Raw genomic sequence first — 57,671 nt, 5'->3', positions numbered from 1 at the left:
TGAGAATGAATGACGATGCGTCGGTTGAAGATCCGCGGGAGAAGGATGAGGCTCGCTATCAGTCGATCGTCAGCTTTGGTCTGTTGCTCATGCATGCGTTTCGAATCTACCGACGCACTCAGGATTGGAGTGACATCGGCTCACGACTCAACGACAGCAACCTTAATGACTGTTTCTCCCGCTTCGTCGAAAAGGCCACTGCGGCGCAAGCCAAGGGGTTTATGGAATGCCTCTGGAACGTGCGGTTTCAGTTCGACCGCTGGGTGGTCAAGTGGGTGCGCCTGGGGGAGGAAGATGAACGAACCTTGCGCTTGAGTTCCATCAACAATCGAAGCAAAGGCAATGGCCCCGATTGGCGCTCAATCACTCAGGACACTTCCGACCTGAGCCAACTGCAGAGCATGCGCTACCTCACGGGTGAGCGCAGTGCGCAATATTGGCTGACGCCGTTCCTTGGCAGGCTGGTCGACTCGCCATACATGACGGAACATCAGGTGCTGGCGTTGCTCGAACAGATCGATAATCAGCTCTCGCTCACCGAGATGACCCAGAAGGAGGCGAGCTATCGGTTGTTGTCAAGTGACACCGCCGAGCCGGTATCCATTGCAACGACAGTGGCTTACCTCAAGGAAGCCAACGGCACGAGCTTCGAGCACTACTGGTTTCAGAAACTGGAATACATTTTATGGCGTGAACGCCGCACGTCTAACTGGCTTGACCATGAAAAGTTGCACCGGTATAGGATTACCTCGAAGAACTCAGTCGAACATGTGCACCCTCAAAACGAAGAGTTCGGCAGGAGATTATCCGACGAACTACTACACGGATTTGGCAATCTGGTACTGCTCAGCCCAGGTGAAAACTCCTCGTACAGCAACCTGGCGGTACTCAAGAAGCAAGCGGCATTCCGCGCCAAACCCAAGTACGACTCCTTGAAACTGGCGCACATGTTCCACGTGCTCGGAAAAGGCGACGACTGGGGACAGGATCAGATCAACGAGCACGCGCTAGCGATGCTCTCGCTCATCGAGACGCACTACGGCACGTGAGCCTTCTGCCGCAGTCGTGTGCATAAGTCTCGGGTAGTGCTGGAGACCACTGGTCGCAGTGCGGCCTTGTGTCGAAGTCTGGGCTTGCCCAGGCATACACTGGACTGTCTGGTCTGTACACGAACCATTGTTGTTGTGGGCGGGCGTTGGTACAGCGTGCATGTGCCTTCGGTGGAGCGGGTGCTCCTACCATCTACATTCGGGAGATTCGGCGCTACGCGGGTTGCGCAGTGCGCAGGCTTTGCCGCTTCCTGCAAGGTCTTCCACTGTTAGAGTCAACGTCGGCCGAGAGCGCTTCGCATATTTCGACACGGGTGCGGCCAGCGGGCGGCACGGCCTTAAACTGCGATGTAAAAACGCTGATTAGGTACGCATTGTCCCATTGCGCTGCAGATGTCCGCCGAATCAAATTGAATTGATCATGATAGATTCTTGATTGGCCAAAAATCGTGTAGATTCCCATCATCGCCCTAAACGAGTTATGTAGCGTTGTCGGATGGCTATGGAGAGCGGCATTTATGCATGCAGTAACAGATCCAATGAAAATATTTGAACATGAATGTCGAGTCCGGGATGAGTTTTCGCGGAGTTTAAGTAATTATCGTCCTAGTGAAATATTGGCTCGTACCGAACAACGTTATTGGGGGACTCTGTTGCGCGCCGATATGCGTACCGTAGATACGGATGATGTCATAAGGGAATGGGAATTCAAGATTAATGCAGATTACAAGGCGCTAGGTCAAATTATCCAGTATGTTGCGTTGGCGCGTAAAGCTGAGTCTTTCAGGCCTATTCGGGGAGTGATAGCAGCATTTACATTTACGAATGAGTTGCGAATTGCGAATGAAGTGATGAATCTAAATCTAGAATTAGTATTGCTTCCTTCGTGGTTGCGGCGGTCCGGATACCTGATTGAAGAAGCTGCAGTTCTCCCTCGCATTCCTTTTGCTCCAACACTTTAAGGCTCGGTAATGATCATTCCAAATCTAGCGCAAAAGTATATCTTGACTAGTTCGATTTCAAAAGACGAAGAATATCAAGGCTTACGCATCATTAGAGCGCAAACAAGCCCTGAGCAACTCGCAAGCTTCGAGAAAAGCGCTTACGAATTTCAAAGCCCTACTTCGAACTACATAAAAATTCATGGGACTTTGACCCGAAAAGGGGTCATATCAAAAGAAGCGCCGTGGAGAATTCTAGTTACGGTTCATCCCACCCTTGGCGTTTTTGTTGATATGGTGAGATATGATCCGTCCAATCCGCCACCAGATAACTATGATGCGCTGAAAATGCGCGAGATGCACGAGCGTACACAGAGTGATTTTAAAGGGCAGAAAGCACAAAATAAGATAGATTTCCGTGATTATATTTTGGAGGGTATCCGCGGAGACCGGCCTTTGTACTTGCCTACAATCTCTGGATGGCAATCCTCTTTAGTATTTGAAGAAACAGTTTTCGTAGCTCTGGATGAATCTAATCCGAATTGCCTGTACGGCATTATTTATCTACCAAAATCGCCTCTAATGCAATCCGATGGCCAAACTCAGACGGCAGCATTGTTTTCAGTTGCAAACTCAAAAGATGCGGTAGATTCAGGGGCTCTTGAAACTCTCGTTGTTACGCTTGAAATTGAACTGAATATGGATGAGCGGAAGGCTGGGCAGAGCTTCGCGGATCGAAATGGACGAGGCTCGAAAAAGAACAAAAATCTAGTGATAAGCTTGGATACATCTTCAGCTCTCAGCGAACTGAGAGTTAAAGCTCTTCAAGAGACTATATTTGAATCGCGTTTAGGGACCGGTAGAGATACAAGTACGAGCGAAAAATCTACAAAGTATTTGGTTGACTTGAGTACGATGGAGCAGATGCTGCTGAATGTTGTATCAGAAGGCAAGTTGAAAACTGAGCATTTCAAGCACTTCCATGTTGCGCGCTTCCTGCCATTTGCTAGGGACTTTATAGAGATTCTAGAACATAGTTTCGGCGACGACTGGGTTGACCCCATTCCCGCCAATGCTGATCCGTTCAGAAAGTTGTATGTTCACGGATGGCCGTTTGCACTGAAGGCGCTAGCTATCGCGTATCATCGCTCTCGTATAGACGAAATTGGTCCCCTGCTGGGAGCAATTGGTGCAAAGAATGCGGGCATGACAGTAGAAGAGGCCTACAACGCACAACTCAAGACCTTGAAACAGAACTGGGATAGAAAGCCGATTATCACCGTCGCCGAGTTGAGGTCCAGAATTACTGAAATTGACTGGCTTCGTTACCGAGCCCACTGGGTAGCAATTACCGGCCACAAACAGGACAAAGTCGGTAATCCTCGCCGAGTGAAGCTAAAAAGCAACAACGGTATTGAAGTTGTGGTTTCGCAAGCCCAAAACACCGCTTCTGTGATAGGGGTGGTTGCCAACAAAATCTTGTCGCCGACGTGGGATGAGTTGAAGTCGGACGTCAACTTTTGAACCCCTAAGCCTTGATCTGATTTATTTTTGTAGTTCGAGTTCCATCTGGGGTATGCGCTGCCAGCACGGGGCGCTGTTATTAGATTCGATGGCGGGCTCGGCGACGCCCCGCTTAAAGGCGGTGCCGGCAATGGCTCATTCGTGGTCGATAATCTCGGCGATGCGGTCAGTGAAGCGGCAGGCGGGGGTGTCGAGTTGGTGTAGACCAGCCTGGTCGTGGACCGAGTCGAATCTCATCACAAAGGAAAGAGTTGGCTTTTACTTGCGCCAGGCTATATTCGTGGATTTTTCCGACATGCCCAACTGTCGACACAAAGAGGCAATGAACGGTGATGTGGTTTCGTCTTGCTCAGCACGCAGGCCAAATCCCATCCTACGAGCGGCGCGGGCTGGCGCTTGGTGGTGACAAAGCACTGACCGATTCCCCAATGATGGTGTTTGGCTGAAAGTGGCACGGCTCAGTTAGCAGGTACTAATGCGTTGAAAAATCCGTTCACTCTGACGGGCGGCGGTTGTATTCTCTTTGAGGTAATTCAACGCGAACGTTGGAGGCAGCCAAGGAAGTGCTGAAGACATTTCTCTTGTGGTGTCCTATTGCACGGACAAGAGGTGTCATGTTCTGTTTAGTGAAAGATTTTCAAAGTGATGGCTTGGGTAAACTCGTTGACCGTGATGGTTCGATAGGTGTCGTTGAGTATTTCGATTGTCCGACCAGCGCGATGCGACACCGGGTTCACGTACCTCTATCCTCAATCAAGCAAAAGCGCTTGGGACGAAATACCCGAGTTTTTACGTACGACGAACTAGATGGTCAGTGGCGTATCGGGCGAGTACGCGAGGACGACGGTGAAGGCGTCGAGATCCGCTTGGCTGACAAAGTCGACGTTTATCTTGGCTACGAGCAGGTCTTTGTTCGATGGAAGCGACCGGTCCAAGACCCGGTCAGTTTCCTTGGTAACTTTGTTACCGAAACGCCTCGCTTTGCTGATGCGCGGTCTGGCTTCCTACAGAATTACCTTCATCAACGAGGCGCTGCGTTTGGCATTTCTGCCTTGCTGTCCTCTGCTATCGAATTGGAATCTCACCAGATTGATGTAGTGCGACGCGTTTTGACCGATCACTCCCAGCGTTATCTGCTTGCGGACGAGGTTGGCCTCGGTAAGACGATCGAGGCGGGAGTTATCATCCGCCAAGTTGTGCTCGATGATTTGCGTAAGCATCGAGTCCTCGTGCTAGTCCCGCATGCCTTGGTGACCCAATGGCGGGATGAGTTAATCGTTCGCTTTGGATTGCGCGATTTCATCGATGAATCGGTATTTGTGCTGCCCCAGGAAGATAACGAGGGTTTGCGCGACGTTCTGTCCAACCTATCTTTGCTTGTCATCGACGAAGCGCATCATTTGGCCGACCCTCACGCTGACGATGCAAAGCAAGACTTGTACCGTCTAATTAGCGAAGTGGCGCAGAGTACTGACCGTTTGCTCCTGCTGTCGGCGACGCCGATTTTGCGTAACGAGGAAGGCTTTCTGCGCATGCTTCATCTGCTGGATCCGGTGGTTTACCAACTCGATGATCTAGAGAACTTTCATGCCAAGATCGTCAATCGACAGGCGCTCGCTGAGACGGTCGCTGCCCTAGATCCGAGCAATTTCTTTTTCATGGATGCTGCGCTCGATGATTTGACTGAGAGTATTCCGAACGACCTGCGTTTGGCGCAGTTGACTCGAGCACTGAAGGAGAAGTTGCTCGAGTTGCCCGACGAGGATGACGCGGAATTTTGCATTGCTGTGCGGCACCTGCGAGCTCATATCTCCGAGACTTACCGCCTCAATCGCCGCATCCTGCGCAACCGCCGTAGCCAAGTAGAGGGTTTAACGCCCGACCGCAAAGGAGCGCAAGTCTGGACGGTTAAGGATTCAGCGATGAAGCGTCTCGAATCAGTTGTAGAGGACTGGCGCGTTAGTGCCTCGCTGTCGATCGGCTCAGCGGATGCCGCTGTGGCGCAGGCGCTCGTGGCGTTCTACTGGACCGTGACTTGCGCTATTTTGGAGGATCTAGGTGTCCTTCGCCAACTTTGCGCGGAGCGCCAACGCAGTATAGAGAGCGACGCGTCTAAGTCTTTTATCGGAGAGGAGGTACTCCTCAGGACCGTCATCCGTGCGATTGAGGACGAGGAGTGGATGGAGACCCGCCTCGACCGGTTGTATGTGGGGTTGCGAACGTTGCCGGAGTCGACCAAGGCGGTAGTTTTCTGCGCCAGCGAGAGTGTCGCTGACAAAGTCTTTGCTCACTTAAGGCGCAGCAACCTCGGCCTGATACGACACGATGTTGGCGAGGTTAGTGATGGGGTTAATGAGCATTGTTGGCGAGAATTTCTAACCAATTCCGCGATTCGGGTCATTGTCTGCGACCGCCAGGCAGAAGAGGGCATCAACCTGCAGGGCGGGGATAAGGTCGTGGTGCATTTTGACCTCCCCCTACAGCCAAATCGCATCGAACAGCGCATCGGGCGTGTTGACCGCTATGGCGCCGGCACTTCGGTGCAGTCATACGTATTGCTCGATGAAGACGCGCCGCTCCAAACCGCATGGTTCGGCATTCTCGACCAGGGATGGGGTGTTTTTAACCAGTCCATCTCGAGCCTGCAGTACCTGGTTGAGGCTGAACTAGATGTTTTGACGGGTGCACTGATCCATGGCGGCGTAGAAGCACTTGACGCGTTGCGTGATCGTTTGGCTGGTTCCTCCGGCTTAGTGGCCCGCGAACTCAAACTGATTGATCAGCAAGACGCGCTGGACCAACTGTCGCCGTTGCCTGAAGCGGATCTAGACGACTTGTTCGAAGTAGATGGGGATTGGAGGACCATCCGTGACACGATGATGTATTGGATCGAAGATACGCTTCTGTTCCGCAAGGAAGATGAACCGCGAACTCCTGGTACCCATTCGGTGGACGATCCGTTCCGCTTTCACTACTACCCGCCGGATGGCAACAATCAGTCACCGACACTCATTCCCTCGTCTGGATTCATTAACGATTTTTTGGGCGCTATTGATTTTGAAGCACCAGGCAGTCGTGCTGCCCTACCGAAATCCTATCCATATGCTGTACACCGTCCTACTGCCGTCAGGCGCAGAGTGAGCCCATTGCGTTACGGAACAGCATTTATTGAGGCTGTCATGTCATTTTCGGATTTGGACGACCGTGGCCGTAGTTATGTGATGTGGCGGCAAGTGTTCGACCATTTTTCGCCTTCAGAAATCCGACTTTGTTTCCGCTTCGACTTTGTGGTGGAGGCGTGCTTGGATGATGCCATCGCGGTTCTGACTGCCGATCATGGCCAATCGGGCGAAGCAGCACAGGCTGTACTGGCAAGACGCGGAGACTCCTTATTTAGCCCTGCGGTGGTGCAAGTCTGGGTGGACGAGGACGGAGATGAACTGCCGCAACATTTTATTGAGCGTTTTTTGATTGCTAAGTATGCAAAAAAGGGTGGTAAGGGATACATCGACAAGAATCTTGAGACACCTTACTTACGTGCTTTTCGGAGGGTGGCGCCGGATACTTTTGCCAACTGGGAGGAGCGCTGTGAGCGGATGCGCGACCGCGCGCTGGCTATTGTGATAGCGAGGCCGGAATTGAAGGGGAGGCAGCACCGCGCGCTGGATCGGGCGGTGGCCGAAGACGAGATACGCTACGCCCAGTTGCAAACCCGTATCCAGTCCTTGCAAGGTCGGGAGGCGGAGGCCGAGGCACACCAGCTTATGTTAGAACAGGAGCTTAACCGCGCTCTCCATCGGGGCATATTGTCCCCTTCGATAAAGGTCGACGTCGCCGGCGTGGTCTTCCTCTCTAGCGAACCTGTATCCCTTATCCAACGCTTCATACAGGAAGGCGCATGAGTTTCGGTTTCGATGAGTTACAGACTGTCCTCGGGATTTGGCCAGTAGCCACTGATTGGTCGGAAAAGGCAGATGACAGCTTACTGGAGCGGATTTTCCAGTTGTTGAGTGCAGCGCAAGCCCAGCCTAGCGACATAACATGGCATGCCGACCTGCAACCCTTGTTGCGGCATGTTTTGCTCCGCGCCAGCGACGGCGCGGGCAAGAATATGAGGCTGCGTGTGCCTGCCGATCGGGGGTGGCCCGATCGGGCAAGTTGGGCTGACCATGGGGTGGACGCGATGGAAGCGGGACCCACTGCATATCTGCTAACAGCTCGAGAGTGGCATCCAGAGTGGCTAGGTAGCGGAGAACATGGCGTGTTCGCCGATACCTTTTCCGACAAGAAAGTACGTCGAATGGTGCATTGCGAGGTGGATCCCTTCATTCATGATGGAACCGGCTTTACGAACTATTCGTCCCCGGGTCAACGCGAGGCGGTGCGTGCCGCCTTTCTGATCCCAGAAGGCGATACCCTGATGGTCAATTTACCGACGGGCTCTGGAAAAAGCTTGGTCGGGCAGGCCCCCGCTTTAGTAAATAAAGAGGATGGCCATCTGACCATCTTCGTCGTGCCGACGGTCGCCCTTGCTCTCGACCAGGAGCGCGCTATGCAGCAACTGTTTCGAAGTAATGGTCCTTCCCGCCCCGACTGGCCGCTGGCTTGGTACGGCGGCTTATCGAAAGAAAAGCGTGCCGAGATTCGGCAGCGTCTGCGCAATGGCACCCAGCGAATCCTGTTCACCTCACCAGAAGCGCTCACCACTTCGCTACTACGTGTTGTGTCGGATGCCACCACCGACGGCATGCTGCGGTACTTCGTGATTGATGAAGCTCACCTGGTCACCCAGTGGGGAGACGAGTTCCGTCCTTCCTTTCAGGCCTTGGCAGGTCTGCGCCACAGCCTACTTCGGTTGGCGCCGCGTGGTTTTCGAACCTTGCTAATGAGTGCCACCTTCACGGATGAAACGGTAGAAACATTGGCTAGCCTATTCGGCCCCCCCGAACGGGTACAAATGGTATCGGCGGTGCATCTTCGCCCGGAACCGCAATATTGGTTCTACAAGGCTGCATCGACGTACGAAAAGCAAGAACGCGTACTTGAGGCACTGCGACATGCCCCGCGACCGTTCATTCTTTACGTCACTAAGCGAGAAGAAATCGCGTCTTGGAACACAGTGTTACGTTCTCGCGGAGGCCTGCGCCGCCTAGCCACGTTTGACGGTGGGACGCCCGATCGCGAGCGGCAGCGAATCATTTTGGAGTGGGCAGCCAATCGCCTCGATGGCATTGTCGCCACGTCAGCTTTTGGCGTTGGTCTCGATAAGATTGATGTGCGCACGGTGATCCACGCGACGATTCCGGAAACTCTGGATCGCTTCTATCAAGAAGTGGGGCGCGGTGGCCGTGACGGCAAGTCGTCGGTCAGCCTGTTGGTATTCGACGATACCGACTGGGCTTTGCCGGAGCGACTCGCAAAGCCCAAGATAATTTCCGATGAGCTTGGCTTCAGCCGCTGGAAGGCCATGTACCAGTCACGCCAGCCAACTACTGAAGAGGACTTGTGGGGCATCAATATCGACGCCGTGCGCGAAGGTTTACCGGGGGGAAGCGAACACAACGTTAACTGGAACATGCGAACCCTCATCCTGATGGCGCGTGCTGGCCTAATAACTCTCGAACTAGAGGTCAATCGCGACGAGCAGGATACCGAGCCGGGTGAGGATGCTTCGTCAATGCTAGCGGCAATGGCAAACGTGCGCGTACGAATCCGAAACGACGGCCATCTTATTTCCAAAGTCTGGGAAGACGCGATCAGAGCCTCGCGAAACAAGACGCTAGAGGCGGCTGAGCGGAACTTGCAAATGATGCGGCAACTGCTGCCCCGGTCCAGCGGCCTGGACCAGCAGATCGGTCAAGAAGTCGGTGCCACGCTTACACAGTTGTACCGTATTCGGTCGTTGCGCTGGCCGGTTCAGGTAACACAGGTTTGCGGCGGCTGTCCGGCGGATCGCTTCGACACTGAGGATCGCAGGCACTATGCCGAACCGGTCGTCGTGCCGGTGAGTCGTGTCTTATCGTCGTCGGCCGACGCCTGGCGGAAAAATTTTCCTTGGGTGGACCCCGCTTTTGCCTATGTCTTCTATGACGAGAGTCGACCCAGGGACGGCGTCCGACAAGCCATCCTGCAATTCGCTAGATGGCTGGTGCAGTCATGCGGCGTACGTGAGTTGGCAGCCCACCCTGAATCGCCACTGGTGTGCCTTCCCGAGTGGACCCGGTTATATCAGTTCGCGCGCGACCGGGTACTGCTACATCGGTCGGTTTTGGACTCCAATCTGGAGCCTTACTCCCCGCTGGCCCGTTTGACGGTGCTGGAACCGGACTCCTCCCCTGAACTCATCATGGATACCCAGATGTTGCAGCGGCCCTTCCATGTTGTGCTGCTACCGCTCGGCATGCCGGATCCTGGTAATAGCTTGCGCCGTCTTGCCGACGTCACCCCGAATGCGCTGCATCTGGAAAAACTAATTCAAGTGATAACCCAATGAGCATTCTAAACCGTGAAAACGATGGTCTCCATCCGATACTCCTGACTCTGGCCAGAATGGTCGCCCGAGACAAAGCCATTTCTCGCGATGATCTGATTAATGTCTGCGTCCCGCATTCCGGCATCGATAAGGAAAGCGGCAAAGAAACCGATAACGACAAACGCAAGGACCTGGCATCCCGGGCTCGTGCAACGCTGCTCCGTTGGGTCGCTCTCGGATTGTTCGCTGAAGACCGCGACCAAGTTCGTTTGGATATTGAATTGACACCGAGGGAGTCTGTTGACGCATTTACGGAGCGCCTGCCCGCCATTTGCCGCGGCCTTGCCTTGCGCTTGGAGTACGGGATGCCCTTGTGGCCCGCCAATGGCAGCATTTCGGAAGAGGAGGTTGGGCGCACGGCCGACCTGTGCCGCGGTTTGGCCTGGTGCCTGACTCAGGATATCTACGCGCTACCAAGCACGCATGGTGAAATCGAAAGTTTGATTACAACCCAGGTGCAAACAGGACGATTCATCTTTCTGAACGACACACGTTGGACTGGGCTCCGGTCTTGGGCGAGATTCCTTGGCTTTGCCACTGGGGACGACTCAAGCTTTTTCTTCGACCCGACAGTAGCGGTGCGCTCGGAATTAAAAGAGGTTATTCGAAAAGGCGAAACAGTGCCTGCGGCCGAGTTCGTGTCGCGCTTGGCCGTACGTTTGCCGGTGTTGGATTCTGGCGTCTACCGTCTTGAAGTGGAACAGGTCCTGAGGCCTGAGAGTTGGACAGCACCTGCTACCGGACACTTGTCGACAGCGCTGTCATTCGCTTTGCGGCGTTTGCAGAAGCAGGGAATGATCGGCTTGGTGACTCTGGCTGATGCAGGTTCACGACTAACGCTCGTCGGGCAGGGGGGGCGGACATGGGAAAGCTTTACCCATATCAGCTTGTTGAGGGACGCATCATGAGTTTGCTGAGTTATTGGCCTACTGCTGACGAAATTAATGACTGCATCAAACACGAAGCTGAGGGCGCCCACGATGCCGTCTTGCTAGCTGTCCACAAACCCTCGCCACTAAGTTATAAGCAGATTTCTTCGGGCGTAAAGTTCGAAGCTAGCGAAGAAGATCTATTCAAGTACCTGATCACAAAGGATGTACCCTCCGGAGTCCATGTTGTTCCCATCACCGGGGCATCCGGTGTCGGCAAATCGCACATGGTGCGTATATTAACGGCTCGTCTGCAGAGCACGAATGACGATGACCGATATGTGATCATCCGCATCCCAAAGAGCGCCAGTCTCCGGAGAGTTGTGGAACTGATCCTCGAAAAACTGCCAGGGGAGGAGTACGCGCCAGTCAAGGCAGAGTTTTCTAAGGCGTTCACTGAAGAACTCAACATCGAAACTGCAGTTATCAGGTTCCAAAGAGAGCTAGAGATCGCTTTGGGCGAATTAACGAAAGGGTTAGAGGCTCGTGTTAGGGCTAATCCTCGAGATTCGGCATTGAAAGAGCAATGGGGTCATGCTGCTAATTTACCTAAGTTCATGGGTGATCCAGTACTTGTCGATTATTTTCGCGAGAAAGTATTTCCAAGGTTCGTGCAGCGAGCTATCGCTGGTCAGAATCAGGCTGAGCAGGAGGTATACGTCAAGGACTTTGATGCAGGCGACTTCCAACTGCCAGATGCCATAGACATCAGCAAGGCCGCTTCGTCCACGCACGCTTATTACACTCGGACATTGTTAGTTCGGGAAGGTGAAGGCATGCGTACAGCTACTCGCCTGCTCAACGAGAGCAAGGTTGTCGACCAAGCGATTCGTCAGCTATTCAATCTGCACCAATCCTTGGGTGGTATGACTTTGCAAGAAGTCATCCAGGAGATTCGCCGCCTGTTACTTCAGCAACAGCGCGAACTGGTGATTTTTGTGGAAGACTTCAAGGCACTCACCGGTATCCAGGATATATTGCTAAAGGTGCTCATCCAGGAAGGTGTGCGCAATGGGGTTAGGGAGTTGGCGACGATGCGTTCTGTCATCGCAGTGACAGATGGCTATCTAGATTCCGAGGACACAATCGCAACCCGTGCAAAGCGTGAATGGAAAGTAGAAAGCGAATTATCCAGCGAGCAAGAAGTTTTGCGCCGTACTAAGGCGCTCGTTGCTTCTTACTTGAATGCTGCGCGCTGGGGCTACCGTGAGTTAGTGCATCACTTTGAGATCAAGGGTGGAGCGCATGCTGGGCAGGAAGCCTGGATCGGGCCATATGCCGACCATGACGATACTAGCGATGACCCTGTGTTGGCCGCTTTTGGGAAAGAGGGCGAGATTCCGCTATTCCCATACACAGAGCAAGCCATTGAACAACTCGCGCGGTCTGTGCTCACCCGGAACAATGCCCTGGTCTTTACCCCGCGTTTCATTATTGACAATATTTTGCGTGGCTTGCTTTTGCCAGGCAGGCCGGCATTCGAACGTGGGCAATTTCCGCCACCAGACATCAATGCCCCTGGGACGAATGCGGAGGTCACGCAGTGGCTAGCTTCGCTTCCAGTGTCTGAAGAAGTGCGGGAGCGCTACCGGCGTGTCGTCGCGATCTGGGGCAATGCTCCTCGTACGTCGGAGGAGATCGGCAGCATTCCGAAGGAGGTATTCGATGCCTTCAAGCTGAGTAGGCCGAACATCGAGTTCCGCAGTGCCCTACAACGTAAGCCGAAGATTGATCCGATTCAACCGTCTCTGAATTCACAACCAAAGCCAAAGGACGAGTACCTCACTGAGGCTCTTGAGAGATGGGCGCAAAAGAGTGAGCGTCTACCCCAGCAACCAGTTGCTAACCAAATCCGGAAATCGATTGCGTCCGCTCTCAATGAGCGGATCGATTGGTCAGCCGAGCGTTGCATCAAGTCGCCTATTATGCCCACGGATGTATTCATACCAAACGCCGGGGGGGGAGGTAACAAGGGGGAAAACGCGTTATTGGTGGCAGACGATCACACTGATCCCTCCGGCCAATTGCGAACAGAACTGGCCGCCGTGGTTCGCTTTTACGAATTGAATGACGGGAAGATGTACTACGAAGGGGCTGACGACGACCTGGTTTGGATCGGCAATCTTGTTGACCGACTGATGCCGCAGGCGCTGGCGCTCCTGCGGGCTAAAATACGGCAGAAACTCGGCATGGCAGTACGATTGCTATCCATAAATAGCAGGATTCTCGGTCTTATGGAGCGCTACCGCACCCCAGCCAGTCTCGCTGCATTCTTGTTCGGTGCGCCAAGTATCCCCCAACGTTTGCCTGACGGGGTACCTGCAGAATTCGGCGATTGGCGCGCCTTGCAGGAGCAGGCGTTACGAATACGTCCCGAGTTACTCCAACTCGTTGCCTTCTACTGCGGCAGCTTCCAAGGCGCTGGTAAGACGCCATATGCCATAGACATGGCGAGGGTAACCGACTACTTGCTGCCTGAGAGCGAAGTGACCAATCTGAACTCGCTTGACTTGATCTCTACCGAGCTGAAGCAGGCGCTCGCGGTGATGAGCGAAGCGCGTGTGAAGCTCCTAGTGCGCAGAGTATTGCAGGGAGCGGGTAATATTCGAGCAAAATTAACATCAGAGCTCGGCGAAAACTTCGACAAGCAAGAAATTGCAGTAGAACTCAAGGCGCTCGCAGACCAGTTGAAGGAGTCCGGTGTCTGGAACTTGGATGAAATTGGCATGGGCCACCTGGCCTTCAAGAATTTGTGCGAAGAGTTCCGCAGCGGCGCGCTGCTCGAGGCACTGTCCGTGCTTGTGAATTCCGGAGAAGGGGAAGCGGGGGAGAGCGATGGCCAGTTGGTCAGTCGTATGGGGCGTTTTGACGTCCATCCGCTCATCGTGGCGTCGCGGTTCGTCGAAGCAGCGGGCAAGGTGGTACGCGCTTCCGAGAAGCGCGCTAAGGGATTGGAGGACCAGTTCCAGGACGTGGACCCCCAGGCGCAGGCTAGCGAGATCCAGATCTTGTTCGAAAACCTCATGAGTGAAATGAATGCTCTGGAATTGGAAGGAGCAACCGCATGCTCTTAAACGATGCACGAAATGTCCGCGTGCGTTTGATGCATGCTGAAGCCGCCAGCAGTGGCATTGAGGAAGCTGAGGCGTTGGCGGCAAAGCGGAATGAACTGCAGGATCTGGCCAACCGGATCGTGACCGTGGCACGCCGAAACACCTTGCTTCGGGAGGAGAACGTTCCCCTGTCGCGAATTGAGGCCATCGATAAGGCGAAACAACTGATCAGTCAGATCAATGCCCGCTTTGTCGAGTCACCTAAGGCCACTACCTTGGTGAACAAGCAGCGCTGGAGTAAGTTGATGTCGACGCTAACCGAGTTCAGAGCTTCGGCAGAGGTACAGCAGAAGCAGGACTGGAAAGTCTACTTCAGCAGCAAGTTGTTTGGTGGAGTCCCTCCCGAGCAACGCAAGCAGAGCATTCTGCAGGCACTGCCGGAGAACCAGATATCTTTGGATCGTTATACGCGCCTGTATCAGCGTTTCAATCAATACCGTAATCTCGTGCCTGCTACTGTTGAGGCTTTGCGCGAGGTGCTCGCGTGTTCGAAGGACTTAGCGAACATCCAGTTTGTCGAGAGTGACGACGTGCCAGTTCCGGTTAAGGCGTTCTTTGACGCCACCGCCACTGGGAACGGAGCTAACCTCGACCTGCTGACCCAAGAAGTCATTGAATGGCTGCGCACGAATAACATGTTGGCTAACTATGTAGTGCGGGCACGCTAATTGAACGGAGTCATCTTGGAAGCACGCGAACGTTTTCTTGCCTTGGTGCTGGATCGCATCGAAGAGCGTGAAGCAAGGTTGCTGGTCTGGGGCATCGTCGATGGTGTCTTCAGTCATGAAGAGCTCAGCGACTTGCTCAATCCCCTGATCGACGAAGCCATCGACGAAGCCATCGACGATGGCATCGAGGACTTTTTCTCTGCTGAGGATGTTCTGGAGGAACTACGACGACGCAAATGGATTGCCGAGGTGCCCAGGAGTGGTGGCGCAATCGGTTACCGATCACGCATGGCGGAAACCGTGCGCTTACTGCAGCGCTTGCGGCAACTGTTCCCGAAACACTCAGGATCAAGTGGATGGCAACAGGCCCCTAGCTTAGTTGCCGACTTCCGTTTTCTGCGTCGTCGTCGTCGTTATCCAGCGCGAGACATCTCCGTCGAGCAGGCGTTGACCATGATAGGTGAGGCAGCCTCAAGTCCGGCGCTGCTAGCAGCTGTAAAAGCGCTGCTAACGCCCCCCGATCGCACTGTCCGTCTGTCCGGCTTCCAGGTACGCGCTGCCCAGCGCATTTTGCGCGCGATCGAAACTGGGAAGGATTTGGCGACCATCGTTTGCGCGGGTACTGGCAGTGGTAAGACTCTCGCTTTTTACATACCGGCGCTAGCGTCGATTTACCGCCATGTGCTGGTGGAAGGCAAGGCCGAGCGCTGGGTCAAGGCGGTCGCCTTGTATCCCCGCACCGAACTGCTTAAGGATCAGTTGCGCGAAGTCTTGCAGCGCATCCGTAGCCTTCAAGCCGGTTTACCGCAAAAGGATCAGGTGTCGATTCGCGTTGGTGCGCTCTATGGAGATACCCCGTTTTCCGCACAGTTCTGTGAGTGGACAAAAATAGGTAATGATCAGATCTGTCCGACTCTTGCCTGTCTCGACTGTGGCGGTGAGTTGCGCTGGTTGCACAAGGATCGTAAGGAGGGATGCGAACGTTTGGTGTGCGCTGTTTGTGAAGCAGTGTTGGACGGCACTGTGTTCCCGCTGACCCGGGAATCGCTCAAGAACTCCGTACCGGACATCCTGTTCACCACCACCGAGATGCTGAACCAGCGCCTCTCGGACAACTCGATGATGCATCTTTTCGGCGTTGGCCCCAAGGCGCTGCATGCACCGGAACTGGTGTTGATGGATGAAGTGCATACTTACGAAGGTAAGCACGGTGCGCAAGTCGCATATCTAATGCGGCGCTGGCAGCGGCTACTCGATCAATCGTTGCGCTTCGTCGGCTTGTCGGCGACCTTGCGCGAAGCTTCACAGTTCTTCGCGGCGCTAACAGGTTGTCGCGCGAACCTTGTAGATGAAGTGTCACCGCGTGCTGACGAGATCGAATCCGAAGGTGCCGAGTATATGATTGCCCTGCGCGGCGATCCGGTCTCGCGCACGGCATTGCTGTCCACAACGATTCAGACCGCCATGGTGCTGCAGCGCTGCCTCGATCCAAAAGCCGCGCAACCGGAACAGTCGGTCAGTCGCGGCGTCTTTGGCCAGCGCACCTTCGTCTTCACCGATAACCTAGATGTGATCAATCGATTGTATTTCGACTTGCTCAGTTCTGAAGGACGCAATAGCTATGGCGACCCTGACATGCGCCATGCGCCTGACGGCGGTTTGGCAGTGCTGCGCGAGGCCGGTTCCTCTCTCTTGCGCTATGCCAACGGGCAAGACTGGCGCTTCTGCCAAGACTTACATCAGGGCCTCAAGCACCGTTTAGTGATCAAGCGGGTTAGCTCCCAGGATCGTGGTGTTGACGCCAGCTCGGAAGTTATTGTCGCCACTGCCGTCCTGGAAGTGGGTTTCGACGATCCGGTCGTTGGTGCAGTGATTCAGCACAAGGCGCCGCGCGGAATCGCAGGTTTCCTGCAGCGTAAGGGTCGCGGCGGCCGCACCCGCGGTATGCGGCCCTGGACGGCGGTTGTGCTGTCTGATTATGGTCGCGATCGCGCTGCTTACCAGAGTTACGATTTGCTGTTCGATCCGGAACTGCCTGTCCGTACATTGCCCTTGGCGAACCGATACATCACCCGAATGCAAGCAGTGTATGCCACCATAGATTATCTGGCATTGCGACTGCAGGACGGTGCTGCAGGTAGCGTATGGAGCGACCTGAGCGGTGGCGACAAGCTCAATGCACAGCGTCGACAGCGCCTAATACGTGAACTGCGTAGTATTCTTGAAACCGAAGCGGGTAGCCGGCGTCTCTCCGACTATCTGCGCCGCGCGCTGCGCCTGTCTGACGAGGAGTTGTCGGCAATACTGTGGGAGTACCCGCGACCGTTGCTGACAACTGTGCTGCCGACCGCGCTCCGGCGCCTAGCGAGCCACTGGAGTGCAGACGGTAACCCACAGGAGGACTACAAAGCCTTCAACACTCCTTTACCAGACTTTATTCCGGGTTCTCTTTTCGCTGACCTCAATTTAGCCGAGGTCGCCATCGATCTGCCAGAGCCGCACTCGGCAAGTCCCTCCAATGCATCTGTAATGTCTGTGTTCGCCGCACTGCGCGAGTTCGCGCCCGGTCGCGTCAGCCGGCGCTATGGCGTGCGCTATCGTACTGAACGCCATTGGATCGCACCGTCGCCGGACTTCCAAAGCGGATCGGGCATCTGCAGCGATGTCTTCGGTCTCGATGTCGATGCCATCGGTAACCACGTGCTGCTAGGGGAGTATCTGGTACGCCGGGGCGGTAAAACGGTAGCTCTGCCAGTTTACCGCCCGGTACGCCTGGCACCGCAATCCCCCCCGGCGGCAGTGAAAGACTCGTCGAATGCCTCCTTGGAATGGCATAGCCAAATCGTCGCCACCATCGAACCGGGCTGGCTGACGCCGCCCGCTGGCAGCCGGTGGGCAGAGATCGTCACCCGTATCGGCTTTTTTACGCACTCACGCCATGCTCCAGTAGAGATTCGACGCTTCGCGGTGGGCGCTTCGGCGGAGATTGGTGTTGGCGCGGAGAAGGTGCGGACCGATACGGTGTTTCAACGTGAGAACCAAGCGGTGGGTCTGGGAGCGCAATTTTCCGCCGACGGTATGGTGTTCCAGATCGATATCCCTCCCGATTTGCACCTACGTCAGATTCCGGGCGACGAAGCGAAGTGGCGCGCAGTACGCAGCGCTCGGTTCATTGACCTTGCTTGGCGCGGTGAGCGCTTGGCCATGATCGCGAGCCCCTTCATGCGCGAGTGGTTAGCACAGATTTACCTGTCTGCCATGACCTATGAAGCGATGCACCGACAGATCGGCTTGGCCAAGGCCGACGCCTCTATTCGACAGGGGCAGGCATCGATCTCGCTTCCAGATGTGCTGGGCCTGCTATTTCAGTCGCAAGTGGTCGAGGTACAGGGCGGCGACGAGACGGCGGGTAGTCCAGAAAAGTTACGCCAGGAACTGGATGCCTGTCTGCGCGATCCCATCGTGATTGCGGAATTGCACGAGTTTGGCTCCATGCTTTGGGAGCCAATCGATTCCGGCTGGGAACCGTGGCTACGTGGGGTCTACCATTCCACGCTTGCTGCAGCACTTCTACGTTCGATTACCGACCTATGCCCAAGCATCGATCCGGAAGACCTGACGGTCGACTTAGAACGCGGCCCGGTACTCCCCGGCCAAGCCGTCGGCTTTGACTCAGAAGCGGTGGAGGCGTGGTTTACCGAGCGTAGTCCGGGGGGCAACGGACTGATCGAGGAATTTATGCGGCGCTACGCGGAAGACCCGCGCCGCTTCTTCGCTACCGTACGCGCCAATCTGAGCATGGGCGAGTTTGAGTTGATCGACCATCAACTCAAACAAATGGTCACCGTGCTGGCCGAGGACAATGGTAACGGAGATTCGGAAAGCGCCGCACTGGCGCGCCAATTCCGTGCCGCCGCCAGCCAGGAAGAAATGACACAGTCCTTCCAACGCTTACGTCGGAAGTTGTTGCAGGAAGGTTTTTCCCCCTTCCACGGCTTTTTAGTGGCGCTTGGTAACCGTGTTCTGCGACCGGGATCGGGCGCGGCGACGGATCTCTACCTTTCCCGAGTGCTTGATCATTGGCAGAGTGAGGAGGCGCGTATCGGCATAGAGGTCGATCTGCGCGTTATGAGTTATTACCTAAGCCAATCGGACGATATCGATCGTATTGTGTCCGACATTGGCTCCCCTCCAGGCAACGACCGCGCGGCTTGGCGCATTGGCGCTATCTATGGCCTCTTATGGCCCCGCGGTCGGGCGATTCGCCAGTCCGCACTGAAGATAAGAAATCCCTTCATTGAATTGCCTTTGATCGAGCGCCTCTTGGTGGTGGAAACCATCGGCGACGATCGTGTCTGCATTTCGCTGCTGGACCGTGACTGGTTGCTGCGAACTGCCGAGCAACTCAACGCCGGCCGCCAAGTTACGTTGACCTGCCCGGAAACCGAACGTGCTCGCCTAGCTTCCGCGCTCAATGCACTGGTAACCAATCCGGTCGAATCCGGCTACTTGCGCGCTTATGCCCGCCTACAGGGCATCCGCCAAACCCAATCAATGATCGAAGCTGATATTGAAATCGTCGAGGCAGTGCAATGAACATTCTCCATCGGCGCATTTTCAAGACGCAAACCACTGGCGTCACCACGATCCAGGAGTTATTGCAGACTATGTTCGTGGCCGAAGTGTTGCAACCCGGCCACGAGATTTGGATCGTTTCTCCTTGGATCAGCAATGTTGTCTTGATCGACAATCGGTCCGGTAGCTTTGATGCCCTCAATCCCGAATGGGGGCGGCGAGAGATCCGCCTCGCCGATGTCCTTGTGACTCTGATGAATTACGGTACAAAAGTGCATATCGTCACCCGGAGCGAAGCCAGCAACGATGCCTTCCGTACCCGGATCGCCGATTTGACTCGTGAGCATAGTCTGGAAGATCAACTCGCGGTGCACATCCACGGCCAATTGCATACCAAGGGCATCCTGCTCACGCGTTGCCTGTTGATGGGTTCAATGAACCTGACCTACAACGGCATGATGATCAATGACGAATGGGTCGAGTTCTCGCTCGATGAGCACGATCTTGGTCGAACCCGCCTTGAATTCGCCCGCTACAGGGAGGCTGCATGATTGACGTCTTGCCCTCTCAGGAAAAGTCCTGGCTAGGGCGTTTTTTCTTTGGGCGCAATGCCCTGCACTGGGAAGCCATTGTCGGTGGTAGCGCGCCGGCGGCATGGCTGGAGCAGGTAAACCCGTGGATCGCAACTTTTGTTACTCAAGGCTACCAATCGCCTATTGTGCTGCCTGTATTCGATGCTGATGGGCCGTCTCATTGGTATGCAATGGCTAGCAATGAGGCATCGGCAGTTGCATTGGTGCAGGAGTTGACAGCTGTTGTCGGCCCAAGTTACAGCGATTTCCGTGGCCAACCACTGCAGGTCGATTGTGGCGACGAAATCGAGTGTGCCTTGCAGAAACGCTTTGGTCGTTTCGTATTCTGCTTGCGGCCAGTGAATGCGGCAGCGCGCGGCGATGTTACACAATCCTTGCAGTTGTATCTTAGTTTGCTGCGCCGCCGCCCAGACATCCCTGACCGCACGCAACGTCCGTTCGGCAAGATCCGTGCTGAGTTTGATCGGGCGCTACTGGCCGGTAACGAGGCAGATGCTGAACGTTTACGCCACGAATTGGTTGCCAGCGGCCGTATTGATGTTGAACAGCACAAGTATTTGGATATTCGCATGTTGGCCGGTCTCGGTCGCCAGTATCAACTGGCGAACGATTACTCGCTGATCAAGTCTGTTATAGGTCTGTCGTTACCTGCTCAGACCATCACCGACTTGGTCGAGGCGCTTTATGCAACTTATATCGCAGCCATCGAGGATGACCCGAATGTCGAAGCCATCCTGACAGTTTTTCGAAATGACATCATGCGTCACTTCGGCCCGCTATTTAAGGAACGGAAAGGTGTTCGTCAACCTAATGTACTGAAGGCCTTCCTGCTTTATGAACTTGTGCAGGACGAACCAAATGTGGCGCGTTGCGGGGCCATTGCTGCCGCTTATCCGGTTCAAGCCGGGCCAGAACTGATTGAGTATTGGTCCAGCCGTTTGGTGTCTGCCCCGTCGTTGCGTTCCGATGTCTTTGAATTGGCACGTCAGGCCTTAGCTGATGACGACTATGAGTTGGCGCTGCAGTTGTCCTTTGAATCCTTCCCCAGCGCTTGGACGTACACTGCCATGCTGCGTTGCGCAGTGGAACTAGAGGATATTGAAACCACTCGGCGGGTGCTCGAAGCGGTGGGTAATGCACCCAAAGCCGCGCGGGCAACATGGACAAAACGTGATCTGAGCAGACTGCAGCAGTTGCAGTCAGAGCCGTCAGAAGCGTCGCAAGAGCGTCCTGACACCGATTGGATGTCCTGGGTTCGCTATGTTGAAGCCGGACGCTGTGAGCGCCCTCCGCTGCAGATCCTGGAGGAGGCACTCACGCGTTGGAGTGCTGAGGCCTATGCTTCGGATCCAGAGGCCTGCCGTCAGTTGGCCGAGAAGATAGGCAACGCGAGCGGTGAGGCAGAATGTGTGTTTCGCGATGCCTTCGGCGCCTTGGTGGAGTTCTTCGTCGATCGCCAGGCACATCCTGTGCGTGGCTTCATACCGCTTTACACCATGTTAATCCGCATCGTCGCATGGAATGAGGTGGTGTCGGCCAATGAGCTCGAGTTGGCCTCTGTCGTCATGCAGGCGTTGGTCAGTCTTGGTCCGTCGAGGGATGATTACGTCGAAGCGCTTGATGCCTACACAGAGATACTTAACGCTAACAACGCGCCTGGAAACATCGACTGGGCGCTCAATGCAACTGAAGTACTCGCCCTATATGTCTCCTTAGACAATGAGTCGCGATTGCGTTTCTTTATGGCAGTCGTGGAGCTAGCACGCACCCACACTCACCGTCTCAATCAAGCGCAACATGCGATCTTGTCCCTGCTGGCAAAGGATTACGGCTGCGCCGACTTGCTAACGGCTTTCTCCTTTCAGGAAGAGGGGGACGCCGAAACAGCAGAGTATTCTGAGTTCGACGGTTTAATTGGTATCTATACCTTGACTGAACCCGCTGGGCAGCGCGCACGGCAGTTTCTTCGAAAACTCTTGCCTTTGGCGCGTGTGGAAGTGAACGCAGACCTGGCGGCAACCGATAAGCTTAAGCATCTCGCGGCGAACGCGGATATCTTCGTCTTTGCTTGGAAGAGCAGCAAACACCAAGCTTATTATGCGGCGAAGGATGCACGTGGCAGTCGGCAAACCCTGCTCCCGATGGGGAAGGGAAGTGCTAGCATCTTGAGTTGTGTTATGAGCGAACTTGAGCAATTGAGATGAGGGCCACTAGCCCGAAAGATGCCTGTAGATAACAGGCGGCATGCTGTGAATCGGGGGGGCAAGGTGAGAGCAGCACAAGCAATACAAATTAGTCGCGTTTTTTAGTGGTATTCTAATGCTCATTCGAACTGCGTCCGTCGAACCGTTCCTGCGGCACTAGTCTTTGACGATTTTATTCGAAGGAGGCTAGAGTTATTTTGCAAGTTATGGGGGGTAATGATAATTGATATTTTTAGATAATTTGACTTAAGGGTTTATTGCCGATTGTACGCCGGAATTGTAACTAGTAACTGCTATGGTTTCATTCGGCAGAGTGTGATTTTCTTGCCAGAAAGGGTTAAAGCCGCCAGGAAAGTAAATTGTGTTAAAGCCGGCTTCCAATGCAGGGATAACATCACGTGTTAGTTGATCACCAATGGACCATGCTTCTTTGCTTTGATAGAGCTTGGCGATCCTCTGATAAAAGACCACGGATTTGGTGCCTTCAAGGGATAGTGCCACAAGGTGCGAAATGTTATGTTCGTTCAGATGTCGTTTGATTCTTGTTATAGACCCTTCCGTGGCAATAACTACTGTCGCCCCGTTACTGTGAAGTGCTTCTAATCCCTCCGTTACCCCGTTTCTTAATGGTGGAGTAACGCTTATGTCATTGTAAAATATTTGGGCTGTATGTTTAGAAAAGCTATCGCTACTTTCTAACCCTGAAGCCAATGAGTGCTTAACTGCTGTCTGTATGGGAGTACCGATAAGTCTTTTTTTTAGTGCCGATATCAATAGCTCTGTAGGATACCTTAGCCCTAGGTGATGTCGTTTTGAAATGTGCTGATCTACTTCTCTTATATAACTAAGTTTGTTGGCTTTATCGACTTTTATGCCAAGGTTTTCTTCGACTTCTGATAGTAATTTTAATTGTGCTTCAGCATAAATATTATCAGTGTCCCAGAGAGTATTATCAGCATCGCTTACCCAGAGAATAGTCATGTTTAATTCTCGTAAATTGCTAATACGTTAATGTCTTCACCTTGCTTTAGGGTGCCGATTATCTTGATTCCATGTTTATGTCCGCGACGTATTGTTTGATATGCGAAGGTACCAGTACTGTATCCTCCTTTTGGGGCTAAGTGTAGATGAATTGGTATGATTTGATTTCCAACTCGAGAAATAAGTCGATAGTCTATCCAGTCAATTCGGCCCCCGTTTTTTGTCGCGTTTTCTACGGATTTCATTGCGACTGATGACTCGAAGTGTTTTTCTAAACTTCCCCAATATATCTGTGCTTGTGCAGGGATGGAGCTGTATTGGGGGATTTCTTTGCCGTTTTTTGTGTTTTTTATAAAGTCCTTATAGATTTCTATAAGTTTACCATCCTCTGTTTCTGCCGCCATGGGTACTATTTTTGATCCGATAGGTACCTCAAATATTATGAGAGGGCGCGGGGCGGGAGTATTTATTAGTTCTGATACATCTGTCCACGAAAGAGAAAGTCCTTCGGTGTTGAACACTTCCGTAAGATCGGTTTTTGCCCAAAAAATTCTGTTTGGATAGTTGTTTGCATAAAAATTTATTATCTTTTCAAATTGCATTTCAGCGGAATCGTTTTTTTCTTGGCTGATCTCGGCGCCTTTGCTTGTGCTGGAGCTTCGTTTTTGGCCAAACTTTGTAGTGGTTGACGACTTCATGAAGGGGGCGAGGCCTATTTCACCACCCCCTGTAATTTCACTATTGTATTCGGTCATGTTTACTGATGATATGTTTGCCTTTCTTGACTTTGTTTCGAATTCTGGGCGGTTTAGTGCGTCGTGTAATTTTTTTACGGCTTTTTCGTCAATAAAAAGAGGTATGTCTACGACAAACCATAGTTTATGTCGTAATCTATTTTTGAACTCCTCTTGAGCATTGTTGGGGGCGAGTTTTTTTGCCATTGTTAATGCCCAGGATCCTAAAGTTGTAAGTATTCTGGATAGAGGTTTCTGAAAAGGCATTCGTAAAATCTCTTTTTGTGGCAGTTGTATTGAGCTTTTAAAAGTTGATTTATAGTTACTTGGTATTTCGTCGGTATTCGGTTCCCAATTTATCAAAAAAAGGTTGCGACCTCAATAGCGAAGCTTCATTGCAGTCCATCACCCATTGTGGAATCCGCAGCAGTGACCAGTGGCTATGATGCGATTCCGGTGTGAGCGGGTTGCAGTCCGGCATTACCAATCGAAGGTTGTGCCCAGAATTCGGGGTGTCTGGGAGTCACGAAAAATAGGTACATTCAAGGGAGTAATTGAGCTACATCTTAAATGTATTTTCGAATAGGCAGTATTATCTCTTAGGCTCAATTTCTCTCGGTTATGATCTTTATGGAGAGTTTTAGTGAAACTCCACGCTACGATGTTTTTATGTTGAATTTCGCAATGTTGCTATCTAGGTTATTTAAGTTGGTTTTGGAGCATGGAGTGTTGATTTTTACTGGTTTGTTTAGTTAATGAATTTTAATAGTAGATAGTCTAAAGTGGATCTATTGCTTTCGTTGCTTCTACAGAGTCGATGTTTTTGATGGCGGGGCTATCGCGAGAGCAATTAGTGTTTTTTGTTATGGGGGGCAGTGTCGGGGTTAAGGAATGGCTAAGATTTTGTGACATTGTAAGCTAAGCTTCCATTTAGGATTGCTTTTACAATAGCGTATCGCCGTCTCAGTGTTTTCTACGATTTTCAATCCGTCCATAGGCTGAAGATAAAAGTGGTTGAAATTTAGATGTTCAAACATGCTTGGTGTTGAGTTTTTTTGTGGGTAGACAAGTTTAAGTTCGTCTCCAGTAGTTATTTTAAGTGCAGCATTCGATTTGGGGCTTACACAAAGCCAATCTATACCTAAGGGAACTACGATGGTGCCATTGGTTTCAACAGCAATGCAGAAGTTAAGATTGTGCAGTGCGTTTATCAATGCGTCATCTACCTGAAGCAGTGGTTCTCCGCCCGTCAATACCACGTACTTATGATCTTGATGGGATATAGGCCAGAACGAATCAATGGCATGGGCGAGGGCTTCAGCGTTCTTGAATTTACCCCCGCCTTCACCATCTGTTCCGACGAAGTCGGTGTCACAGAATGTACAGATCGCGTTAGCCCTATCCTGCTCCCGTCCTGACCAGAGATTGCATCCAGCAAATCGGCAGAATACCGCGGGTCGACCCGCTTGGTTGCCTTCCCCTTGAAGGGTGTAAAACATTTCTTTGATGCTGTAAGTCATTTTGTTTACTCATCGGATTCAAATAGGTGGCGAGTGCACTGATCCGCCACCGCTGAACCATCATCAATCTCGTTCTTGAATGTACTGCTCATATCCAGTTTTGCGCAGTTCGCAAGCTGGGCACGTTCCACATCCATAGCCCCATTCATGTTTATCCTGTCGAGTCCCGAGGTAGCAGGTGTGGGACTCTTCTTGAATCAGGCTGACCAAATCTTGACCGCCTAGGTTTTCAGCCAAACGCCAGGTCTGAGCTTTGTCGAGCCACATCAAGGGGGTTTCAATGATCACGGGAGCGTCCATTCCGAGACTCAATGCCACCTGGGTGGCTTTAAGGGTGTTGTCCCGGCAGTCTGGGTAGCCTGAGTAGTCGGTTTCGCACATTCCCCCGACTAGTACTGTGAGGCCCCGTCGGTAGGCAATAGTGGCTGCGAACGTCAAAAACAGCAGATTCCTACCGGGTACAAACGTATTGGGAAGTCCATTCTTTTCAAACTCTATGGTTTTTTCAGCGGTCATCGCCGTATCGCTGATCTGTCCGAGTAATTTGAGGTCAAGCACGTGATCCTCACCGAGCCGCTTGGCCCAGTTCGGAAACCTGTTACGTACCTCCTGCAAGATACTCAGCCGACATTCGAGCTCGATTCGATGCCTCTGGCCATAATCAAAGCCAATGGTCTCGACGTGCTCGTAACGTTCCAGCGCCCAGGCAAGGCAGGTGGTGGAATCTTGTCCGCCTGAAAAAAGAACTAAGGCTTTGGTGTGCATACTGCTCTCCTCGGGACTGGGTCTGATTTAGCGCCGCTTCAGTTCTTGCTTGAGTTTTTCGGTCAGATACTTGGTGAGTAATCCGATATCAGTGGGCGTGTTCTGGATACCATTCCAGGGGCGGCGGTCGGTTTCAGAAATGTGCCAATCGCCACTTGTCCATGCCGTATGAGGTTTCAAAAGCTTTAGACCTTTGATAAAACCTTCCTTGCTGGTTGTGCCTTGATCGGAGTAAAGCAATTCCATAACGAAGCTCAAAGAAACCAGACCCGCCCCGTGCTTCAAGCGTGAATTCCTGGGCGCTAGTCCTTCCCATTCCGATTTGAAAACTACACGCACTGCATGGAAGAAGTTATTGATAAGCTCGATGCTGCGCCCCTCGAAGTCATCAAACTTCATGAAGCTACGAATCGCGCCATCATTCGCAGAGTTCATCACGAACTTCTGCATCGCCATGTCGCTTAGTACTCCTCTAGGATTCGTATGTTGTTTGATCTCGCCAAATAGAGAGGAGTTAGGCAGAAAATTCAACAAATCAATAATGCGAGCAGCAAATTTACGACTCGTGAACCGTTCTGGCAGGCCGTCAACCGTCGGTAAAAGTTCATAGATCAGCGATTTTGGCAGCGGTCGCGTATTGTTGACAAGCACAAACTGCTGTCGCAGTTCGTTGTAGTCTTTACAAATCAATGCAGATACAAATACCTGGAATCCAGGTTTTTCCATCGTCGCAAGGGCGCTGAGTCGTTGTTGTCCATCGACCACAAAGCCTGGCTTGGATTCGGTAGCATCAATGATGATTTCTACAATACCCTCGCTGAGGTCTTTAATCGTTACCCCATCCAGAAAGGCCAAAATAATTGCGTTAGGAAGCAATGCATCGTCGCGCTGAAGATAGTCACGAATATCTCTGATGTGCGACGCGACTTGATGGCGCTGAAAGCCTTTGAGGTGGCCTTCTTCATCGCGGCCGACTCTCTCAATTTCAGAAAAATCTAAAATTTCATTTGGAGTGGCCGCAAACGAAAATACATCATGCCCGGAGGCCTGTTGGGCACGCACACCCTTAAATCGATAGATCATTGTTTCGAAAGTTCCAGAGTTTTCTGAAGGTGGCGGTGGTACACGCCTAAGTTATGAAATCCACGTCTCTTGTTTCGATTGCTGGCTCGAAAGATAATAGTTTCGATACCTGCTGACTGACAAATCGAACATTGGCATTTTTGCCACGGTTTATCTCTCAGCGTGGGTGAGATTAGTCGGACGTGCTTGGCGATTTCCTTTTCCATTTCTAATGATGACGATATTGAGCCGGAAAGAGTCAGTCGGAGATAGTCTACTAGCACGGCTAAAGTTGAATCAAAGTCGAGCAGGTTTTTATCGTAGTCGCGGATTGCTAGCAACGCTGCTTTTTCTTTGATTTGTAACTCTTCTGCGCTCAGAATGCCTTTTTTTATTCCTTGCATCAGGCGTGGATTTTCAATCGCCTGAGGAATGCGAATAGCTGTGTAGTAATCCAGTTTGCTCGTGTTATTGCCCATGTAGTAATTACACTTCGCATCTTTAAATGCGCGTATAAGGGGGGAGGTTGAGTCAAAGCTGGTAATGCCATATCCGGTGAATTCATGGATGTTCTCCGCTTTAGCAAAACCCAGCAGATGAATATTTGTCTCGGGCTTAAGGACCGCTCGAAGCTCTTTCAGCACCTCATGGATTTGATCGACTTTCAAAGGTACTAGACCTCCGATCGCCAAGTAGCGATAACCCATGTCTTCGAGTTGTTTTGCAGCGTTCGCCATGCTTTGAGGCGACCAACCCTGTACCGCTCCAAGAGGTTCGAAAGGCCATTCCGCCTCCTTCACTAAACGCAGAAACTCTTGCGCATTTTTGAGCGTAATTTCGTACCGAAACAGCACATCTTCCGACTGGCTCAGCGCTGGAGGATTGCTGGAGTCGCAGTTGAATATGATGTGGTCCGGCGAGCAACCGTGGGTGAACCCCGCGTCTGAGTAGAACTCTAGTACTTCGCTTGGGCTATACGCAGGGGTAGGGTGCTCTACATAGGCGAAAGCCCCGCAGTCCCCTAGGACCATCGTATCTTTGAACTGAATGCCATCGAGTCGTAGAAATTTGCGTGCGCCTTCTCTCAAGAAGCGCTGCTGCTCGGAAGTCGAGTACCGGACCTTTGAATTAGCGACGCCATTTGCCGGTCGCACTGCGCTCATCGAGACCAAGAGCCCGTCATAAGGGACGGGCGTCATCATTTCGTGCGCATACTGGTCATCCCAGTATCTCTTCCGGCCCGGCGCATTTCGATCGTTGATGAAATCGTAGTCTGGGTCTACGTAGTCTTGGGTGTCGGCGTATAAAAATTTCATTGGTGAGCGCTGGTCATATAGAGGCGGATCAAGGTTTCTTGCAGCGCCTTGATATCTTGAGGGGTGCTTTGGATTTCATTCCACTGGACATTAATCATCGGCCACTGGCCTGTTGTCCATGCGCAGTAAGGGGCGACTCTGGCCAGTTCTTGTAACACGCCTTCGTAGGTTTCGCGCTGACCACCGATTTTGGCGTAGATCCGATCCATAAGTACGCCCATGGCGATGATCCCTGCTGAGTGCATGAGTCGACTGTTCTTGGATTCAAGTGCCCATGCCTCAGGAAACGTATCACGCACTGCCCGCCAGAAGGTCGTCAGTAAGTTGTACATTGACTCAACGTTCGCTGCTCCGTCGATGCTGGAGGTATAGGGTGCCAACGCCCCCAACGGATTACCGATGCTGTTGCGGATCATCGTTATTACAGCGGTGTCAGTGATCACTGCTTTGCTATTTTGCTCGGACGACCGCTTTATGAGTTTGTGGAAAGGGGAGTTGGGGTCACGACTAAGAAGCCCGCACAACTCAGCTGGTGCTTTGCGAGCACTCAGTTCGCGGGGCAAAAGGATGCTGCCTGTCTCCGGCAGTAGTTCGTTGATCAGTCGAGTGGGCAACGGTTTGGCCTTGTTGACCAAAATGAATTGCTCGCGCTGGGTGGTCAGGCTGTCGGACACAAAACCGATCACTGGCACAGGAAGATCCGAATTGGCCGCTTTCGCCAACGCCAATGAGCGCTGTTGCCCGTCCACTATCCAGGCAGACCTCATTCCTTCCTCCCTGATAGGGATCGTCAGGGTACCCGCTTGCGAAAGCCCCGCGTCGCCTGTCGGCTTGCTTCCTCGTGCTGCAACAAAACGCAGGTCAGGAGACAGCGCTAGGATAATTGCATTGGGAAAAAGTACATTTCCCTGATTGAGGTACTCAGCGATCCCTTTGACATGACTCTTAATCTCGGGACGCTGAAAACCCTTGAGGGGACTGCTGTCTTCGCGCGACAGGCGGCTGATGTCGGCAATTCGGACCAGGTCAGATCCCCTGATGAATAATGCATACACATCAAGGTTGTCGCCTTGCGTGGTGCGTAGTGCACGCACCACAATCGCATCTTCGCTCGTCATGCTTTGCTCTCTATGCTGTCTTGACCTTTGATGTCCTGCCAGATCCTCCGAAAGCGCGATTGCTCGCACGACACCAGGGCGTCGTCCCTTAAGTAGCGTAACAATCGGGTGGAACTGCCTTGGTAGTCAGCCCACACACACTCAAGCATGTAGGCAATTTCACTGTCCGATGCGCGCCGCCGGATGGTCGTTTTTGCTAGGGATAAAAGATCCATCGCCGCGCTGACGCTCTTTCGAGCGATCTCGGCAGGAGCACTCGACAGTTCAAGAATCTCAATGAAATGACGCAGGGCTCTCTGAGGGAAATCGTTGCGAGTGCCTGGTAGTGTTGAGGTTTCAAGACGTTCGTCATAGGGCATCGCGATGCGTCGTAAATGGCTGGGAAGCATCTCGATGCCTGGGCGGGAAGTGAATATTCTGAGCTTGTCGATCTGCGTGTCCCTGATTTTTCCAAGGTCTTCGCCTATCAACTGGACATAGTTTGAAGAGAGGGCAATGAGCACCAAGTCGATGTCGGGTTGGCTGACGAGGTCCGCTAGGGCGCTTCCCTTTGATTGGGTGACATTCACGGCTTCCCACCAATCTGATGCGCGCACACCCAATTTTTCGAGACGTGGGATGATAGAATTCGGATCCTGAGCCACCGTCAGGTTGTACGGTGGACATCTCTGATCGCCTTCAATCAACCCTAAGCCGGTCGACGCAAACATTAGCTTCGCGTCCAACTTCGTTGCTACGCGCCTCGCGTCAGAAACGCTTCTGCCCACGTAAAGTGAAGATGCCATCAGAGTTGTGGGACGTTCGTCTATTTGCCCCTTCCACGCCTTTGCCATGGCAGCAATCGATGAATAACACTCGTCGTTCAGCACCACCGGCGGCAGGCCGTCGAGACGTTTTCGATTGGTGCAGTTGGTGATGATGACGGTTCTCATGGGAAAACTGTAGGCCTGTTTTGACGGATGTTGCATTTATCTGAGGCTGACAATTTACCATTTAATAACTGTATGGGCCAATGCGCTTAAGCTAGTTTTTATGCGGAAGGGTTGGTATAAGAGCCTCAATACTGCTGCTACCCCTCCTTCTGTGGGTGCCGTTCAATGAAGGAAGAGATTCATTGCTTAAGTTCAGCGCAATCAAGGCGTTACAGAGCCCAACCCACCAAGTGGTATCGTTTGCGGCTACCGTTGAGCAGATTTTGGCGATCGCTAGCATCGACCGAGTCAAGCGTGATGATCGTGGCGCCCTTCATGGCTTTCAGCGGCCACAGGTGTCCAAGCACATACGAGAGATTCGCGACTACCTCTCCCGTCCCGATGCGGTAATGCCCAATGCTGTGGTGTTAGCGTTTACCAGTGGGGTCCGGGTGGTGGAAGGAAATGGAGCCTATGCAGAAATTGAGGTGGATATTTCATCCGGCCCTCCTGGGTTCGTTGTGGATGGTCAGCAGCGCCTATCTGCGTTAGCTGGGCTCGAGGGGAGTTCGTTCCAGTTACTGGTCTCTGCTCTTGTGTGTGAAAATCAGGAAGAGCTTCGCCGGCAATTCATTCTCGTCAACAACACCAGTCCATTACCAAAGTCGCTGGTATATGAACTGCTCCCGTCTGTCAGCGGCCTTCCATTCAGAATGACTTCCCGCGCCCGCGCAGCCCGCATCGTGGAAATGCTGAATTATGATGATCGATCTTCTTTGCAAGGACAGATTAAGCAGCATACCAACCCCTCAGGGGTCATCGGGGATACGTCGCTCCAGAAACTGGTAATGAATTCCCTATCTGACGGTTACTGTCGGGAGGTGATTGAGTTGTCGGGAGGTGAGGATCGGTGTTTCTTGGCCATCAGTGAGTTTTTCCAGGCGGTCCAGGAGGTGTTTGGAAATGCTTGGCATGGTCACACGCCTAAAAGCTCTCGTCTCGTCCATAGCGCGGGGATTATTTCTATGGGGTTCGTCATGGAGCAGTTGTGTGCTACAGGAGCGCCACTGGCCCCAGTATTCAAGTTAGGCCTTAGAAAGCTACAAGGATATACAGCTTGGACGCTCGATTCGGGAGAGTGGTCCTTTAAAACAGGCAACCGGCCATGGAATGGAGTTCAGAATTTACATGGTGATATTCATCTTTTGACTGATCATTTGACCAGGGTGGTTCGAAGTTCGGAACTCGTACCTAGCTAACTGGTAATCATTACTAATATTTAGGAGGCATTATGACTACTTTGGTTTCCTCGGATCTGTCTCCAGCCCTGGCCAGTGACGCCAGTGTGAAAGAGTTCTCTGAAGTCATTCTTCATCTATCCATGGCTTTTCAGGAAGCATTGAGAAGGCTTTCAGGGCAGGACGAAGCTTTCCCTTCGGAAGGTTATGGCATGCTGACTGAAGCCTACGGTTTACGGACGCGTGCGAATATTCTCTACCTGACGCCATCTACCCATGTGGTGAAGGCATTAAATTTTTCCCAAACTGCTATGTTGGGGAAATTCGAAGAAATATTGAATTGTTTGAGTGATGTAACCGATTTACACACTGTTAACTCCATTTTGGTTTCCGTGATCACCATTGCATCAGCGCTGGGTGAGGGGCGAGCCAAAGTTGTAGAGTTTTTGTTTGAAACGTTATGCGCCGACCTTGAGTCTTGGAAAATTTAGTCTAGCTGTTTGGTTTTTGTCGCGTGAGATGCCGGAGGAACAGTGGAGATTTTTAAAGAGTTCGTTTTTGAGGCCGCTCATCGACTGCCCAATGTTCCAGATGGGCACAAATGTGGGCGCCTGCACGGTCACTCCTTTCGTATTGCAATTTATATTGATGGCCCTGTCGATAGAACGTCGGGTTGGGTCAGGGATTTTTCCGAGATAAAGGAGATTTTCGCGCCTCTGTATGAACGCTTAGATCACAATTATCTTAATGAAATTCCCGGACTGGAAAATCCGACGAGCGAGGTTTTAGCCGTTTGGGTTTGGCAGGAGCTAAAGCCATTGCTTCCAGAGCTATCCGCAGTACGTATTCACGAGACATGTACAAGTGGATGTATTTATAGAGGGCCGGAGGTATAACCACTCTCGTGTAAATAAAATAGAACTATGCGCAGTGTGTAGTTCACTGGATAGGTCTAGGCTTTCATTGTCGAGTTTGGTGGTTGATTTTCTTGTCTAGTTCGGCACTCGGCCCTCGGCCCTGTAGGGAGGTGGATATGGTCAAGCCTAACAACGGTCGAGGTAAAAGTCCTAGACGTACTCAGACTCGTTCACCATATTCTCTTAAATGGTACCAGGCGAAGATTACTTCTTGGGACTTTTCGTGGTCATTTCGAATGGCTACCCGACGCGAAGTATCGTCTGGGGAGGACGATATCCAAGAATTCGCTGTCCTCACTTTCAAAGGTACTGTGGTTTATCCAGAGGAATTTAAGTATCCGGAGATAGAGATTCAATTGGTGGAAGGGTTTGCCTTCATCGCCAAAGAATCTGTTACTCCAAGTATTGCTCGATGAGCGCAAATGGTCGATTGCTCTCGGTCTACGTCTCAGTTCCTGTGGAACGGATAAAGACATTGGTGTCCGTTGCTCCTCGAGTGGTGGTCGTTGATTTTCATGCATCACCTCTACATTATCGTCGAGCGTTGGTCGTGTCGATACAGTTAGATACTGAGATGGAGTGATGTCTAGGATACCTAAACGTCGTTATCAAACGAATTGACTACTGATCATTTGCTAGTGGATTTGACGCGACGAGCATCATTCCGCTCGAACACTCTGTCGCTGTTGCCCTACGCGAATACAGGGGTCGTAATACCAAATGCCACCCAAATGAACAGGGCTTTGAGAGTTTTCATATCAATCTCCAGAAAATTAACTTCAAGTAATGGTGCATCTGTCACTCCGGTACTTCGTATTGACTGAAGTTCGGAGTAACTCCGATTTTTTCTACTCAGTTACTGCGTCTCACTGAGTGCGGGACACAGTGCTACCGGTAGCAACTGTAGGGGCTGGGCAGCGCCTATTTCTCATCGACGAACCACCACGCCACCAATAGAGTGAAATCGGAAGCGTTGGCATTACAAATGATGCGATGCAGTAGCCCGGCACTTTCGTATCAGGCGTCATCCGCCTTGAAGCGCTGTGGAGCATGCCCCTCGAAAACGGACTTTCCTCCGCCGTTCAGCATCACCACGGAGACGTGGCTACGATGAGCGCCAGAAACTAAATCAACGCGAATTTCCGTGGCGCTTTGGTATTTCTTGGGCGGCAGAGAGGTCTGCATGATGATCCCATCGCCGACACTGCCACACTGCTGAGCGATGTCTTGCAGAGTGTTGGGTAGGGCGCATCACCAAGTTCGTAGGGGGGGCAATGCTCGGCCGTCCTGCTTGAAATGGACTTCGCAACGACGCGGCACAGTAAAGAAGTAGAAGGCTTCGAATGAGTCCTAAATCGCCAGGCAAGACTTTTCGAAAAATTAGCCGCTGGTCGAAAAGCAATACTTCATCCTGGGTGTGGGCTGTGGAGTTTTATAAAAAGCCAGAAACGACAAAGCCCTGAATAATCAGGGCTTTGTCATATTAGCGAAGGCTATGTGGATTCGAACTTATGGACCTGTTACGGTCGGCGGTTTTCAAGACCATCGCCAACTTCCGAAAAGTCAACAGTGAGGCCATCCCAGGCGTCTGCCGCCAGTTCGTTGCGCTACATGTATGGGAAAGTCGACATAGCCTCTGAACCTGAAACCCTACGCTCGCGTTAGTGAAAAGATGAGTTCGGTGCTCCTCACCGCGGTTTAGGTTTGTGCTCTGTACGGTCATCGTAACTGGATACAACAGTTACAATCAGCTGCATAGCCACTCCCATTAAGGCTTTTTCGTTGTGTAGAACGCTCGGACCAGAGGCGTACTGATAAAAAAAGTGATCGAGAGTATGAAAAAACCTATACCGGAGCGGAATGCCCAGCGGACCACCGTATCGAGCAAGTCCAGGCTGGAACTCACGGCGTCCATTTTATGTTGTGCCATCAGACAGTCGGCTTTGTAGGCCGTCAAAAAAGGGCAATCTATTTGGTCCAGTTGTCGGCCAATAACTGCTTCGATTTTGTACTTGCTCGAATAGGCGTCGACCTCTTTATCGTAAAGCGTCAGCGCGGTTTGTGACATACCGATCAAGGCGATACCGAACAGCACCATGCTAGCCTTAAACAATGCGAAAGAAGTGCCTCGGTTGAAAGTCATCCTGATAAACCGCCTCATCACTTCCGACGAAACGGGCGTAGGCAGAGGTTCCTGTACCTGCGCTTGCACCGGCAGGGGGTGTGAAACCACGGTCGTTGTAGCTTGAAGATAATGCTCGATGACGTTGATCAGCTCTTCATGGATTGCTGCTCTGTTGCGTACTCGCAAGGTGTCTTGGACCGCAAAAAAAATCGTTGCGCCGAAGATTGCAAACATTTTCCAGCCGGACAACTGCTCTTTCGTCCACTCGCATGCTTCCGTGAGCTTGGTCACGCCTAGAGCAGACATAAGCGTAACCAACGCGAGCAGGAAATTTCCCCGTTCGGTGAGCTTGGCGTTGGTGTTTTTTAGAATCAATTGATAGGTTTTCAACTCGTCCCGGGTTTTTGGTTCCTGGGTAAGGATTTCGGTCAGCGTTTGCACACCAAAATCTAAAAGCCGAGCGTCCTCGAGAGTCAGTTCATCCCAGTATTTCTCGGCATTGAACAGTCGTAGAAAGAAACCGCGAAAGGTTAAATAGGTACGGGCCGTGGTGGCTTTGCGTTTCTTGACGTAATTATTTTTCAGCTTGTTCAGCACATCCATTCTCTATCTCGCGTTAGAACTTCACGGATAGGGTGTATGCACTAATGGCGCAATGATATCAAGTACAAATAGCACTGTATTAATGGTTCTCATAGCGATGCCACGGCGAAGCAAGCGGTCAAGGTGTGCTTGGCGGTAAGCGACAAGGCGTCGATCCAGTGCCGATGCCAAGCAGTGCTACATTGGTCTGCCACTCACGTAGGGACGCGTTTCATCTTGAATTGCTCACGCCAGTTGAAGCCTTTAGGACTTTTCTGCCCGTTCGTGTGCTCAGGTTCTCAAGGAGAAAGGCGCCGGCTACCGTAGTACTCGCGGGCTCTATTCCGATTGATGCGTCTTTCATTCGACTTAATGATCGACAGGATTGCTGCCAACGCATATACCAAGCGTTTGACGACCGTTAGCGATTACGGTGGTTGATCAACAGCAATTGTCCAAGTCCAATCCATTACCTGGTTCATTGCAGTTCTGGTGGGGTAGCGAATGAGTGGTTATAAAACGAGAGATTGCGACCCTCAGTAAAAGTTTTTAAGGGAGGGGAAGGGGCATCACTTGGCAGGAACAAAGACGATTGGCTCGAATGCCTGCCGTAGTAGGGAAGCCCTTGGCTCTTGTGCCCTCCGAGTGAGGGTATTGAATCTACGAGCCAGCGATCAAAATGGATGCATCGGTTGTTGAAATGTTTTTGTGAGTGCTGCCCGTGTCAGGCTTTTGCCACTAGTGCTAGTGGCCGCTCATAAAGGCGTACCGCTTCGGCCACCCTGAATAGCAAAGGCCTGCATGAGTTTCCTCATGCAGGCCTTTTTTGTGCCTTGCTTATACGCGCTGCTAGACGAATGCTTGCCCGCTAAAGCCGCGAGGCAAGCGCTGAAGACCGGCCATTGCAGTGAGGCGCTCGATCCATTCTGCGCGCCAGTTGGTCGCGCCGTGGGAGGTCTTGGCCTGACGGGCCATGCGGCGGGTGGCGTTGCGCTGATCCTTTCGCGCCTGTTTGTAGGCATCGGTATTGCGGCAACTGCGGCACTTCACGCGATTGAGTTCGCGGCTTGCCGACAGTTGTTTGCCTTTATGGCCGCAGGCCAGATGCCCGTCGACGTTGAAATGGATAACCATAACTGTCTCCTTTTCGACATGTATAAGTTATGACAACTCATGCACGGCAACCGTTCGCCGTTTGGACGCAGGCAAAAAAACACCCGCATGCGGGCGGGTGAGGGCGTTACTTTGCAAAGGAGTGGCTTCACTGTAGACGCGCAGATGTAGTCGTCACGTGAAAAACTGGAAAAATAAACATAACGGCCAGACACAAGCGCGGTGACTCATGTGTCACCGCTAATGAGCAAACTCCTGAAACCCTGGCCGGGTCGAGTTCATCTGAACCGAGGCAGTGGCCGATCAACAGGCTTTAGCGCCGACAGCGTATTGCGAATCAGCGGAGCATCCTTCTCGATGTCGTTCAGCCGGTCTCGGATGCGCAGGGCGGTGGGGTGTCCACCTTGGTGATCGACCCAGTCGGCGATCTCTTTGCAAGCGGCGGCGAGGCGCGCTTGTCGAGCGTCGAGCAGGGTGAGGAGGGTGGTGATGGACTCTTTTTCGGACATGGAACACCTCCGTTCTATGAAACCTGGGCTGCAGCAAAAAGCCCGCGTGTTGCGAGCCTTCTGCCGTGGGGCGCTGCTCCTTCAGCTGGTTTCAGTATAGACCCGCTTCTGATCGGCATCAGCCTGAAGACTGGCGGGCCGCTGATGGGGAACTCGCTGCGTTGAGGCGTCTGCATTCACGTCGTGCGTCCTCTTCCGCGTCATGGCCATCGCCGATGAAACCGCCAGTACGTGTGTCGCAGATGCGAAACCAGCTAGTGGCTTTCGCGGGATCATGCTGGCTGTCTTCGGCACGTCGACCGTAAATAATGATCTTGTTGCAACGCTTCACGACGAAAATGTCTTCCATGGCGTCACCGCAGCTGATTTGTGTCAGATCAACTATAGAAGCCCTCGGCAATCGTGCAAAAAATAGGCAGGTCAGCTCGTCGGTTGCCAGCGCCAGCCTTCGGGGTGCCAGGTCAAACAATGGCTTGGGTTTAACGCCTGTAGAAACGCTTGATCGTGGGAAACCGCGACAATCGCTCCGGGAAATGCCTGCAAGGCGTGTTCGAAAGCGTGCACCGACGCCAGGTCCAGATGATTGGTGGGCTCATCCAGCAGCAGTAATTGCGCGGGCGTCTGGCGCCACAACGCCAGCGCAAGGGCTGCTTTCAAGCGTTCGCCGCCACTGAGTGAGGCGCACGGGCGGTTAACGCGTTGTGCGTCGAGTTGCAGATGAGCGAGAAAGCTGCGCAACTCACCTTCGCTCAAAAGTGTTTGCTGTTCCTGCAACTGATCGACAATCGATGTGTGCTCATCCAGCAGCTTCAGTTGTTGGTCGAAAAAAGCAAAAGGCACGTGCGTGATGCACTCGCCACTTACCGGCGCCCATTCACCCGCCAGCAATTTCAACAGCGTCGATTTGCCACAACCGTTGTGACCGCTGACAGCGATGCGCATCGGCCCTTGAATGGCGAGGTCAAGGCGGGTGGTGGGCGCATCTGCCGGTAACCCTGGCAAGCACGCGTCGATCAGCGTGCACACCCGCCGATTGCTCGGCACCACGCTGCCCGGCAGATTGATCAGCACGCCGTCGGCGGGCAGGACGTTTTCGTACGCCTCGCGAACACGCTGATCCAGATCGGCCTTGCGTGCCTGGTGGCCGACTTTTACCTGCCCCATGATGTCCCGCGCAGCGGCTTTCAACGCTGCCCGCTCGAAGCCCGAAACGTTGGCACTTTGTGCGTGGCGACGGCTGCCGGCGGCATGGCGCTGGATCGTGTCGTGCTCGCGTTGCAGCCGCGTACGTTCGCGCTGACGTTCGATACGGGCCTGATCGAGCTGTGCCTGCGCCGCCTGTTGATGGATCCTGCGTTGCTCGGTGAAATCCGAAAACCTTCCGCTGAAAACTGTTACTCCCAACGTCGTGAGTTCGACAAATCGCTGCATCTGCTCCAGAAGCTGGCGGTCGTGACTGACGATAATCAGGCCGCCACGCCAGCGCTCAAGCAGGCTCATCAGCCATTGCCGACCGCCGCTGTCGAGGTGATTGGTGGGCTCGTCGAGCACCAGCAATGGCGCCTGACTCAGCAGTGCGCCGATCAAAGCGATTCTGGCTTGTTGGCCACCGCTGAGGTGCTCCGTCAGATCCGACCCGGTGAGGTCGGTCAGCCCGGCCCCATCGAGCATCTGGCGCAAGCGCTCGGCCAGATCCCAGCGTTCATCGATGAGGTCGAAGTCGTGCGCAGTGGCAGCACCGCATCTTAGTCGCTCCAGTGCGCTGAGCGCCGGGGCCGTCCCCGTTGCATCGGCGACGGTTTGCCCGGGTGTGGCGATGAACGTTTGTGCGACGTAATGCACGCAAACCGAGCGTGCCACGCTGCCGGTGCCGGGTTGTAATTGCCCGGCAATCAAACGTGCAAGCACGCTTTTGCCAACACCATTGCGCCCGACGATCGCAGTCGGTTGATGATCGAAAGTCAGGTTCAGGTCTTCAAACAGTGTTGCGCCATTGGCGAACTGAAAGCCCAGTTGATTCAGGGAAACGAGTGCGGGTGTACGCGAGACGTGAGTCATCGGCACCTCCAAAAAATGTCGTGACAACTGACAAGCGCCGAGAACGGCGTGTCGCGAGTACATTTTTAGAAGGCTGGATTGTTCACTGCTGCGGTCGTCCGAAGGAGGGGAAGGTGGCTAGCCTAGTTGACGATGTGCGGCGGATCAAGGTGCGTCGGTCATCTCGCTCATTCGCTCGAGAAACATCGCCAGCGCCACTTCCTCCGCACGCAGGCCTTTGCGCACGCGCGGGCGAGGCAGTTCAGCGAGGGCGCCGAGCATGAATTTCTCCACCACGGCGGGGTGGATGTAGCATTTTCGGCACACTGCCGGGGTGTTGCCCAACTGCTTGGCGACGCCTTTGACCATCTCCACCACATGCCGCTTGGCCTCGGTCTCGGACTCCCATTGCAACTCGCGCAATACCGCCAGCGCCAAGGCACTGCCGGCCCAGGTGCGGTAATCCTTGGCGGTGAAATCGGCACCGGTCAGGGTTTGCAGGTAGGCGTTGACGTCGGAAGAACTGACGGTGTGTCGCTCACCGTTTTCATCGAGATACTGAAACAGATTCTGCCCGGGAATTTCCAGGCACCGCTTGATGATGCGTGCCAGACGCCGATCCTTGACGGTGATCTGGTGTTCGATGCCGCTTTTGCCGCGAAACTGGAACAGGATCGCGCTGCCGTTGACTTCGACATGTCGGCTGCGCAGGGTGGTCAGGCCGTAGGAGCGGTTGTCGCGGGCGTATTGGGTATTGCCGACCCGGATCAATGTGGCGTCGAGCAGGGTGATCACCGTGGCCATGACCTTGTCACGACTGAAGCCGGGCGCGGCCAATAGCGCCTCCAGTTGTTTGCGCAGTTTCGGCAACGCGAGACCGAACTCACGCAGGCGCGAATACTTGTCGGCATCGCGCACTTCGCGCCAGCGCGCGTGATAGCGATATTGCTTGCGGCCACGGGCATCACGGCCGGTGGCTTGCAGATGACCGCGCGGATCCGGGCAGATCCACACATCGGTATAGGCGGGTGGTACGGCAAGGGCATTGATGCGTTTGATTTCATCCGGATCACTGATGCGCTGGCCTGACGGCTCGAAATAGCTGAACTTGCCACGCAGCTTTTTGCGGGTGATACCGGGCTGGGTGTCGTCGACGTAATGCAGGTCGGATGGCAGGTCGGCAGTCAGCACGGTGTCGGGCATGGCAGTTTCCTTTGATGGCGCGGCGGTCTGTAAAACGATTGACCGCACGCCGTTGCCGTGGTGCCGAATGATTTAAGCGAGGACTGCTACCGCTTTGATCTGCGCCCATAAATGCTGGCCCGGATGCACGCCCAACTGGTCCCGGGAGTAGCGTGTAATACGCGCGAGCAGCGGGGTGCCGCCAACATCCAGGCGAATCAAAACGTGGGCGGCGTTGTCCGCCGATTGTTCGCTGACCACCGTCACCGGCAGTCGATTGAGGATGCTGCTGAATTCGCTGTTCTGCAGGCTCAGGCTGATATCCCGCGCGTGTACTTTGCAGCGCAGGGTCTGACCCGGTTCCATCGGCGCGTGCGTCACACGGATGCTCATCTCGGTGGCCGGCAATTGCAGGCTCAGCAGTTGATATTGCGCATCGTAGGCGCTGACCTGCCCTTCAATGATCACCCCGGCGTCATCGCCCATCGCCATCGGCAGGTCAAGACGTGCGAGGGTTTCGCCAATCGGGCCGCTGGCCAGCGCTTTGCCTTCGCTGAGTAGCACCAGATGGTCAGCCAGTCGCGCCACTTCATCCTGGGCATGACTGACGTACAACAGCGGAATGTCCAGTTCGTCGTGCAGACGTTGCAGGTACGGCAGGATTTCACTTTTGCGCTGGCTATCGAGAGCGGCCAGTGGCTCGTCCATCAGCAGAAGTTTCGGGCTGGTCAGCAGGGCACGGGCGATGCCGACACGCTGGCGTTCGCCTCCCGACAAATGCTGCGGATGACGTTCGAGTAAATGGCCGATGCCCAAGAGTTCGGTGGCCTGCGCCATGTCGACCCGGCGCTGGGACTTGGCGATGCGCTTGAGGCCGAACTGCAGATTGGCCAGCACCGACAGATGCGGAAACAGGCTGGCTTCCTGAAATACATAGCCGAGCGCGCGTTTGTGTGGCGGGACGAAAATGCCGTTATCGCTGTCCTGCCAGACTTCATCGTTGATCTGGATGAAGCCATGTTCAGCGCGCTCAAGCCCGGCAATGCAACGCAGACAGGTGGTTTTACCCGAGCCGGAATGCCCATAAAGCGCAGTCACGCCACGGCCTGGCAAGTGCAGGTCGACATCGAGGCTGAAGTCCGTATAGACCCGTTTCAAACGCACATCGATCATCGATCAGCTCCAGCCTGCACGGGTCTTGCGGCTGGAATACAGCGCCAGCAACACCAGAAACGAAAACACCAGCATCGCCCCGGCCAGCCAGTGAGCCTGCGCGTATTCCATCGCTTCGACGTGGTCATAAATTTGTACGGAAACCACGCGGGTCTTGTCGGGAATGTTGCCGCCGATCATCAGCACCACGCCGAACTCACCGACGGTATGCGCGAAACCGAGTATCGCTGCGGTGATAAAACCGGGGCGCGCCAACGGCACAATCACGCTGAAAAACGTGTCCCACGGATTGGCGCGCAAGGTCGCGGCCACTTCCAGGGGGCGGGTGCCGATCGCCGAAAACGCGTTCTGCAACGGTTGCACCACGAACGGCATGGAATAGATCACCGAACCGATCACCAGCCCGGTGAAGCTGAACGTCAAAGTGCCCAGGCCCAGCCATTGGGTGAATTGGCCGAGAAAACCGTGCGGCCCCATCATCAGCAACAGATAGAAACCGATTACGGTCGGAGGCAGTACGAGGGGCAGGGCGACGATCGCTCCGATCGGGCCGCGCAGCCATGAATCGGTGCGCGACAGCCACAGGGCGATCGGCGTGCCGACCACCAGCAGGATCGCGGTGGTCAGGGACGCCAGTTTCAGGGTCAGCCAGATCGCCGCGAAATCGGCGCTCGTCAGTGACATTTTAGAGCTGGTAACCGTAGGACTTGATCACCGCAGCGGCTTTCGGGCCTTTGAGGTATTCGACCAAGGCTTTGGCGGCGGCGTTGTCTTTGCCTTTGTTCAGAATGACCGCGTCCTGTTTGATCGGGTCGTGCATGCTCGCAGGGACGATCCATGCCGAACCGCTGCTGACTTTGCCGTCCTTGTAGATTTGCGACAGGGCAACAAAGCCCAACTCAGCGTTGCCGGTCGAGACGAATTGGTAGGCCTGAGTGATGTTCTGGCCTTCAACGATCTTGGCTTTGGTGGCGTCGGTCAGTTTGAGTTTTTCCAGCACTTGCGTGGCTGCCAGACCATAGGGCGCGGCTTTCGGGTTGGCGATGGACAGGTGCTGGTATTCGTTCTTTTTCAGCACTTCGCCTTTCGCATCGACATAACCTTCTTTAGCCGACCACAACGCCAGCGTGCCGATGGCGTAGGTGAAGCGCGAACCTTTGACGGTCTCGCCTTCTTTTTCGAGTTTTTCCGGGGTGGTGTCGTCAGCGGAGAGGAACACTTCGAACGGCGCGCCGTTCTTGATCTGAGTGTAGAACTGGCCAGTGGCGCCATAGGCTGCGACCAGTTTGTGCCCGGTGTCTTTTTCGAAATCGGCGGCGATGGCCTGGATCGGCGCGGTGAAGTTGGCTGCCACAGCCACCTGCACTTCATCAGCCTGAACTGCGCCGACGGCGAAGACGGCGAGCAAAGAGGCCAAGCAACCAGGGGCAAGACGTGAGGCACGAATGGTCATGTAACAGCTCCGTTATTGGCGAGTGCAGCGGGCAGCTATTGTTTGAAGTGGGCTGCGCCGATGCGAGAGGTGAATTCGCTATATAGCGAAATATATAGCGAAATGCCGCCAAACAGGAAGTGTTGGTTAAAATCAGCGCGAGGATGTTTGAATCTTCGCGCTGTGCAGCTTCAGCGGCTTGCGAGTTTTGCCAGTGCGCCTTCGGCCAATTGTCGAGTCAGTTCAGCGCTACCGAGGTCTTTGCCCAAGGTGAATGCCTGACCGGCCCAGAGGTTGGCAAACTCTGCTTCGTTGATCGCTCGCAGCGGCATCAGCGCACCCCCAGCCAAGGGAAATGCTGGTGCCTGGGGCGAAATCGGGCCCAGCTCACGCATGACGCGATTGAGAATGCCCCGTGCCGGCCGCCCGGTAAAAATATTGGTGATCGCTGTTTCGCTTTCCTTGGCGGTGCGCAGCGCCTTGTGGTGAGCGGCGCTGACTTTTGCTTCCGGCGTGAACAGATAGGCAGTGCCGACCTGTACCGCTGAGGCCCCCAACATAAACGCCGCCGCCATGCCGCGCGCATCGGCAATTGCCCCGGCGGCAATCACCGGTACGCTCACCGCATCGACCACCTGAGGCACCAGGGCAAACGTGCCGACCTGACTGCTCAGATCATCACTGAGAAACATGCCGCGATGGCCGCCGGCCTCGTAGCCCATGGCGATAATCGCGTCGCAGCCGTTCTGTTCCAGCCAGATCGCTTCATCGACCGTCGTGGCCGATGAGAGAATTTTCGCCCCGGTTGCCTTGACCCGCTCGAGCAAGGATTTCTCTGGCAGACCGAAATGGAAACTCACAACTTCAGGTCGAAATTCTTCCAGCACTTCACAGGCTGCGGCATCGAATGGCGCGCGGTTGGATACCGGAGTCGGTGCAGCGAAATCGGCGCCCAGTTCACGATAGTAAGGCTCCAGCAAATGCTTCCAGTCACGTGCACGTTGCTCATCGGCTACCGGTGGCTGATGGCAGAAGAAGTTCACGTTGAAGGGCTTGTCGGTGTGCTGGCTGATGGTTTTCAGCTCTTCGCGCAATTGCTCGATGCTCAACATCGCCGCCGGCATCGAACCCAGGCCACCGGCGTTGCACACGGCGATGACCATGGACGAATTCGTCGCACCGGCCATCGGGCCCTGGATGATCGGCAATTCAATGCCGAGCAGATCAAGAAGACGGGTGTCTGGCCATTGGCTCATGAGGGCGGTTCTCCGAACGGTGCAGCGGGCAGGGGGCAAAACCGGTTTTTAGCAGCAAAACCGGATTCGGGGCCAGTTCGAAATTCAGAACAACCCGTGCAGTTTTTCAGCGTCGATGACATCCGCCGCTCTTCGGCCTCCAGAAGCGTGATGAAAATTGCTGGTACGCCGGTGGTCGCGGCAGTGGCGAACTCTTTAAAAAACTCGGCGAAACCACGACCGTCGAAAAAGCATAGACGCGGGCCATCGAAATACCCGGCCGATTTGCCGATTGGCGCAAAGTCGAATGTGGCAGGGTGTTGCGATGTGCTATTTCAAGGCACGACATTCTGAAAACAGTCCAGCGAGGCAGTCATGTTTAACGCCATTGTGATCGACAAAGACGACAGCGGTTACCGCGCCAACCTGCAACAGGTCAACGAGGAGCAATTGCCTGAAGGCGATGTCACCGTGGCTGTTGCGTACAGCACGCTGAACTTCAAGGATGGCTTGGCGATAACCGGCAGCAGTCCGGTGGTGCGCAAGTTTCCGATGGTGCCGGGGATCGATCTTGCGGGCACCGTGGAAGCCAGTTCACACCCCGACTATAAGGTGGGTGATCAGGTGCTGCTCAACGGCTGGGGTGTTGGCGAGAATCACTGGGGCGGTCTGGCGCAGAAGGCGCGACTCGATGGCGATTGGCTAATTCCATTGCCCAAGGCCTTTACGGCGGCGCAAGCGATGGCTGTCGGTACGGCCGGTTATACGGCGATGCTGTGCATTCTGGCGCTCGAGCGCAATGGCGTGACGCCGGAGCAGGGTGAGGTGTTGGTCACGGGGGCCAACGGCGGTGTCGGCAGTTTTGCCATCGCCCTGCTGAGCAAACTCGGCTACCGCGTCGTCGCGTCCACCGGCCGGGTCTCCGAGCATGAATATCTGCAGCAGTTGGGCGCCGGCGAAATCATTGACCGTGCGACGTTGTCAGCGCCCGGCAAGCCACTGGCCAAAGAGCGTTGGGCGGCGGTGATCGATTCGGTTGGCAGTCACACCCTGGCCAATGCCTGCGCGAGCACCCGCTCCGAAGGCACCGTCGCCGCCTGTGGTCTGGCCCAAGGTATGGATTTCCCGGCGTCAGTGGCGCCGTTCATTTTGCGCGGTGTGACCCTCGCCGGCATCAACAGCGTGACCCAGCCCAAGGCCCGCCGGCTGCAAGCATGGGAGCGTCTGGCCAAGGATCTGGATTTCTCGCTGCTGGCATTGATCAGCCATGAAATCGGCCTGAGTGAAGCCATCGAGGCGGCGCCAAAACTGCTCGCCGGGCAACTTCGCGGACGGGTTGTGGTGGACGTCAATCGCTGAGGTTTTCAGGTTGCGTAGCTTCCATTGACCGTTCACGCCGACGTCTCGCGCTCAAGCAACTGACGCTTGCGCTCGACCCCCCAGCGATAACCGGAAAGGTTGCCATCGCTGCGCACCACGCGGTGGCAAGGGATCGCCACCGCCAGGCGGTTGGCCCCGCACGCCTGGGCCACTGCGCGCATGGACGTCGGCGCGCCGATGCGCTGGGCAATCTCGGCATAGCTGGCGGTGCTGCCGAGCGGAATCTCCCGCAAGGCTTGCCAGACACGTTCCTGAAACGCCGTCCCCCGCACGTCCAGTGGCAGATCCAGGCCAATGGCCGGTGCTTCGATAAAACCCACGACTTTGGCGATCAACTGTTCAAACCCGCTGTCTGCGCCAATCAGGTTGGCGTTGCGAAACTGATCCTGCAGGTCGCACACCAGTTGGTGCGGGTCGTCACCCAGCAAAATCGCGCACACCCCACGCTCGCTTTGCGCCACCAGAATCGCGCCCAGCGAGCATTGGCCTACGGCAAAATGGATGTCGTTGTTTTGACCGGCGGCGCGGTAGTCGCCAGGTTTCATACCCAGCAGTTGGTTGGCTGATTCGTAGAAGCGGCTGTTGGAGTTGAAGCCTGCGTCGTATAGAGCGTCCGTCACCGAATTGCCGTCCGCGAGACGTTCACGCACTCTGCGCGAACGATGGGCGGCGGCGTAGGCTCTTGGCGTCAGGCCAGTGGCGGCTTTGAACACGCGATGAAAGTGAAACGGGCTCAAGCCGGCCGTCTCTGCGAGCTCGTTCAGGGCGGGCGGATTTTCGGCCATCTCGATTTGCCGGCATGCCGTGGCAACGGTCGCGGCATGCTGCGCGGCGACATCACTTTGATCCTTGCTCGCACGTTTGCTCGGCCGATACCCCGCGGCTTCGGCCTGTTGGGCGGTGTCGAAAAACTCGACATTTTGCGGTTTCGGCAAGCGTGCCAGGCTGCTCGGGCGGCAGTAGATGCCCGTGGTTTTTACCGCATAGACAAACTGTCCGTCCGCCTGCGGATCCCGTGCGAGCACGGCGGCCCAGCGTGGATCATGTTCGGTATCAAGCGGCGTCGAAAGCGTTTTCATGATGAGTAATCCGTTGACCTGTTTGATTCAGGTTAACCAGCCTCGCCAGGCACAACACTCCGGGCCTTGCGGTCAAATTTTTCGGGTTTAGCGAGCCAGCCGAAATGTCAGATTGATCCGCTGTTGACCCAAGCGCGGATGCTGACCTTGCTTGATTGGCAATACGCCGTGGTAGCGCAATCGGTCGACGCCGCCCCAGACCACCATGTCACCGTGCAGCAGCGAAATTCGCCGGGTCTTGTCGCTGCGCGCAAAACCGCCGAACAGAAATATGGCTGGTAATCCGAGTGACAGGGAAACGATCGGCGCGGCGTAGTCCTTTTCGTCTTTATCCTGATGCAATGACATTTTTGCGCCGGGGACATAGCGATTGATCAGGCAGGAATCTGCATTGAAGCCAGAGAAACCAGCTCGCTCGGCTGCCGAATGCGCCAGAGCAGCGAAGGATTTCGGCATCTGCGGCCATGGCAGCCCGTTGAGCGGGTCGACAGCCGAATAACGATAGCCGCTGCGATCAGTGATCCAGCCCCGCTCACCGCAACTGCTGGTGCCGACAGACATGCTGAAACCGCCCGGTGTGACCATGTGGCGCAAGGGGGCCACTGCGAGAACGGCGTCCAGTGCCGGCAGCAATTGATCGACAATCGGCAGGGCGAAGCCGCGCAATAGCCAGGATTGTTCGCCAATCTGTTCGGCTCGGGCTTGTTGTTCGGGTTCGTGGTCAGCGAACAGGTCGAGAGTTGTTGAGGACATGGCCATCAGGTTGCGTCGTGAAAGATGATGCCTAGGGTATGCCTTTTTCCACTGTGCAGGCGACTGACACCGTGGCGCATGGTCACCCGATAATCACCGCGCACGCCTTTGACGGGGCGCTGATTCACGGCAAAGATCAGCGCATCACCTTTCGTCAGATCGAGTACGTGCGGGCGAGATTGCATGCGTGGGCGCTGCTCGGTGAGAACGAACTCTCCGCCGTTGAAGTCTTGCCCGGGTTCTGACAGAAGAATCGCCACTTGCAGCGGAAAAACCGATTCGCCGTACAGGTCCTGATGCAGGCAGTTGTAGTCCTGCGGGCCGTACTGCAACAGAAGAGGGGTAGGGCGTCGTTGACCGGCGGCATGGCAGCGCTGAAGAAACTCGGCGTGGTTCGCCGGAAAACGTTCGGGCAGGTGCATGCGTTCGTACCAGCGATTGGCCAAGGGGACCAAGCGCGGATACAACGCGCAGCGAAGGCGTTCTACCGGTGTCGGCAGCGGATATCGAAAGTATTTGTACTCGCCGCGACCGAAACCGTGGCGGGCCATGATGACCTGCGATCGAAACGGTTCGGTCTGTGGATACAGCGCACTCAGGTGATCGCAGGTTTCGGCCAGCAGCAGCGAACGGATGATCGCGTAGCCGTCCTGATCCAGTTGCTGCGCAAGGCTTGCCCAGTCGAGCGAATCCAGACGCGAGGGTGACATCGACATGCTGACTCCTTGACGCTTGGTCGAAGAAAGTCAGTCTAGGCAGGACGTAGCGGCAGAACACTCCGCCGCTTGCGGTCGAATTCCTGTCGATGCTTACAGCGCTTTGCTGACGGCGATCTCGCTGATCACATCATCTTTGCCGTGGATCGCGTCAAGCGCAGCCTTGGCTTCTTCTTCAGTGCCGTTTTCCAGCTGCGCGAACTCGAAGCGGCGTTCACCGTTGAGTTTGTACTTGATGACATATTTGGTTGTTTGGGCCACGGTCATGCTTTCCTTTCTGGTCGGACGGCGTGTCTCAGCTGAGTTTGGTGCTGGAGCGACGGATGATCTTGATCGAGTGGGTCAGCGTCGGCTTGCGGGTTACGCTGATCGCACGGCGGTTGACCGTGTCTATGGTGATGTTCCAGAAACCGGTGCTCGGCGCGGTGATACGGGCCGGGAAGGTGTCGAAGGCGCCGCCGTGATAGGTGTGACGGCCGCCATTTTTGAAGCTGCGGAAGTTAGCGTCGTTCATCAGACGGATATTGCACATTTGCGAGCATTGAATGACGACGATGTCGTCTTCGTTGAGGTGTTCGCGCTGGTGAATGAATTTCATGGGCGCCTCCAGAAGGGCTTTTTCTACAAAATCAAAACGATAGCTTGTAATTGCGCGCAGTTTATCAGCCTGCACGGGTTATTATCTGGCCGTCGGGCGTTGGTTTGACAATTTTGAACAGATATTCGCAATCGGATGCGGGTTAAATGCAGAAGGCCCCGGAGAAAAACGGCATTTGTGCTGTCGGACGGTCTTTAACGGAGGTTTTGTATGAAGTGGGGTGTGGTGTGTCTGCCGTTGATTCTGGCTGTGGGTGGTTGTGCGAGTGTTTCCGAAATCAATGAAACGCTGCCGACCATGAGCGTGATCTCCGGCAAGAAACCCCATGAATATGCCCAGTGTCTGGCCGATAAACTGGCAGACAGCCGCGGCGCGCTGCAAGTACAGCCGCACAAGGACGGGGTTCAGGTCATCGTACCGGGGAAACTTTCTACCGGCGCAGCCGCGGTGTTTGATATCGAAGATCGCTCCGGTGGCAGCAGCATCAAGTTGCATGAGCGCATGTCGAACGTGCCGGTTCGCCCGCGTGACGTGCAAAAGGCCGCCAATGCGTGTATTTCCGGCTGATAGACTGACCGTCATCAGCACCGATGCCGTCGCAGTCATGCTGTGACGGCATTTTCATTTCTGGAGTCGCGATGAAGCGAGAGCAAGTACGGGAGCGCCACGTAGAGGGCCTGATCTCTGCCACCCATGTCATCCAGAACCCGGCGAATCCGGGTGAGTGGATCGTGTTTTTCAAGAAGAGCGCCGGGCGCAGCTACTTTCTGGTCGACGATAACGACGAAGTCGAATCCTTCAACCGTCTCGACGATCTGATCGAAGTCGTTCGTGGACTCGGGATCAAGTTCGCCGAAATTCATATGTAAGGTCTATTTGCAGACCACGACAACGCTGCGGTTCTTGTAGTTGCCGACATCAACGCCCAGGGTTTTGTCACTTTCCTTGGGCTGGGGTGTGCCGTCGGTGCCAACGATTCGGTAGCCAGTGCCCGCGCAGGAGGCATCGGCTTTTTCATAGCAGGTCGCCCAGGAATTCGCTTCACCGGAGCAATCGATCGACAGCCCCTGTTCACCATTGTTCAGGTATGTGGGTTGGGAGGTGGCGCAACCGGCCAGTGCCAATACCGCGATCAGGGGCAGCCATTTTTTCAGATTCATGTTTGTGGTCTTCAGCGAGGGAGGGACTAGACGCTCTGACAGCGCCGGTGTGAAAAGGTTATAGCGTTTGGCCACTTGTTTGTAGGTGGGCACAAAAAAGCCCTGCGCAAGGGCAGGGCTTGGGGTGTCGCAGTCGATCAGTCCTGATCTTTGCCACGGCGCTTGGCCGATGCCGGAGTGTCGGTGAACACTGCCGCTACATCGGTCGCCATTTGCTCGCTGTCGAAAGGCCCGGCGATGTGCTCGCCATTGGTCGTGGTCAGCGTCCACTTGCCGTCTTTCTTGTCGATCACATACCCGTTGACGATTTTTACCGCGGCCATCTATCTGTCTCGTTCGCTGGTTCAAAGGCGCCATGATACCGGCAAATGCTCGCATTGGGGGGCGATGAGCGTATGGTGATTCAGTTTGTCGACTGCTTTGAGCTACGCTGATCTGGCTGCGCCAGGATGTCGATGGAACTATCGGCGAGAATATTTCTCTATGTTGGCATCGGTTAGCCAGTGCGGGGCATTGTAAGGTGCACGCCGCCTGATTAGACTGCGCCGAAACTCGTACACACAGCCCTTTCAAGGACTTATATGATCAAGAAATGCTTGTTCCCAGCAGCCGGTTACGGTACTCGCTTCCTGCCAGCGACTAAAGCCATGCCTAAAGAAATGCTGCCGGTGGTAAACAAGCCACTGATCCAGTACGGCGTTGAAGAAGCTCTGGACGCTGGCCTGACGGAAATCTCCATCGTGACCGGTCGTGGCAAGCGTGCTCTGGAAGACCACTTCGACATCAGCTACGAGCTGGAAAACCAGATCAAAGGCACCGACAAAGAGAAATACCTGGTCGGTATCCGCAAACTGCTCGACTCGTGCTCGTTCTCCTACACCCGTCAAACCGAAATGAAAGGTCTGGGCCACGCGATCCTCACTGGTCGCCCGCTGATCGGTGACGAACCGTTCGCCGTGGTCCTGGCGGACGACCTGTGCGTCAACCTCGAAGGCGACGGCGTACTGACCCAGATGGTCAAGCTGTACAAGCAGTTCCGTTGCTCGATCATCGCCATCCAGGAAGTCGATCCGCAGGAAACCAGCAAGTACGGCGTTATCGCCGGCGAGATGATCCGCGACGACATCTACCGCGTTCACAGCATGGTCGAGAAGCCAAAGCCGGAAGACGCGCCGTCGAACCTGGCTATCATCGGTCGTTACATCCTGACTCCGGACATCTTCGACCTGATCGAACAAACCGAGCCAGGCAAGGGCGGCGAAATCCAGATCACCGACGCCCTGATGAAACAAGCTCAGAACGGCTGCGTGATGGCCTACAAGTTCAAAGGCAAGCGTTTCGACTGCGGTGGCGCTGAAGGCTACATCGAAGCGACCAACTTCTGCTTCGAGAACTTCTATAAGACTGGCAAGGCTTACTAAGAGCGCTTGATTGGTCTGTAAGAAAAACCCGCTTCGGCGGGTTTTTTCATTTTGCGCCCCCATATGACTGGCAGCGCTTGCCCAATGGGTGGCTGCAGGTATGCTGATCCCCTGCCGAGGAGATAGAGATGGCCTACGATTTTGACCTTTATGTGATTGGTGCCGGTTCCGGCGGTGTGCGCGCTGCGCGTTTTGCGGCCGGTTTCGGTGCGAAAGTGGCGGTGGCGGAGAGCCGTTATCTGGGCGGGACCTGCGTCAATGTCGGCTGTGTGCCGAAAAAGCTGCTGGTGTACGGCGCGCATTTCGCCGAAGACTTTGAGCAGGCGTCCGGTTTTGGCTGGAGCCTGGGCGAAGCGAATTTCGACTGGGCGACGCTGATCGCCAACAAGGATCGTGAGATCAATCGCCTCAACGGCATCTATCGCAATCTGCTGGTCAACAGCGGCGTGACCTTGCATGAAGCGCACGCGAAGATCGTTGGCCCGCATGAAGTTGAAGTGAATGGTGAGCGTTTTACAGCGAAAAACATTCTGATCGCTACCGGTGGCTGGCCGCAGATTCCGGAGATTCCGGGGCGCGAGCACGCGATCGGTTCCAATGAGGCGTTCTTCCTCAAGGAGCTGCCAAAGCGTGTACTGGTGGTTGGCGGCGGTTACATCGCCGTCGAATTTGCCGGGATCTTCCACGGCCTTGGCGCGAACACCACGCTGCTGTATCGCGGCGATCTGTTCCTGCGCGGCTTCGATGGTTCGGTGCGCAAGCATTTGCAGGAAGAGCTCACCAAGCGTGGTCTGGACCTGCGGTTCAATGCCGACATCGCGCGTATCGACAAGCAGGTCGATGGCAGTTTGAAAGCCACCCTTAAAGATGGTCGTGTGCTGGAGGCGGATTGCGTGTTCTACGCCACGGGTCGGCGTCCGATGCTCGACAATCTGGGGCTGGAAAACACCGATGTGCAGCTCAACGACAAAGGCTTCATCAAAGTCGACGAGCAGTATCAGACCAGCGAGCCATCGATTCTGGCGCTGGGCGATGTCATTGGTCGTGTGCAACTGACGCCGGTGGCGCTGGCTGAAGGGATGGCTGTGGCACGACGTCTGTTCAAGCCAGAGCAATACCGTCCGGTGGATTACAAGATGATCCCGACGGCGGTGTTCAGCCTGCCGAACATCGGCACGGTCGGTTTGACCGAAGAAGAAGCGCGCGAGGCTGGCCACGACGTGGTGATTTTCGAAAGCCGGTTCCGGCCTATGAAGCTTACCCTGACCGAATGCCAGGAAAAAACCCTGATGAAACTGGTGGTCGACGGCAAGACCGACAAAGTCCTCGGCTGCCACATGGTCGGCCCGGACGCTGGTGAGATCGTCCAGGGCCTGGCGATTGCCTTGAAAGCTGGCGCAACCAAGCGCGACTTCGACGACACGATCGGGGTGCACCCGACGGCCGCCGAGGAGTTCGTCACCATGCGTACGCCGGTCGGCGCTTAAGCGTCTTTCGGCTTGGCTGAGTCTGGCGCTGCCGCAACGGCAGCCGCCAGACGCTGGCTTTCTTCCAGGCTTGCCTGAGCCTTATTCAATTCCTTTTCCAGTGACTGGTTGAGCAGCGTCTGCTCCTCGATGCTCTGTTTGAGTGTCTGGCTTTCCAGCGTGGCCACGCGCAGGCGTTCCTGGAGGAGGGTGCGTTCGCTGTCGACGCGGGTCGCTTGCTCCAGCAATTGGTCCTGACGCTGATTACTCTGCTTGAGCTGATCCTGCAGCAGACTCAGTTCGCGCTGCGTGCCACGGTTTTCCGTGAGCAGGCGTTCGTTGTCGCGGTGCAGTTGCGTGATCTCGTCCTGACGAACCAGTGCGCTTTGCTGCGCCTGACGCAGTTCGGCCTGAATCTGTTGCACCTGCGCTTCGTGGCGGCTCTGTTCCTGCTCGCGCTGCTCTTTGCTGGCGTTGCGGTAGTGCTCCAGCGCGTCACGGGCATGCAGGTGTTTTTCTTCCAGCGAGCGGATCTGCTCGTCCTTGTCCTGCAAGCGCAACTCAAAGTCGGCCAATGCCTGATTCAGCCCGGCATTGCGGGTCTGCTCGGTTTGCAGCATCGAGCGTGTGTTGTTCAGCGCTTCGGATTCACGTGCCAGTGCAGCGCCTTGAATGTCGTGCTCGTGTTCGAGCTTTTCCAGTGCCTGACGCGTCTGTTGCAGCTCCGACTCCAGTGCTTCGCGCTGCTCCTCGAACTGCTCGCGGGCTTGCTCGATGGGCTCTTGCGCTTGTTCTTTGAGGCGTTGGGCGAGCCTGGAGACGAGGGCGGTCAATTCGTCATCGATAGGCTCAGCCGAGGCTTCAACGGGCTGAGCGCCGTCATCCAGTTCTTTCAAATAGCGATGGATCGTGGTTTTCGAGCCGGTGTTGCCCATTTCAATGCGTACTGCATCGATGCTCGGGTGTTCGCCACGGGCGAGGATCGCTGTGCGCGCGATCTGCACCAGTGCTTTGGTAATGCCGCCACGGGCCATGTGAACTCCTACGGTTACGTACTGTGGTACATGCCACTAAAGTACGCAGTGTACCATCTCAAAAATAAAGATAAACCTTTGATAACCAAGGCACGGGATATACTGGTATTACCCAGTGTCAGACGGCAAAATGCGTTTCTGCATCCCTGTCTCAGTACGCCAGCGAGAAAACAGCCCATGAGCGATCTGGATCGCTATCTGCAAGCCGCCACCCGTGACAACACGCGCCGTAGCTATCGCGCGGCCATCGAGCATTTTGAAGTGAAGTGGGGCGGATTCTTGCCGGCGACGGCTGACAGCGTCGCGCGGTATCTGGTGGCGCACGCCGAGGAGTTGTCGATCAATACGTTGAAACTGCGTCTGTCGGCGCTGGCGCAGTGGCACAACAGCCAAGGGTTTGCAGACCCGACCAAGGCGCCGGTGGTGCGCAAGGTTTTCAAAGGGATTCGGGCTTTGCATCCAGCGCAGGAGAAACAGGCTGAGCCGTTGCAGTTGCAGGATTTGCAGCGCGTCATCGACTGGCTGGAGCATGAGGCGCAAACCGCAAAAGAGCAGCAGGATCGTCCGTCACTGCTTAAGGCTTATCGTGATCGCGCCTTGATCCTGCTGGGATTCTGGCGCGGCTTCCGCAGCGATGAGTTGTGTCGCTTGCAAATCGAACACGTGCAAGCGCATGCCGGCAAAGGCATCACCTTGTATTTACCACGCAGCAAGGGTGATCGGGAAAATCTCGGGCAGACCTATCAAGCGCCGGCGCTGCTCAAGCTGTGCCCGGTGCAGGCCTATATCGACTGGATCACCGAAGCGGCGCTGGTACGCGGCCCGGTTTTCCGCAGCATCGACCGCTGGGGCAATCTGAATGAGGAGGGCCTGCACGCCAACAGCATCATTCCTTTGCTGCGCCAGGCGTTGCAGCGTGCCGGCATTGCCGCCGAAAACTACACCAGCCACTCCCTGCGTCGCGGCTTTGCCACGTGGGCACACCAAAGTGGCTGGGATCTGAAATCGTTGATGAGTTACGTCGGCTGGAAGGATATGAAGTCCGCGATGCGCTATGTTGAAGCCAGCCCATTCCAGGGGATGGCTCGGATTACGGATAAACCGGCTACGTCGTAGAGATCGTTTTCTTCTATTAATACAGTCAGCTAATAGCGAAAACAAATCAGCAGCATCAGGTTTGCCAATGAGCCATCCGTCGAGTGAGTGGGTAGGATTCACCCATCGAATTCACAACCCTGACGGAGAGTCATCAATGCCTATCATCAACAGCCAAGTAAAACCGTTCAAAGCTACCGCGTTCAAAAACGGCGACTTCGTTCAAGTCTCGGACGCTGACCTGAAAGGCAAGTGGTCGGTTGTATTCTTCTACCCAGCCGACTTCACCTTCGTTTGCCCAACCGAGCTGGAAGACCTGGCTGACAACTACGCTGCTTTCCAGAAACTGGGCGTAGAGATCTACAGCGTTTCCACCGACACCCACTTTGCCCACGCTGCCTGGCACAACACTTCGCCAGCCATTGGCAAAATCGAATACACCATGATCGGCGACCCGACCCACGTCATCTCCCGCAACTTCGACGTGCTGATCGAAGATGCTGGTCTGGCTGACCGTGGCACCTTCGTGATCAACCCTGAAGGCCAGATCAAAATCGTTGAACTGAACGATGGCGGCGTTGGCCGTGACGCTTCCGAGCTGCTGCGCAAGATCAAGGCTGCTCAGTACGTTGCTGCTCACCCAGGCGAAGTTTGCCCAGCCAAGTGGAAAGAAGGCGAGGCCACTCTGGCGCCGTCCCTGGACCTGGTCGGCAAGATCTAAGTCTGTGACACGCAACTCAGGGCGGTACGCCGCACCTTCTTAAGTACGCTGCACCGCCCAATAAAAATGCCCGGGCGAGATTCGCTCGGGCTTTTTTTCGCCTCAAATAAAGGAAATCGCCCGTATGTTGGACGCCAATCTTAAAGCCCAGTTGAAATCGTACCTGGAACGGGTCACCCAGCCGATCGAGATCGTTGCCTCCCTCGACGACGGTGCGAAATCCCGTGAAATGCTGGAACTGCTGAAAGACGTTGCCAGTCTTTCGAGCCAAATTACCTTGATCGACAGCGGTGACGATACACGCAAGCCATCGTTCTCGATCAACCGCCCGGGCGCCGACATCAGTCTGCGTTTCGCCGGCATCCCGATGGGCCACGAGTTCACCTCGCTGGTGCTGGCCCTGCTGCAAGTCGGCGGCCACCCATCGAAAGCCAGTGTTGAAGTGATCGAGCAGATCCGCTCGCTCAAAGGCCAGTTCAGCTTCGAGACGTATTTCTCGCTGTCCTGCCAGAACTGCCCGGACGTGGTCCAGGCGCTGAACCTGATGGCCGTGCTCAACCCGAACATCCGCCACGTCGCCATCGACGGCGCGTTGTTCCAGGACGAAGTCAACGATCGCAAGATCATGGCCGTGCCGAGCATCTACCTCAACGGTGAGAACTTTGGTCAAGGCCGCATGGGTCTGGAAGAAATCCTCGCCAAACTCGACACCGGCGCGATCGAGCGCCAGGCTGAGAAAATCAGCGCCAAAGAGGCCTTTGATGTGTTGGTCGTCGGTGGTGGCCCGGCCGGTGCGTCGGCAGCGATTTACGCTGCACGTAAAGGTATCCGCACTGGCGTCGCCGCTGAGCGTTTCGGCGGGCAGGTGCTCGACACCATGGCCATCGAGAACTTCATTTCCGTACAGGAAACCGAAGGGCCGAAACTGGCCACGGCGCTGGAAGAACACGTCAAACAGTACGACGTCGACATCATGAACCTGCAACGCGCCGACAAGTTGATCCCGGGCAAAAACGGCGAGCTGCACGAAGTCCGTTTCTCCAGCGGCGCGACCCTCAAAGCCAAGAGCGTGATTCTCGCGACCGGTGCGCGCTGGCGTGAAATGAACGTGCCGGGCGAGCAGGAATACCGCAACAAAGGCGTGGCATACTGCCCGCACTGTGACGGTCCGCTGTTCAAAGGCAAGCGCGTGGCGGTGATCGGCGGCGGTAACTCCGGCGTTGAAGCGGCCATCGATCTGGCCGGCATTGTCTCGCACGTCACGCTGCTGGAGTTCGACGTACAGCTGCGCGCCGACGCCGTATTGCAGCGCAAACTGCACAGCCTGCCGAACGTCACGGTGATCACCAGTGCGCAAACCACTGAAGTCACCGGCAATGGCGAGAAGGTCAACGGCCTGCGCTACAAGGATCGCAACACCGATGAGTTGCGTACCGTCGAGCTGGAAGGGATCTTCGTGCAGATCGGTTTGCTGCCGAATACTGACTGGCTGAAGGGCACCATCGAGTTGTCGCCGCGTGGCGAGATCATCGTCGACAACCGGGGTGAAACGTCGATTCCGGGTATCTTCGCTGCCGGCGACGTGACCACCGTGCCGTACAAGCAGATCGTGATCGCGGTGGGCGAGGGCGCCAAGGCTTCGTTGAGTGCTTTCGATCACCTGATCCGCACTTCGGCTCCGGCGTAAGCGTCCAGCCAGAAATGAAAAAACCCGTGAGCGATCACGGGTTTTTTATTGCATCTGAAAAGCTGCCCCTCACCCCAGCCCTCTCCCGAAGGAGAGGGAGCCGACCGAGGTGTCTGGCGCTGTCCGTCGACCTGAAAGATCCAGTCGATTATGGATTCAATGCCAATCGTTCAAGTCGGCGTAATTCTCCAATATCCCCCAATCAGCTCCCTCTCCCTCCAGGAGAGGGAGCCGATCGAGATGTCCGAAGTGGGGTGTCGATCTGTAAAACCTGATCGATTATGGATTCAACGCCAATCGTTCAAGTCGGCGTAATTCTCCAATATCCCCCAATCAGTTCCCTCTCCCTATGGGAGAGGGTTAGGGTGATGGGCTTTTCAGTCTTTACAGCGGCGCAGGCTGAATGATCTCGACCCAGTAACCATCCGGATCCTTGATGAAAGCCAGGCTCTTCATGCGGCCATCGGTCAGGCGCTTCTGGAA

Annotated in this window: 51 protein-coding genes and 1 pseudogene (2 of these 52 only partly in view); 24 read left to right on the top strand and 28 right to left on the bottom strand. The window is 54.6% G+C overall.

Annotated elements, in window-relative coordinates; translation table 11 throughout:
* The 11 genes from J0G10_RS17205 to dpdD all read left to right on the top strand — a co-directional run.
* Positions 1–1,049: the 3' portion of a DUF262 domain-containing protein gene (locus tag J0G10_RS17205; RefSeq protein WP_220556330.1), read on the top strand. 919 nt of this gene lie to the left of the window's left edge; only the last 1,049 of its 1,968 coding nucleotides appear in the window; its start codon lies off the left edge, out of view; it ends in the stop codon at positions 1,047–1,049.
* Between the two features lie 518 nt (positions 1,050–1,567).
* Positions 1,568–2,011 carry a PDDEXK family nuclease gene (locus J0G10_RS17200; protein WP_220556329.1) on the top strand — a complete coding sequence of 148 codons (444 nt, stop codon included), beginning with the start codon at positions 1,568–1,570 and terminating at the stop codon, positions 2,009–2,011.
* Between the two features lie 9 nt (positions 2,012–2,020).
* A complete protein-coding gene (locus J0G10_RS17195; protein WP_220556328.1) occupies positions 2,021–3,514 on the top strand; it encodes a ParB N-terminal domain-containing protein in 1,494 nt (497 codons plus the stop codon).
* Positions 3,515–4,128: 614 nt separating this feature from the next.
* On the top strand, positions 4,129–7,416 hold the full coding sequence (gene dpdE, locus J0G10_RS17190; protein ID WP_220556327.1) for a protein DpdE: 3,288 nt from the start codon (positions 4,129–4,131) through the stop codon (positions 7,414–7,416).
* The gene (gene dpdF / locus J0G10_RS17185; protein ID WP_220556326.1) at positions 7,413–10,007 is read left to right on the top strand and encodes a protein DpdF; all 2,595 of its coding nucleotides are present in this window, start codon (positions 7,413–7,415) and stop codon (positions 10,005–10,007) included. The genes dpdE and dpdF overlap by 4 nt, the downstream gene beginning before the upstream one ends.
* Positions 10,004–10,954 carry a protein DpdG gene (gene dpdG, locus J0G10_RS17180; RefSeq protein WP_220556325.1) on the top strand — a complete coding sequence of 317 codons (951 nt, stop codon included), beginning with the start codon at positions 10,004–10,006 and terminating at the stop codon, positions 10,952–10,954. The genes dpdF and dpdG overlap by 4 nt, the downstream gene beginning before the upstream one ends.
* The gene (gene dpdH / locus J0G10_RS17175; RefSeq protein ID WP_220556324.1) at positions 10,951–14,049 is read left to right on the top strand and encodes a protein DpdH; all 3,099 of its coding nucleotides are present in this window, start codon (positions 10,951–10,953) and stop codon (positions 14,047–14,049) included. Before dpdG ends, dpdH begins: the two co-directional genes overlap by 4 nt.
* Positions 14,040–14,756: a protein DpdI gene (gene dpdI, locus J0G10_RS17170; protein ID WP_220556323.1), complete on the top strand. Its 717-nt coding sequence runs from the start codon at positions 14,040–14,042 to the stop codon at positions 14,754–14,756. Before dpdH ends, dpdI begins: the two co-directional genes overlap by 10 nt.
* A gap of 15 nt (positions 14,757–14,771) precedes the next feature.
* A complete protein-coding gene (dpdJ, locus tag J0G10_RS17165; protein ID WP_220556322.1) occupies positions 14,772–19,352 on the top strand; it encodes a protein DpdJ in 4,581 nt (1,526 codons plus the stop codon).
* Positions 19,349–19,882, top strand: coding sequence for a phospholipase D-like domain-containing protein DpdK (dpdK, locus tag J0G10_RS17160; RefSeq protein ID WP_220556321.1), 534 nt, complete (start codon positions 19,349–19,351; stop codon positions 19,880–19,882). Before dpdJ ends, dpdK begins: the two co-directional genes overlap by 4 nt.
* Positions 19,879–22,128 (top strand): protein DpdD, encoded by a 2,250-nt coding sequence (dpdD, locus tag J0G10_RS17155; RefSeq protein ID WP_220556320.1) that lies wholly within the window; start codon positions 19,879–19,881, stop codon positions 22,126–22,128. The genes dpdK and dpdD overlap by 4 nt, the downstream gene beginning before the upstream one ends.
* Before the next feature lie 246 nt (positions 22,129–22,374).
* On the opposite strand, the gene J0G10_RS17150 is transcribed toward dpdD, so the two are convergent.
* The 8 genes from J0G10_RS17150 to J0G10_RS17115 form a co-directional block, all read right to left on the bottom strand.
* Positions 22,375–23,109, bottom strand: a complete 735-nt coding sequence (locus J0G10_RS17150) for an HAD family hydrolase (RefSeq protein ID WP_220556319.1) — start codon at positions 23,107–23,109, stop codon at positions 22,375–22,377.
* Between the two features lie 2 nt (positions 23,110–23,111).
* On the bottom strand, positions 23,112–24,110 hold the full coding sequence (locus J0G10_RS17145; protein ID WP_220556318.1) for a hypothetical protein: 999 nt from the start codon (positions 24,108–24,110) through the stop codon (positions 23,112–23,114).
* Between the two features lie 617 nt (positions 24,111–24,727).
* Positions 24,728–25,363: a 7-carboxy-7-deazaguanine synthase gene (queE, locus tag J0G10_RS17140; protein WP_220556317.1), complete on the bottom strand. Its 636-nt coding sequence runs from the start codon at positions 25,361–25,363 to the stop codon at positions 24,728–24,730.
* Positions 25,364–25,426: 63 nt separating this feature from the next.
* Positions 25,427–26,128: a 7-cyano-7-deazaguanine synthase QueC gene (gene queC, locus J0G10_RS17135; RefSeq protein ID WP_220556316.1), complete on the bottom strand. Its 702-nt coding sequence runs from the start codon at positions 26,126–26,128 to the stop codon at positions 25,427–25,429.
* A gap of 27 nt (positions 26,129–26,155) precedes the next feature.
* Positions 26,156–27,211: a DGQHR domain-containing protein DpdB gene (gene dbpB / locus J0G10_RS17130; protein ID WP_220556315.1), complete on the bottom strand. Its 1,056-nt coding sequence runs from the start codon at positions 27,209–27,211 to the stop codon at positions 26,156–26,158.
* A complete protein-coding gene (gene dpdA / locus J0G10_RS17125; protein WP_220556314.1) occupies positions 27,208–28,506 on the bottom strand; it encodes a tRNA-guanine transglycosylase DpdA in 1,299 nt (432 codons plus the stop codon). The genes dbpB (J0G10_RS17130) and dpdA overlap by 4 nt, the downstream gene beginning before the upstream one ends.
* Complete coding sequence (gene dbpB, locus J0G10_RS17120) at positions 28,503–29,624, bottom strand: DGQHR domain-containing protein DpdB (protein WP_220556313.1); 1,122 nt, start codon at positions 29,622–29,624, stop codon at positions 28,503–28,505. The genes dpdA and dbpB (J0G10_RS17120) overlap by 4 nt, the downstream gene beginning before the upstream one ends.
* Positions 29,621–30,556, bottom strand: coding sequence for a hypothetical protein (locus J0G10_RS17115; protein ID WP_029290756.1), 936 nt, complete (start codon positions 30,554–30,556; stop codon positions 29,621–29,623). Before J0G10_RS17115 ends, dbpB (J0G10_RS17120) begins: the two co-directional genes overlap by 4 nt.
* A 182-nt stretch (positions 30,557–30,738) precedes the next feature.
* Here J0G10_RS17115 and dbpB (J0G10_RS17110) point away from each other — a divergent pair, with 182 nt between their 5' ends.
* From dbpB (J0G10_RS17110) to J0G10_RS17095, 4 genes are all read left to right on the top strand, one after another.
* Complete coding sequence (gene dbpB / locus J0G10_RS17110) at positions 30,739–31,794, top strand: DGQHR domain-containing protein DpdB (protein ID WP_095974524.1); 1,056 nt, start codon at positions 30,739–30,741, stop codon at positions 31,792–31,794.
* Between the two features lie 32 nt (positions 31,795–31,826).
* Positions 31,827–32,264, top strand: coding sequence for a hypothetical protein (locus J0G10_RS17105; protein WP_220556312.1), 438 nt, complete (start codon positions 31,827–31,829; stop codon positions 32,262–32,264).
* A 42-nt stretch (positions 32,265–32,306) separates the two neighbouring features.
* The gene (gene queD / locus J0G10_RS17100) at positions 32,307–32,669 is read left to right on the top strand and encodes a 6-carboxytetrahydropterin synthase QueD (protein ID WP_218394887.1); all 363 of its coding nucleotides are present in this window, start codon (positions 32,307–32,309) and stop codon (positions 32,667–32,669) included.
* Between the two features lie 137 nt (positions 32,670–32,806).
* Positions 32,807–33,106: a hypothetical protein gene (locus tag J0G10_RS17095; protein ID WP_220556311.1), complete on the top strand. Its 300-nt coding sequence runs from the start codon at positions 32,807–32,809 to the stop codon at positions 33,104–33,106.
* 601 nt (positions 33,107–33,707) lie between these two features.
* On the opposite strand, the gene J0G10_RS17090 is transcribed toward J0G10_RS17095, so the two are convergent.
* Positions 33,708–33,875 carry a hypothetical protein gene (locus J0G10_RS17090; RefSeq protein WP_220556310.1) on the bottom strand — a complete coding sequence of 56 codons (168 nt, stop codon included), beginning with the start codon at positions 33,873–33,875 and terminating at the stop codon, positions 33,708–33,710.
* 350 nt (positions 33,876–34,225) lie between these two features.
* On the opposite strand from J0G10_RS17090, the pseudogene J0G10_RS30015 reads away from it, so the two are divergent.
* A pseudogene (locus tag J0G10_RS30015) lies at positions 34,226–34,300 on the top strand (hypothetical protein); the annotation flags it as partial.
* Between the two features lie 158 nt (positions 34,301–34,458).
* Here the strand turns inward: J0G10_RS30015 and J0G10_RS17085 are convergent.
* The 10 genes from J0G10_RS17085 to J0G10_RS17040 all read right to left on the bottom strand — a co-directional run bounded on the left by J0G10_RS17085 (position 34,459) and on the right by J0G10_RS17040 (position 44,099).
* Positions 34,459–35,418, bottom strand: coding sequence for a hypothetical protein (locus J0G10_RS17085; RefSeq protein ID WP_220556309.1), 960 nt, complete (start codon positions 35,416–35,418; stop codon positions 34,459–34,461).
* 828 nt (positions 35,419–36,246) lie between these two features.
* Positions 36,247–36,531, bottom strand: a complete 285-nt coding sequence (locus tag J0G10_RS17080) for a hypothetical protein (protein WP_093431037.1) — start codon at positions 36,529–36,531, stop codon at positions 36,247–36,249.
* A 257-nt stretch (positions 36,532–36,788) separates the two neighbouring features.
* The gene (locus J0G10_RS17075) at positions 36,789–37,019 is read right to left on the bottom strand and encodes a hypothetical protein (RefSeq protein WP_008082703.1); all 231 of its coding nucleotides are present in this window, start codon (positions 37,017–37,019) and stop codon (positions 36,789–36,791) included.
* Positions 37,020–37,137: 118 nt separating this feature from the next.
* Complete coding sequence (locus J0G10_RS17070; protein WP_095126353.1) at positions 37,138–37,368, bottom strand: hypothetical protein; 231 nt, start codon at positions 37,366–37,368, stop codon at positions 37,138–37,140.
* A gap of 71 nt (positions 37,369–37,439) precedes the next feature.
* On the bottom strand, positions 37,440–39,077 hold the full coding sequence (locus J0G10_RS17065; protein WP_220556308.1) for an ABC-F family ATP-binding cassette domain-containing protein: 1,638 nt from the start codon (positions 39,075–39,077) through the stop codon (positions 37,440–37,442).
* 144 nt (positions 39,078–39,221) lie between these two features.
* Complete coding sequence (locus J0G10_RS17060) at positions 39,222–40,259, bottom strand: DNA topoisomerase IB (RefSeq protein WP_095047793.1); 1,038 nt, start codon at positions 40,257–40,259, stop codon at positions 39,222–39,224.
* 72 nt (positions 40,260–40,331) lie between these two features.
* On the bottom strand, positions 40,332–41,411 hold the full coding sequence (gene modC, locus J0G10_RS17055) for a molybdenum ABC transporter ATP-binding protein (protein ID WP_220556307.1): 1,080 nt from the start codon (positions 41,409–41,411) through the stop codon (positions 40,332–40,334).
* 3 nt (positions 41,412–41,414) lie between these two features.
* Complete coding sequence (gene modB / locus J0G10_RS17050; RefSeq protein ID WP_093431052.1) at positions 41,415–42,095, bottom strand: molybdate ABC transporter permease subunit; 681 nt, start codon at positions 42,093–42,095, stop codon at positions 41,415–41,417.
* A 1-nt stretch (position 42,096) separates the two neighbouring features.
* Positions 42,097–42,864 (bottom strand): molybdate ABC transporter substrate-binding protein, encoded by a 768-nt coding sequence (modA, locus tag J0G10_RS17045; protein ID WP_095047790.1) that lies wholly within the window; start codon positions 42,862–42,864, stop codon positions 42,097–42,099.
* 170 nt (positions 42,865–43,034) lie between these two features.
* Entirely contained in the window at positions 43,035–44,099 is a 1,065-nt protein-coding gene (locus J0G10_RS17040) for an NAD(P)H-dependent flavin oxidoreductase (RefSeq protein ID WP_220556306.1), read from the bottom strand.
* 354 nt (positions 44,100–44,453) lie between these two features.
* Here J0G10_RS17040 and acuI point away from each other — a divergent pair, with 354 nt between their 5' ends.
* Positions 44,454–45,437, top strand: coding sequence for an acrylyl-CoA reductase (NADPH) (acuI, locus tag J0G10_RS17035; RefSeq protein ID WP_220556305.1), 984 nt, complete (start codon positions 44,454–44,456; stop codon positions 45,435–45,437).
* A gap of 32 nt (positions 45,438–45,469) precedes the next feature.
* Here acuI and ada read toward each other — a convergent pair whose 3' ends face one another.
* From ada to J0G10_RS17010, 5 genes are all read right to left on the bottom strand, one after another.
* Positions 45,470–46,537: a bifunctional DNA-binding transcriptional regulator/O6-methylguanine-DNA methyltransferase Ada gene (gene ada / locus J0G10_RS17030; RefSeq protein WP_220556304.1), complete on the bottom strand. Its 1,068-nt coding sequence runs from the start codon at positions 46,535–46,537 to the stop codon at positions 45,470–45,472.
* Between the two features lie 87 nt (positions 46,538–46,624).
* Entirely contained in the window at positions 46,625–47,290 is a 666-nt protein-coding gene (gene alkB, locus J0G10_RS17025) for a DNA oxidative demethylase AlkB (protein ID WP_220556303.1), read from the bottom strand.
* 5 nt (positions 47,291–47,295) lie between these two features.
* Positions 47,296–48,006 carry a 2OG-Fe(II) oxygenase gene (locus J0G10_RS17020; RefSeq protein WP_095126347.1) on the bottom strand — a complete coding sequence of 237 codons (711 nt, stop codon included), beginning with the start codon at positions 48,004–48,006 and terminating at the stop codon, positions 47,296–47,298.
* Between the two features lie 93 nt (positions 48,007–48,099).
* A complete protein-coding gene (locus tag J0G10_RS17015) occupies positions 48,100–48,267 on the bottom strand; it encodes a hypothetical protein (RefSeq protein ID WP_176471335.1) in 168 nt (55 codons plus the stop codon).
* A gap of 34 nt (positions 48,268–48,301) precedes the next feature.
* Complete coding sequence (locus J0G10_RS17010; RefSeq protein ID WP_007912251.1) at positions 48,302–48,604, bottom strand: DUF1883 domain-containing protein; 303 nt, start codon at positions 48,602–48,604, stop codon at positions 48,302–48,304.
* A gap of 210 nt (positions 48,605–48,814) precedes the next feature.
* Here J0G10_RS17010 and J0G10_RS17005 point away from each other — a divergent pair, with 210 nt between their 5' ends.
* Together J0G10_RS17005 and J0G10_RS17000 are read left to right on the top strand one after the other, a co-directional pair.
* Positions 48,815–49,171, top strand: a complete 357-nt coding sequence (locus tag J0G10_RS17005; RefSeq protein ID WP_095047784.1) for a hypothetical protein — start codon at positions 48,815–48,817, stop codon at positions 49,169–49,171.
* A gap of 71 nt (positions 49,172–49,242) precedes the next feature.
* Entirely contained in the window at positions 49,243–49,473 is a 231-nt protein-coding gene (locus J0G10_RS17000; RefSeq protein ID WP_008082673.1) for a hypothetical protein, read from the top strand.
* A 3-nt stretch (positions 49,474–49,476) separates the two neighbouring features.
* Here the strand turns inward: J0G10_RS17000 and J0G10_RS16995 are convergent, their stop codons facing one another.
* Positions 49,477–49,764, bottom strand: coding sequence for a hypothetical protein (locus tag J0G10_RS16995; RefSeq protein WP_093431076.1), 288 nt, complete (start codon positions 49,762–49,764; stop codon positions 49,477–49,479).
* A gap of 137 nt (positions 49,765–49,901) precedes the next feature.
* Positions 49,902–50,087, bottom strand: coding sequence for a hypothetical protein (locus tag J0G10_RS16990; protein WP_090283267.1), 186 nt, complete (start codon positions 50,085–50,087; stop codon positions 49,902–49,904).
* 258 nt (positions 50,088–50,345) lie between these two features.
* Here J0G10_RS16990 and galU point away from each other — a divergent pair, with 258 nt between their 5' ends.
* Together galU and gorA are read left to right on the top strand one after the other, a co-directional pair.
* Positions 50,346–51,185: a UTP--glucose-1-phosphate uridylyltransferase GalU gene (gene galU, locus J0G10_RS16985; protein ID WP_093431079.1), complete on the top strand. Its 840-nt coding sequence runs from the start codon at positions 50,346–50,348 to the stop codon at positions 51,183–51,185.
* Positions 51,186–51,313: 128 nt separating this feature from the next.
* Positions 51,314–52,672: a glutathione-disulfide reductase gene (gorA, locus tag J0G10_RS16980; RefSeq protein ID WP_186621413.1), complete on the top strand. Its 1,359-nt coding sequence runs from the start codon at positions 51,314–51,316 to the stop codon at positions 52,670–52,672.
* On the opposite strand, the gene J0G10_RS16975 is transcribed toward gorA, so the two are convergent.
* Positions 52,669–53,685 carry a DNA-binding protein gene (locus J0G10_RS16975; RefSeq protein ID WP_095047782.1) on the bottom strand — a complete coding sequence of 339 codons (1,017 nt, stop codon included), beginning with the start codon at positions 53,683–53,685 and terminating at the stop codon, positions 52,669–52,671. The two genes, gorA and J0G10_RS16975, sit on opposite strands and share 4 nt — an antisense overlap.
* A 177-nt stretch (positions 53,686–53,862) precedes the next feature.
* Here J0G10_RS16975 and J0G10_RS16970 point away from each other — a divergent pair, with 177 nt between their 5' ends.
* The 3 genes from J0G10_RS16970 to ahpF all read left to right on the top strand — a co-directional run bounded on the left by J0G10_RS16970 (position 53,863) and on the right by ahpF (position 57,188).
* Positions 53,863–54,801: a site-specific integrase gene (locus J0G10_RS16970; RefSeq protein WP_095047781.1), complete on the top strand. Its 939-nt coding sequence runs from the start codon at positions 53,863–53,865 to the stop codon at positions 54,799–54,801.
* A 136-nt stretch (positions 54,802–54,937) separates the two neighbouring features.
* Complete coding sequence (gene ahpC, locus J0G10_RS16965; RefSeq protein ID WP_047602282.1) at positions 54,938–55,501, top strand: alkyl hydroperoxide reductase subunit C; 564 nt, start codon at positions 54,938–54,940, stop codon at positions 55,499–55,501.
* Positions 55,502–55,625: 124 nt separating this feature from the next.
* Positions 55,626–57,188, top strand: coding sequence for an alkyl hydroperoxide reductase subunit F (gene ahpF / locus J0G10_RS16960; RefSeq protein ID WP_220556302.1), 1,563 nt, complete (start codon positions 55,626–55,628; stop codon positions 57,186–57,188).
* Between the two features lie 384 nt (positions 57,189–57,572).
* On the opposite strand, the gene gloA is transcribed toward ahpF, so the two are convergent.
* Positions 57,573–57,671, bottom strand: partial view of a lactoylglutathione lyase gene (gene gloA / locus J0G10_RS16955; RefSeq protein ID WP_007963339.1) — the 3' end only. 423 nt of this gene lie beyond the right edge of the window; 99 of the gene's 522 nt are visible here — the last part of the coding sequence; its start codon lies off the right edge, out of view; the stop codon is at positions 57,573–57,575.

The sequence above is a fragment of the Pseudomonas germanica genome (assembly GCF_019614655.1).
GTDB classification, from domain to species: Bacteria; Pseudomonadota; Gammaproteobacteria; order Pseudomonadales; family Pseudomonadaceae; genus Aquipseudomonas; species Aquipseudomonas neuropathica.
Note: the sequence above shows the minus strand (reverse complement) of the source record. Positions and strands in the feature narration are given on the sequence as shown.

Bases quoted from the DNA above. Each gene is read 5' to 3' on its own strand.
- J0G10_RS17200 (WP_220556329.1), top strand. From the start codon at position 1,568: ATGCATGCAGTAACAGATCCAATGAAAATATTTGAACATGAATGTCGA.
- J0G10_RS17195 (WP_220556328.1), top strand. From the start codon at position 2,021: ATGATCATTCCAAATCTAGCGCAAAAGTATATCTTGACTAGTTCGATT.
- dpdE (WP_220556327.1), top strand. From the start codon at position 4,129: ATGTTCTGTTTAGTGAAAGATTTTCAAAGTGATGGCTTGGGTAAACTC.
- dpdF (WP_220556326.1), top strand. From the start codon at position 7,413: ATGAGTTTCGGTTTCGATGAGTTACAGACTGTCCTCGGGATTTGGCCA.
- dpdG (WP_220556325.1), top strand. From the start codon at position 10,004: ATGAGCATTCTAAACCGTGAAAACGATGGTCTCCATCCGATACTCCTG.
- dpdH (WP_220556324.1), top strand. From the start codon at position 10,951: ATGAGTTTGCTGAGTTATTGGCCTACTGCTGACGAAATTAATGACTGC.
- dpdI (WP_220556323.1), top strand. From the start codon at position 14,040: ATGCTCTTAAACGATGCACGAAATGTCCGCGTGCGTTTGATGCATGCT.
- dpdK (WP_220556321.1), top strand. From the start codon at position 19,349: ATGAACATTCTCCATCGGCGCATTTTCAAGACGCAAACCACTGGCGTC.
- dpdD (WP_220556320.1), top strand. From the start codon at position 19,879: ATGATTGACGTCTTGCCCTCTCAGGAAAAGTCCTGGCTAGGGCGTTTT.
- J0G10_RS17150 (WP_220556319.1), bottom strand. From the start codon at position 23,109: ATGACTATTCTCTGGGTAAGCGATGCTGATAATACTCTCTGGGACACT.
- J0G10_RS17145 (WP_220556318.1), bottom strand. From the start codon at position 24,110: ATGCCTTTTCAGAAACCTCTATCCAGAATACTTACAACTTTAGGATCC.
- queE (WP_220556317.1), bottom strand. From the start codon at position 25,363: ATGACTTACAGCATCAAAGAAATGTTTTACACCCTTCAAGGGGAAGGC.
- queC (WP_220556316.1), bottom strand. From the start codon at position 26,128: ATGCACACCAAAGCCTTAGTTCTTTTTTCAGGCGGACAAGATTCCACC.
- dbpB (WP_220556315.1), bottom strand. From the start codon at position 27,211: ATGATCTATCGATTTAAGGGTGTGCGTGCCCAACAGGCCTCCGGGCAT.
- dpdA (WP_220556314.1), bottom strand. From the start codon at position 28,506: ATGAAATTTTTATACGCCGACACCCAAGACTACGTAGACCCAGACTAC.
- dbpB (WP_220556313.1), bottom strand. From the start codon at position 29,624: ATGACGAGCGAAGATGCGATTGTGGTGCGTGCACTACGCACCACGCAA.
- J0G10_RS17115 (WP_029290756.1), bottom strand. From the start codon at position 30,556: ATGAGAACCGTCATCATCACCAACTGCACCAATCGAAAACGTCTCGAC.
- J0G10_RS17105 (WP_220556312.1), top strand. From the start codon at position 31,827: ATGACTACTTTGGTTTCCTCGGATCTGTCTCCAGCCCTGGCCAGTGAC.
- J0G10_RS17095 (WP_220556311.1), top strand. From the start codon at position 32,807: ATGGTCAAGCCTAACAACGGTCGAGGTAAAAGTCCTAGACGTACTCAG.
- J0G10_RS17090 (WP_220556310.1), bottom strand. From the start codon at position 33,875: ATGCAGACCTCTCTGCCGCCCAAGAAATACCAAAGCGCCACGGAAATT.
- J0G10_RS17085 (WP_220556309.1), bottom strand. From the start codon at position 35,418: ATGGATGTGCTGAACAAGCTGAAAAATAATTACGTCAAGAAACGCAAA.
- J0G10_RS17080 (WP_093431037.1), bottom strand. From the start codon at position 36,531: ATGGTTATCCATTTCAACGTCGACGGGCATCTGGCCTGCGGCCATAAA.
- J0G10_RS17075 (WP_008082703.1), bottom strand. From the start codon at position 37,019: ATGTCCGAAAAAGAGTCCATCACCACCCTCCTCACCCTGCTCGACGCT.
- J0G10_RS17070 (WP_095126353.1), bottom strand. From the start codon at position 37,368: ATGGAAGACATTTTCGTCGTGAAGCGTTGCAACAAGATCATTATTTAC.
- J0G10_RS17065 (WP_220556308.1), bottom strand. From the start codon at position 39,077: ATGACTCACGTCTCGCGTACACCCGCACTCGTTTCCCTGAATCAACTG.
- J0G10_RS17060 (WP_095047793.1), bottom strand. From the start codon at position 40,259: ATGCCCGACACCGTGCTGACTGCCGACCTGCCATCCGACCTGCATTAC.
- modC (WP_220556307.1), bottom strand. From the start codon at position 41,411: ATGATCGATGTGCGTTTGAAACGGGTCTATACGGACTTCAGCCTCGAT.
- modB (WP_093431052.1), bottom strand. From the start codon at position 42,095: ATGTCACTGACGAGCGCCGATTTCGCGGCGATCTGGCTGACCCTGAAA.
- modA (WP_095047790.1), bottom strand. From the start codon at position 42,864: ATGACCATTCGTGCCTCACGTCTTGCCCCTGGTTGCTTGGCCTCTTTG.
- J0G10_RS17040 (WP_220556306.1), bottom strand. From the start codon at position 44,099: ATGAGCCAATGGCCAGACACCCGTCTTCTTGATCTGCTCGGCATTGAA.
- acuI (WP_220556305.1), top strand. From the start codon at position 44,454: ATGTTTAACGCCATTGTGATCGACAAAGACGACAGCGGTTACCGCGCC.
- ada (WP_220556304.1), bottom strand. From the start codon at position 46,537: ATGAAAACGCTTTCGACGCCGCTTGATACCGAACATGATCCACGCTGG.
- alkB (WP_220556303.1), bottom strand. From the start codon at position 47,290: ATGTCCTCAACAACTCTCGACCTGTTCGCTGACCACGAACCCGAACAA.
- J0G10_RS17020 (WP_095126347.1), bottom strand. From the start codon at position 48,006: ATGTCGATGTCACCCTCGCGTCTGGATTCGCTCGACTGGGCAAGCCTT.
- J0G10_RS17010 (WP_007912251.1), bottom strand. From the start codon at position 48,604: ATGAAATTCATTCACCAGCGCGAACACCTCAACGAAGACGACATCGTC.
- J0G10_RS17005 (WP_095047784.1), top strand. From the start codon at position 48,815: ATGAAGTGGGGTGTGGTGTGTCTGCCGTTGATTCTGGCTGTGGGTGGT.
- J0G10_RS17000 (WP_008082673.1), top strand. From the start codon at position 49,243: ATGAAGCGAGAGCAAGTACGGGAGCGCCACGTAGAGGGCCTGATCTCT.
- J0G10_RS16995 (WP_093431076.1), bottom strand. From the start codon at position 49,764: ATGAATCTGAAAAAATGGCTGCCCCTGATCGCGGTATTGGCACTGGCC.
- J0G10_RS16990 (WP_090283267.1), bottom strand. From the start codon at position 50,087: ATGGCCGCGGTAAAAATCGTCAACGGGTATGTGATCGACAAGAAAGAC.
- galU (WP_093431079.1), top strand. From the start codon at position 50,346: ATGATCAAGAAATGCTTGTTCCCAGCAGCCGGTTACGGTACTCGCTTC.
- gorA (WP_186621413.1), top strand. From the start codon at position 51,314: ATGGCCTACGATTTTGACCTTTATGTGATTGGTGCCGGTTCCGGCGGT.
- J0G10_RS16975 (WP_095047782.1), bottom strand. From the start codon at position 53,685: ATGGCCCGTGGCGGCATTACCAAAGCACTGGTGCAGATCGCGCGCACA.
- J0G10_RS16970 (WP_095047781.1), top strand. From the start codon at position 53,863: ATGAGCGATCTGGATCGCTATCTGCAAGCCGCCACCCGTGACAACACG.
- ahpC (WP_047602282.1), top strand. From the start codon at position 54,938: ATGCCTATCATCAACAGCCAAGTAAAACCGTTCAAAGCTACCGCGTTC.
- ahpF (WP_220556302.1), top strand. From the start codon at position 55,626: ATGTTGGACGCCAATCTTAAAGCCCAGTTGAAATCGTACCTGGAACGG.